Annotated in this window: 49 protein-coding genes, 1 tRNA gene and 1 pseudogene (2 of these 51 only partly in view); 21 read left to right on the forward strand and 30 right to left on the reverse strand. The window is 72.0% G+C overall.

Translation table 11 applies throughout. The annotated features are described in order from the left end of the window. From ACN260_RS20295 to ACN260_RS20315, 5 genes are all read left to right on the forward strand, one after another. Positions 1-352: the 3' portion of an iron chaperone gene (locus tag ACN260_RS20295; protein WP_422756772.1), read on the forward strand. The gene continues 38 nt to the left of window position 1, outside the view; the window shows 352 of its 390 coding nt (coding positions 39-390); its start codon lies beyond the left edge, outside the window; it ends in the stop codon at positions 350-352. Between the two features lie 51 nt (positions 353-403). After that, positions 404-850, forward strand: coding sequence for a hypothetical protein (locus ACN260_RS20300; RefSeq protein WP_422752585.1), 447 nt, complete (start codon positions 404-406; stop codon positions 848-850). 90 nt (positions 851-940) lie between these two features. Next, a complete protein-coding gene (locus ACN260_RS20305) occupies positions 941-3,199 on the forward strand; it encodes a catalase (protein WP_422752586.1) in 2,259 nt (752 codons plus the stop codon). Between the two features lie 96 nt (positions 3,200-3,295). Further along, on the forward strand, positions 3,296-3,736 hold the full coding sequence (locus tag ACN260_RS20310) for a hypothetical protein (protein ID WP_422752587.1): 441 nt from the start codon (positions 3,296-3,298) through the stop codon (positions 3,734-3,736). Between the two features lie 85 nt (positions 3,737-3,821). Then, positions 3,822-4,007, forward strand: a complete 186-nt coding sequence (locus ACN260_RS20315) for a hypothetical protein (RefSeq protein ID WP_422752588.1) — start codon at positions 3,822-3,824, stop codon at positions 4,005-4,007. Between the two features lie 66 nt (positions 4,008-4,073). Here ACN260_RS20315 and ACN260_RS20320 read toward each other — a convergent pair whose 3' ends face one another. Continuing rightward, the gene (locus ACN260_RS20320) at positions 4,074-4,916 is read right to left on the reverse strand and encodes an alpha/beta fold hydrolase (protein ID WP_422752589.1); all 843 of its coding nucleotides are present in this window, start codon (positions 4,914-4,916) and stop codon (positions 4,074-4,076) included. 101 nt (positions 4,917-5,017) lie between these two features. Between ACN260_RS20320 and ACN260_RS20325 the strand changes: the two genes are divergently transcribed. Then, the gene (locus ACN260_RS20325; protein WP_422752590.1) at positions 5,018-5,491 is read left to right on the forward strand and encodes a MarR family winged helix-turn-helix transcriptional regulator; all 474 of its coding nucleotides are present in this window, start codon (positions 5,018-5,020) and stop codon (positions 5,489-5,491) included. A 12-nt stretch (positions 5,492-5,503) separates the two neighbouring features. On the opposite strand, the gene ACN260_RS20330 is transcribed toward ACN260_RS20325, so the two are convergent. The 4 genes from ACN260_RS20330 to ACN260_RS20345 form a co-directional block, all read right to left on the reverse strand. Then, the gene (locus ACN260_RS20330; protein WP_422752591.1) at positions 5,504-6,403 is read right to left on the reverse strand and encodes an NAD-dependent epimerase/dehydratase family protein; all 900 of its coding nucleotides are present in this window, start codon (positions 6,401-6,403) and stop codon (positions 5,504-5,506) included. Positions 6,404-6,588: 185 nt separating this feature from the next. Next, complete coding sequence (locus tag ACN260_RS20335; protein WP_422752592.1) at positions 6,589-7,104, reverse strand: hypothetical protein; 516 nt, start codon at positions 7,102-7,104, stop codon at positions 6,589-6,591. Beyond that, entirely contained in the window at positions 7,094-8,896 is a 1,803-nt protein-coding gene (locus tag ACN260_RS20340) for a RyR domain-containing protein (protein WP_422752593.1), read from the reverse strand. The genes ACN260_RS20335 and ACN260_RS20340 overlap by 11 nt, the downstream gene beginning before the upstream one ends. A 61-nt stretch (positions 8,897-8,957) precedes the next feature. Further along, complete coding sequence (locus ACN260_RS20345) at positions 8,958-13,163, reverse strand: HEAT repeat domain-containing protein (RefSeq protein ID WP_422752594.1); 4,206 nt, start codon at positions 13,161-13,163, stop codon at positions 8,958-8,960. 298 nt (positions 13,164-13,461) lie between these two features. Between ACN260_RS20345 and ACN260_RS20350 the strand changes: the two genes are divergently transcribed. Continuing rightward, positions 13,462-14,448 carry an SCO2521 family protein gene (locus tag ACN260_RS20350; RefSeq protein ID WP_422752595.1) on the forward strand — a complete coding sequence of 329 codons (987 nt, stop codon included), beginning with the start codon at positions 13,462-13,464 and terminating at the stop codon, positions 14,446-14,448. On the opposite strand, the gene ACN260_RS20355 is transcribed toward ACN260_RS20350, so the two are convergent. The 5 genes from ACN260_RS20355 to ACN260_RS20375 form a co-directional block, all read right to left on the reverse strand. Beyond that, entirely contained in the window at positions 14,427-15,404 is a 978-nt protein-coding gene (locus ACN260_RS20355; RefSeq protein ID WP_422752596.1) for an SCO2522 family protein, read from the reverse strand. The genes ACN260_RS20350 and ACN260_RS20355 overlap by 22 nt on opposite strands. Further along, complete coding sequence (locus tag ACN260_RS20360) at positions 15,389-16,318, reverse strand: SCO2523 family variant P-loop protein (RefSeq protein ID WP_422752597.1); 930 nt, start codon at positions 16,316-16,318, stop codon at positions 15,389-15,391. The genes ACN260_RS20355 and ACN260_RS20360 overlap by 16 nt, the downstream gene beginning before the upstream one ends. Continuing rightward, positions 16,318-18,159 carry an SCO2524 family protein gene (locus ACN260_RS20365; protein ID WP_422752598.1) on the reverse strand — a complete coding sequence of 614 codons (1,842 nt, stop codon included), beginning with the start codon at positions 18,157-18,159 and terminating at the stop codon, positions 16,318-16,320. Before ACN260_RS20365 ends, ACN260_RS20360 begins: the two co-directional genes overlap by 1 nt. A 224-nt stretch (positions 18,160-18,383) precedes the next feature. After that, positions 18,384-19,172: an SCO2525 family SAM-dependent methyltransferase gene (locus ACN260_RS20370; RefSeq protein WP_422752599.1), complete on the reverse strand. Its 789-nt coding sequence runs from the start codon at positions 19,170-19,172 to the stop codon at positions 18,384-18,386. 278 nt (positions 19,173-19,450) lie between these two features. Next, positions 19,451-20,758, reverse strand: coding sequence for a hypothetical protein (locus ACN260_RS20375; protein WP_422752600.1), 1,308 nt, complete (start codon positions 20,756-20,758; stop codon positions 19,451-19,453). Positions 20,759-21,260: 502 nt separating this feature from the next. Here ACN260_RS20375 and ACN260_RS20380 point away from each other — a divergent pair. From ACN260_RS20380 to ACN260_RS20395, 4 genes are all read left to right on the forward strand, one after another. Then, positions 21,261-21,803 (forward strand): hypothetical protein, encoded by a 543-nt coding sequence (locus ACN260_RS20380; RefSeq protein WP_422752601.1) that lies wholly within the window; start codon positions 21,261-21,263, stop codon positions 21,801-21,803. 946 nt (positions 21,804-22,749) lie between these two features. Continuing rightward, the gene (fxsA, locus tag ACN260_RS20385; protein ID WP_082377355.1) at positions 22,750-22,920 is read left to right on the forward strand and encodes an FxSxx-COOH cyclophane-containing RiPP peptide; all 171 of its coding nucleotides are present in this window, start codon (positions 22,750-22,752) and stop codon (positions 22,918-22,920) included. Between the two features lie 8 nt (positions 22,921-22,928). Next, the gene (locus ACN260_RS20390) at positions 22,929-24,155 is read left to right on the forward strand and encodes an FxsB family cyclophane-forming radical SAM/SPASM peptide maturase (protein ID WP_422752602.1); all 1,227 of its coding nucleotides are present in this window, start codon (positions 22,929-22,931) and stop codon (positions 24,153-24,155) included. Beyond that, positions 24,152-26,011: an HEXXH motif domain-containing protein gene (locus ACN260_RS20395; protein ID WP_422752603.1), complete on the forward strand. Its 1,860-nt coding sequence runs from the start codon at positions 24,152-24,154 to the stop codon at positions 26,009-26,011. Before ACN260_RS20390 ends, ACN260_RS20395 begins: the two co-directional genes overlap by 4 nt. Before the next feature lie 162 nt (positions 26,012-26,173). On the opposite strand, the gene ACN260_RS20400 is transcribed toward ACN260_RS20395, so the two are convergent. The 11 genes and pseudogenes from ACN260_RS20400 to ACN260_RS20450 form a co-directional block, all read right to left on the reverse strand. Further along, positions 26,174-27,757, reverse strand: a complete 1,584-nt coding sequence (locus ACN260_RS20400; RefSeq protein WP_422752604.1) for an IS1182 family transposase — start codon at positions 27,755-27,757, stop codon at positions 26,174-26,176. 87 nt (positions 27,758-27,844) lie between these two features. Continuing rightward, on the reverse strand, positions 27,845-28,759 hold the full coding sequence (locus ACN260_RS20405; protein ID WP_422756754.1) for an IS5 family transposase: 915 nt from the start codon (positions 28,757-28,759) through the stop codon (positions 27,845-27,847). Positions 28,760-28,890: 131 nt separating this feature from the next. Next, on the reverse strand, positions 28,891-33,144 hold the full coding sequence (fxsT, locus tag ACN260_RS20410) for an FxSxx-COOH system tetratricopeptide repeat protein (protein WP_422752605.1): 4,254 nt from the start codon (positions 33,142-33,144) through the stop codon (positions 28,891-28,893). After that, complete coding sequence (locus ACN260_RS20415; protein WP_231639981.1) at positions 33,141-34,181, reverse strand: AAA family ATPase; 1,041 nt, start codon at positions 34,179-34,181, stop codon at positions 33,141-33,143. The genes fxsT and ACN260_RS20415 overlap by 4 nt, the downstream gene beginning before the upstream one ends. A gap of 14 nt (positions 34,182-34,195) precedes the next feature. Further along, positions 34,196-35,677 (reverse strand): effector-associated domain 2-containing protein, encoded by a 1,482-nt coding sequence (locus ACN260_RS20420; RefSeq protein ID WP_422752606.1) that lies wholly within the window; start codon positions 35,675-35,677, stop codon positions 34,196-34,198. 162 nt (positions 35,678-35,839) lie between these two features. Continuing rightward, positions 35,840-37,624 carry a caspase family protein gene (locus ACN260_RS20425; protein ID WP_422752607.1) on the reverse strand — a complete coding sequence of 595 codons (1,785 nt, stop codon included), beginning with the start codon at positions 37,622-37,624 and terminating at the stop codon, positions 35,840-35,842. After that, positions 37,621-38,007 carry a hypothetical protein gene (locus ACN260_RS20430; RefSeq protein WP_422756888.1) on the reverse strand — a complete coding sequence of 129 codons (387 nt, stop codon included), beginning with the start codon at positions 38,005-38,007 and terminating at the stop codon, positions 37,621-37,623. Before ACN260_RS20430 ends, ACN260_RS20425 begins: the two co-directional genes overlap by 4 nt. 270 nt (positions 38,008-38,277) lie before the next feature. After that, positions 38,278-38,370 (reverse strand): annotated as a pseudogene (locus ACN260_RS20435) (IS5/IS1182 family transposase); the annotation flags it as partial. Positions 38,371-38,604: 234 nt separating this feature from the next. After that, positions 38,605-38,799 carry a helix-hairpin-helix domain-containing protein gene (locus ACN260_RS20440; protein ID WP_422752608.1) on the reverse strand — a complete coding sequence of 65 codons (195 nt, stop codon included), beginning with the start codon at positions 38,797-38,799 and terminating at the stop codon, positions 38,605-38,607. A 105-nt stretch (positions 38,800-38,904) separates the two neighbouring features. After that, a tRNA-Val gene (locus ACN260_RS20445) sits at positions 38,905-38,976 on the reverse strand. A gap of 56 nt (positions 38,977-39,032) precedes the next feature. Further along, entirely contained in the window at positions 39,033-39,665 is a 633-nt protein-coding gene (locus ACN260_RS20450; RefSeq protein ID WP_422752609.1) for a TIGR02611 family protein, read from the reverse strand. Positions 39,666-39,958: 293 nt separating this feature from the next. Between ACN260_RS20450 and ACN260_RS20455 the strand changes: the two genes are divergently transcribed. Then, positions 39,959-40,390 carry an SsgA family sporulation/cell division regulator gene (locus ACN260_RS20455; protein WP_053653619.1) on the forward strand — a complete coding sequence of 144 codons (432 nt, stop codon included), beginning with the start codon at positions 39,959-39,961 and terminating at the stop codon, positions 40,388-40,390. A 110-nt stretch (positions 40,391-40,500) separates the two neighbouring features. Here the strand turns inward: ACN260_RS20455 and ACN260_RS20460 are convergent, their stop codons facing one another. Beyond that, on the reverse strand, positions 40,501-41,277 hold the full coding sequence (locus tag ACN260_RS20460; RefSeq protein ID WP_422752610.1) for a glucose 1-dehydrogenase: 777 nt from the start codon (positions 41,275-41,277) through the stop codon (positions 40,501-40,503). 154 nt (positions 41,278-41,431) lie between these two features. On the opposite strand from ACN260_RS20460, the gene ACN260_RS20465 reads away from it, so the two are divergent. From ACN260_RS20465 to ACN260_RS20480, 4 genes are all read left to right on the forward strand, one after another. Further along, entirely contained in the window at positions 41,432-42,346 is a 915-nt protein-coding gene (locus tag ACN260_RS20465; RefSeq protein ID WP_422752611.1) for a helix-turn-helix transcriptional regulator, read from the forward strand. A gap of 7 nt (positions 42,347-42,353) precedes the next feature. Further along, positions 42,354-42,809: an RrF2 family transcriptional regulator gene (locus tag ACN260_RS20470; protein ID WP_422752612.1), complete on the forward strand. Its 456-nt coding sequence runs from the start codon at positions 42,354-42,356 to the stop codon at positions 42,807-42,809. A gap of 150 nt (positions 42,810-42,959) precedes the next feature. After that, on the forward strand, positions 42,960-43,139 hold the full coding sequence (locus ACN260_RS20475; RefSeq protein WP_007075522.1) for a DUF4236 domain-containing protein: 180 nt from the start codon (positions 42,960-42,962) through the stop codon (positions 43,137-43,139). Between the two features lie 115 nt (positions 43,140-43,254). Continuing rightward, a complete protein-coding gene (locus tag ACN260_RS20480; protein ID WP_422752613.1) occupies positions 43,255-43,785 on the forward strand; it encodes a potassium channel family protein in 531 nt (176 codons plus the stop codon). Here the strand turns inward: ACN260_RS20480 and ACN260_RS20485 are convergent. Continuing rightward, on the reverse strand, positions 43,745-44,644 hold the full coding sequence (locus tag ACN260_RS20485) for a hypothetical protein (RefSeq protein WP_422752614.1): 900 nt from the start codon (positions 44,642-44,644) through the stop codon (positions 43,745-43,747). The two genes, ACN260_RS20480 and ACN260_RS20485, sit on opposite strands and share 41 nt — an antisense overlap. 24 nt (positions 44,645-44,668) lie before the next feature. Continuing rightward, on the reverse strand, positions 44,669-45,190 hold the full coding sequence (locus ACN260_RS20490) for a VOC family protein (RefSeq protein ID WP_422752615.1): 522 nt from the start codon (positions 45,188-45,190) through the stop codon (positions 44,669-44,671). A gap of 50 nt (positions 45,191-45,240) precedes the next feature. On the opposite strand from ACN260_RS20490, the gene ACN260_RS20495 reads away from it, so the two are divergent. Together ACN260_RS20495 and ACN260_RS20500 are read left to right on the forward strand one after the other, a co-directional pair. Further along, a complete protein-coding gene (locus tag ACN260_RS20495) occupies positions 45,241-45,702 on the forward strand; it encodes a MarR family winged helix-turn-helix transcriptional regulator (protein WP_204924177.1) in 462 nt (153 codons plus the stop codon). A 57-nt stretch (positions 45,703-45,759) separates the two neighbouring features. Further along, positions 45,760-47,511 carry a tetratricopeptide repeat protein gene (locus ACN260_RS20500; RefSeq protein WP_422752616.1) on the forward strand — a complete coding sequence of 584 codons (1,752 nt, stop codon included), beginning with the start codon at positions 45,760-45,762 and terminating at the stop codon, positions 47,509-47,511. Positions 47,512-47,790: 279 nt separating this feature from the next. Here ACN260_RS20500 and ACN260_RS20505 read toward each other — a convergent pair whose 3' ends face one another. Together ACN260_RS20505 and ACN260_RS20510 are read right to left on the reverse strand one after the other, a co-directional pair. Next, positions 47,791-49,152: a HAMP domain-containing sensor histidine kinase gene (locus ACN260_RS20505; protein WP_422756773.1), complete on the reverse strand. Its 1,362-nt coding sequence runs from the start codon at positions 49,150-49,152 to the stop codon at positions 47,791-47,793. Between the two features lie 41 nt (positions 49,153-49,193). Then, on the reverse strand, positions 49,194-49,850 hold the full coding sequence (locus ACN260_RS20510) for a response regulator transcription factor (RefSeq protein WP_422752617.1): 657 nt from the start codon (positions 49,848-49,850) through the stop codon (positions 49,194-49,196). Between the two features lie 95 nt (positions 49,851-49,945). Between ACN260_RS20510 and ACN260_RS20515 the strand changes: the two genes are divergently transcribed. After that, entirely contained in the window at positions 49,946-51,085 is a 1,140-nt protein-coding gene (locus ACN260_RS20515; RefSeq protein WP_422752618.1) for a LolA family protein, read from the forward strand. A gap of 150 nt (positions 51,086-51,235) precedes the next feature. After that, positions 51,236-53,596: a HelD family protein gene (locus ACN260_RS20520; RefSeq protein WP_422752619.1), complete on the forward strand. Its 2,361-nt coding sequence runs from the start codon at positions 51,236-51,238 to the stop codon at positions 53,594-53,596. 66 nt (positions 53,597-53,662) lie between these two features. Here the strand turns inward: ACN260_RS20520 and ACN260_RS20525 are convergent, their stop codons facing one another. Further along, on the reverse strand, positions 53,663-54,052 hold the full coding sequence (locus tag ACN260_RS20525; protein ID WP_422756774.1) for a hypothetical protein: 390 nt from the start codon (positions 54,050-54,052) through the stop codon (positions 53,663-53,665). A gap of 407 nt (positions 54,053-54,459) precedes the next feature. On the opposite strand from ACN260_RS20525, the gene ACN260_RS20530 reads away from it, so the two are divergent. After that, positions 54,460-54,744 carry a hypothetical protein gene (locus tag ACN260_RS20530; RefSeq protein WP_422756775.1) on the forward strand — a complete coding sequence of 95 codons (285 nt, stop codon included), beginning with the start codon at positions 54,460-54,462 and terminating at the stop codon, positions 54,742-54,744. A 124-nt stretch (positions 54,745-54,868) separates the two neighbouring features. Here ACN260_RS20530 and ACN260_RS20535 read toward each other — a convergent pair whose 3' ends face one another. From ACN260_RS20535 to ACN260_RS20545, 3 genes are all read right to left on the reverse strand, one after another. Next, positions 54,869-55,849 carry a sporulation protein gene (locus ACN260_RS20535; RefSeq protein WP_422752620.1) on the reverse strand — a complete coding sequence of 327 codons (981 nt, stop codon included), beginning with the start codon at positions 55,847-55,849 and terminating at the stop codon, positions 54,869-54,871. A gap of 63 nt (positions 55,850-55,912) precedes the next feature. Continuing rightward, entirely contained in the window at positions 55,913-57,178 is a 1,266-nt protein-coding gene (locus ACN260_RS20540) for a Bcr/CflA family efflux MFS transporter (protein WP_422752621.1), read from the reverse strand. Between the two features lie 71 nt (positions 57,179-57,249). Then, positions 57,250-57,671, reverse strand: partial view of a TetR/AcrR family transcriptional regulator gene (locus tag ACN260_RS20545; RefSeq protein WP_422752622.1) — the 3' portion only. It continues 247 nt past the right edge of the window; the window shows 422 of its 669 coding nt (coding positions 248-669); its start codon lies off the right edge, out of view; it ends in the stop codon at positions 57,250-57,252.

The raw sequence follows: 57,671 nt of genomic DNA on the forward strand, positions 1-57,671 counted from the left end.
CAAGGGCGCCAAGAAGGCCGACGGCATGCAGGCGGTGCTGGACCGGATCGCCCAGATGGCCCCGGCGGACCGGACGCTGGCCGAACGGGTGCACCTGACGGTCACCACGGCGGCTCCGCAACTGTCGCCGAAGACCTGGTACGGGATGCCCGCGTACGCGAACGAGGACGGCAAGATCGTCGTGTTCTTCCAGGACGCCGGCAAGTTCAACTACCGGTACTGCACCCTCGGGTTCCAGGAGTCGGCCAACCTCGACGACGGCGACCTGTGGCCGGTGTCGTACGCTCTGCGGACGTGGACCCCGGCGGTGGAGAAGCGGGTCCGGGACCTGGTGACCACGGCGGTCTCCTGACGGTCGCCGGTCGGGTGGTGTCAGCGTCCCGCAGGCGGGTAGGCGGGGAGGATGACGCCCACCAGCAGAGCCCTGATCGCCGGTGCGGCCGGCGCGTCCGCCCTCAACGCCGTCACCTACCTGGACATGGCGCTGCGGGCCCGGCCGGCCAGCAGCGCCGCCGAGGACAGCGCCGGCCGGCTGGCCGACCTCGCCCACGTCGACCTCGGTGACCAGCGCACGGCCGCGAACCGCCGGTCCGGGCTCGGGCCGCTGCTCGGCTACGCCACCTCGGTGGCCGCCGCGGCCGGCTACGCGGCGGTGGGTGGTCGTCGGCTGCCCACCGCCGTGTCCGTTCTGGCGCTGACCGGCCTGGCGATGATCGGTTCCAACGGTCCGCTGACCGTGCTGCGGGTGACCGACCCCCGGACCTGGTCGGCCACCGACTGGCTGACCGACCTGGTGCCGCACCTGGCGTACGGCGCGGTGACCGCCGTCACCCTTCGTGCACTGCGCTGAGCCACCACGACCGACCGGCGTGTTTTGCGGCGGGATGCCCGGGTAGGGGAGAAACACCCGTTCCCCGTTCCCCGAAGAGGTGCCGCCCAGATGGAAACCCGCAAGCCGACCGAGGTCGTCAAGGACGTGGTGGACGCCGCGGCCGAGAAGGTGTCGCACCTGATGACCCCCGAGGTCCCCGGAGCGCCGGGCAGCGCCCCGCCGACCGTCGACGAACCCACCACCCCGCACGACCCGCTGCCGCCCAAGAAGGAGCAGGGCGCACCCGAGACCCGCACCCCGACCGGCGCGGCCACCGGCGCGCCGGCCGTCGCCAACGCCCAGCAGGGCGCGTTCCTCACCACCGCGCAGGGGGCCCGGCTGCGCGACACCGACCACTCCCTGAAGGCCGGCCCACGCGGCCCGACGCTGCTCCAGGACCACCACCTCCGCGAGAAGATCACCCACTTCGACCACGAACGCATCCCCGAGCGGGTGGTGCACGCCCGGGGCGCGGGCGCGCACGGCGTCTTCACCGGGTACGGCGCCGAAGAGGTCACCCGGGCCGGCTTCCTGCGCAAGGGTAAGGAGACGCCGGTGTTCGTCCGGTTCTCCACCGTCCTCGGGTCCCGGGGCTCGGCCGACACCGTCCGGGACACCCGGGGGTTCGCCACCAAGTTCTACACCGACGAGGGCACCTTCGACCTGGTCGGCAACAACATGCCGGTCTTCTTCATCCAGGACGCGATCAAGTTCCCGGACATCATCCACGCCGGCAAGCCGCACCCGGACCGGGAGATCCCGCAGGCGCAGAGCGCGCACGACACCTTCTGGGACTTCGTCTCGCTGCACACCGAGGCGCAGCACCACACCATGTGGAACATGTCCGACCGGGGCATCCCGCGCTCGTACCGGACCATGGAGGGTTTCGGGGTGCACACCTTCCGCCTGGTCGACGCCGCCGGGGCGACGGTGCTGGCGAAGTTCCACTGGAAGCCGAAGCTGGGCGTGCACTCGCTGGAATGGGAGGAGGCGCAGCTGCTCAGCGGCATGGACCCCGACTTCCACCGGCGCGACCTCTACGACGCCATCGAGGCCGGCGCGTACCCGGAGTGGGAGCTCGGTCTCCAGGTCTTCCCGGACACCCCGGAGGAGACCTTCGCCGGCATCGACCTGCTCGACCCGACCAAGTTCGTCCCGGAGGAGCTGGCCCCGGTGCAGCCGGTCGGGAAGCTGGTGCTCAACCGGACGCCGACGAACTTCTTCGCCGAGACCGAGCAGGTCGCCTTCCACCTCGGTCACCTGGTCCCCGGCATCGACGTCACCAACGACCCGCTGTTGCAGGGCCGGCTCTTCTCGTACGTCGACACGCAGCTGACCCGGCTGGGCGGGCCGAACTTCGCGCAGATCCCGATCAACCGGCCGCACGCGCCGGTCAACGACATGCTCCGCGACGGGTTCCACCAGCACGCCGTGCACGCCGGGGTCGCGCCGTACCGGCCGAACTCGCTCGACGGGGGCAACCCCTTCCCGGCCGGGGACGCCGAGAACGCGTTCGTCGACGTGCCGGTGACCGTGGCCGAGGCCCCGAAGGTCCGGGCCAGCCCGGCCTCGTTCGACGACCACTTCAGCCAGGCCCGGTTGTTCTGGCTGAGCATGTCGCCGGTGGAGCGGGAGCACATCGTCCGGGCCTACACCTTCGAGTTGGGCAAGTGCTACCACCAGGCGATCCGGGAGCGGCAGTTGCAGTGCCTGGCCAACATCGACCCGGTGCTCTGCGCGCGGGTGGCCACCGGTCTGGGCCTGCCGACGCCGGAGCCGACCGTGCCGCTGGCCGACGTCGCGCCCAGCCCGGCGCTGTCCCAGGTCGGCCGCGCCTGGCCGGCCGACGGCCGGACGGTCGGCATCGTGGTCGACGCCGACACCGGCACCGACGACGTCGAGCAGGTACGCCGGGAGGTGTCCGCCGCCGGCATGGTGCCGCTGGTGATCGCGGCGCACGGCGGCACGGTGGGTGACCTGACGGTGCAGCGGACCTTCGCCACCGGCCGATCGGTCGAACTGGACGCGCTGCTGCTGGCCGGGGTGCCCGCGCCGGCACCGGACGCGCTGCCGGCCCGTGACGCCAAGGCCGCTGCGGCGGACGCCGCCGCCGTCGACCCCCGGGTGCTGCTGCTGGTGCAGGAGTGCTGGCGGCACGCCAAGGTCATCGGTGGCTGGGGCGCGGGCGTGCGGGTGCTGGAGCTGGCCGGGGTGGCCGGCGCGACGGGCGTGGTGACCGGTGACTCGCCGACCGGCGTGCTCGCCGACGCGCAGGCCCTGCTGGCCGCGCACCGGGTCTGGGACCGGTTCCCCGCCTCGATTTCCTGACGGGGGCTGTCGACGGGTCTCCGCCGTGGTGCACGGTGGACACCCGTCACGACCGGGCCGGCGGGCACCTTGCCGCCGGCCCGTACCGTCGGTGCGGTGACCGCCGAGAAGGAGCTGTCCGGCCGGGGTTTCGCCATCATCATCGTCGGCGTCGGCGTGCTGCTCTGCTGTGGCACCCCGACCGCCGGCTTCTACCTGTCCCACAAGGACGCGAGGGAGGAGCCCGGCATCCGCGCCGCCGCCGACGCCTACCTGTCCGCCGTGGTCAGGCATGACTACAACGGCGCGTACGACATGTTGTGTGCGGCCGACCGACGCCGCGAGTCGCGGGCGGACTGGCTGGACCGTCCTGCGGGCGGGTACGGGGTGACCGGGTTCCGGATCACCGACGTGACGGTCAGGCGCCTGAGCGAGGGACCGACCCTGCGGTGGGTGACCGCCGAGGTCACCTATTCGGACCAGGCACCCCGGACGGTGGGGCTGAACGTGGAGCGGCAGGACGGCGACTGGAAGGTGTGCAGTCCGGACGTCCGGTGACCGGGCGGTGCGGCCCGCGAGGGCGGTGCAGGCCGGCCCCGGTACGGTCGACGGGCGCGTACTGACGTCACATGTCAGACGACGAGTGGCCCTGCTGTCCCCCGTACTGCTGGCGACGACCCTGGGCACGGCGGTGGTCACCGGCGCGGCGGTGCTCGGCGGTGCCCCGCCCGCGCAGGCGCTGGAGAACGGCCTGGCCCGCACCCCGCAGATGGGGACCCAGATCTGGGACTGCAACGGCGCGACCAGCCAGCGGTGGAGTCGCGGCTGAGCCGGTGGCCGGGCACCGGTCGACGACGTGCCGCCGCGGGCACCGCCCGTGCGCGGCGCGTGGTCATTACCACCCGGCGAGGACCTCGCGCAGCGTGGCCGCGTACCCCCGGGGGTGGGTGGTGCTGCCGTTGTGCCCGCCGGGGAAGACCACCGGCGTGGTCCCGAGCAGCTCGGCCAGCCGGTCCGCGCAGCGGCGGTCGAAGACCTCCGGTGCGGTGCGGGCGCCGACCGCCGGGACGATCCGGGTGCCGCAGCCGGGCAGGTCCTCCGGGCGCAGGTCGTCGCCGACGATCGCAGTGAAGTCCCGGCGGATGAACGTGTCGAAGTTGGCGATGCGGCGCGGCGTCAGCGGCTGCGGGGTGAGGTCGGGCTCGGCCTCCTGGCAGGTCGGGTCGATGCCGAGCACCCGGGCGATCTCCCGCATCGCCTCGGTCAACCCCCGGGCCGCGTAGCGTCGCTGGACGTCGAGCAGTTCGCGTTCGTGGCGGGTCCGCTCGGCGGCGGGCAGCAGCCGGGGCGAGACCGGCTCGTGGGCGACGAGGGTGTGCAGCAGACCGGGGTGGCGGACGGCCAGCCGCAGCCCGATCGAGGCACCGAGGCTGCACCCGAGCATCGCGGCCGGCCGGTCGGTGAGGCTGGTCAGCAGGAGGTGGACGTCGTCCGCGTGGTCGGCCAGGGTCACCGGCCGGTCGGGGTCGGTGGGCGTGCTGCGGGACAGCCCGCGCCGGTCGTAGGTCACCACGGTGTACGCGTCGGCGAGCTGCGTGACCAGGTCGACGGTCCGGTCAGCGTCGCCCTCTCCACTCTGGCCGATCAGCAGGACCGGGCCACTGCCCCGGACCTCGTGGTGGAGCCGGGCCCCGGGAACAGCGAGCGTGCCGGTCCGGAGGGTGTCGGTGACGGGCATCGGCATCTCCCTGCGCTGGACGGGCGGGCGGACCCCGCCACAAGAAACATCGTATCAGATACATCTGAAATGATGTTTCGTTTCTGATGTATCTTGAGCCGGTGAACGGCATCGAGTTGTTCCTCCTCGGGCGCACCCTGATGAAGCTGGGCGAGGAGGCGATCCCCACCGAGGGGATCGACTCCCACCCGGCGCTGCACCGCTCCGTGCTCATCGTCGCGAGCGACATCCGGGCCCACCCGGGCACCTCGGTCAGCGAGATCGCCGACCGGACGGGCTTCCCGCAGAGCAAGGTGTCGGTCTGCGCCGCACGCCTGCGCGAAGCCGGCGCCATCGAGGCCACCCCCGACCCCGACGACCGGCGACGGCTGCTGCTGCACACCGCGCAGCAGCCCTCCGACCGGGTCGTCCAGATCAGGGCCGCCTCGATCGACGGCGCACTCGCCACGGCCCTCGGCACCGACGACCCGGCGCGGATCGCCGAGCTCACCGCCGCCCTGGAGACCCTCGCCCGCAGCCTCACCCCGCAGACGCTGCTGCGGCTACGCGGCGGCACCGAGCCGACGGACGGGTGAACGGCGGCAGGGCTAGCCGGCGGGGGCGAAGGTGTCGTGCAACGCCGGTTCCAGCGACCGGCCGGTGGTGGGCTCCACGAACAACTCGGCCAACAGCAGGTCGGCGAGGTGGGTGGGGTTGAGACCCGCCTCCCGGCGGGCGAGAGCGTGCAGCAGTCCACCACAGCCCAGGGCGGCACGGACGGCGGGGGCGGGCAGGCGGCCGACCCGACGCGGCCGGCCGACGGCATCGGCGATGCGGGTCATCATCGCCGCCCAGGTGAGGTTCTCGTCGGCGACCGGGACGTCCTCGCCCCGGGCCTGTTCGAGCGCGTCGGCGGCGACCTCGGCCACGCTGCGCGCCGAGGCGGTGGCCGTTCCACCGACCGGGACCGAAAGCGGTGCCCGGGACCGCGCCCACCGGTCGAGCGGACCGGCCCAGTTGGGCAGCCGGTCGCCGGCCCGGCCGAAGACGAACGGCAACTCCAGTACGGTGACCGGCAGCCGCGGACCGGCGGCGGCGCGCCCCTCGGCGGCCTGTTCCCGCCGGCACCTGATGTAGACGTGCCGGTCCGCCAGCCGCCACTGCGGATGCCGCCGGTCGAAGAAGGTGTAGTACGACCCGGTCAGGACCGCCCGGGTGAGGCCCTCGGCGCGGGCGGCGGTGAGCAGGCGTACCACCGGGTCGACGAGTTCGCGGCGCAGCACCGGGTGGATCGGCCGGGGCAGCACCCGCTGTTCGTCGGCCCGGGTGGCGAGGACGACCCCGTCGTGGCCGGCGAGCAGCGGCCGCAGGTCGTCGGTCGCGGCGGACTCGACGTCGAGCAGATGGTCGACGCCGGGCCGGGCCGTCCGGGCCACCGTGGTCACCGTGTGCCCCCGCCCGCGCAGCACCTCGACGACGTGCGCGCCGATCAGACCGCTGCCACCCACCACAAGGATTCTCACGTCTCATCGTCCACTGCGGACCGGGCCGCTTGTCAAGCCACGCTCCCCGGCCGGTGGACCGTCGGCCCGGTGGATCAGGTCGTCAGTTCGGCGAGGAACCGCTCAGAACGGCTTCGATGTGATGCCCGCGCGGACAGGTCGCGGCACTGGACGGACAGTGAACCCGCGGTTCAGTGCGCCCCCGGCGGTGTCCGCCGGGCACCGGCGGGCCAGAGGACCGAGACCGGGATGCCCCGACGCCGGGCCCGGTCGACGGTCCGGTCGGTCGAGGCCGCGTGGCAACCCGGCTCGCCGTCCCAGACCGCCACGAGCCGCTGCACCCGCCGGACCAGTTCCCGGTTGGCGGCGACGAAGGCGGCGGTGCCCGACCGGTCGTGACCGGTGTGCACGACCGTCACCGCCCGGTCGAGCAACTCGTCGAAGCCCGCCCGCTGCTCCGGGGCGATGACCGCGTCCCGGTAGTCCCGGGCCGGCAGGATCACCTCGTACGTGCCACCCAGGTCCAGGACGGTGCGCGCGAAGATCTGGTCCGTGCCGCCGGCCAGACAGGTGACGCCGCGCACCGGCCGGCCGCCGATACGGCGCAGTTCGGCCCGGAGCGCGTCGGCGACGAGCACCTCCGTGGCGCGGGTCAGGTGGATGTGACCGGTCACGCCGATGCGCTCCGACCCGGGATCAGCCGACATCCGCCGGTCCTCTCCGCGGCGCGGGCACCCCGGGCACCAGCCGGATCAGCTCGAAGCCGCTGTCGGACAGCACCTCGGGCAGCGCCCGGATCTCCTCGCGGTTGCGTTCCTGGACGTCGGAGGGGAGTTCGTCCCACGGCCGCAGGGAGGGATGCCGCTGCTGGACGTCGTCGCGGGACTCGCCGTACGCCCAGCCCTCCCCCCGCCGTTCCCGGCACCACCGTTCGTGTTCGAGCCGGGCGAGCACCTCGATCCGGTCGTCGATGGCCTCCCCGGCGGAGACGTCACCGGTGCCGCCCCGCCGGGGTGCCACCACGCACCCGAGGTTCAGCAGTTTGGCGGCGATGTCCTGGACGTGCGCCCGGTTGGCCCGCCGCAGCGACTCGGGCAGCCGCGACCACTCGACCATCGCCGGGGTGTCGCCGGGACTCAGCCCGGCCCGTCGCCGCGCGTCGAGGTAACGCTCGTGGATCAGGCGGGCCAGCCGTTCGGTGAGGTCGTCACCGATCAACCGGGCGTCGCAGGCACGGGTCAGCACCGGATACAGGCGGAGCTTGCCGTGCACCTCGTCGAGCAGGTCGTGGCGGGAGTCGCCGTGGAAGGCCGCGGCCAGCGCCGCCTGCCGGTAGACCGGCACGAAGACGCAGCTCTCGACGCCCTGCCAGAGACCCGGCGAGTCCAGCACGAACTGCAGGCCGCTGCTCTCCTCGGGCGCGCAGACGTAGATCCGGTCGTAGCGGCCGGAACCGAGCCGGCCGAGCGCCACACCGTCGAGGTCCCCGTCGTACGCGGTCAGCTCACAGACGGTGCCCATGAACGGATAGCGCGACGTCACGGCCTCCCGTTCGGTGCTGGCGTCCGGGGCCACGAGGTCCACCCGCAGGGGTGGCAGGACGACACCGGCAGGTGCCTGCGCCCGGCACGTCCGCCAGTGCCGGGCGGTCTCGGTCAGCAGGGCGCGGCGGAAACCGCCGGTGCCGGCGATGAGCAACCGGGTGGGTCGGTCGGCCGTGCCCGCCAGGGGATGGTGCCGGTACAGGGCGCGGGCGGCGATGTCGTCGACGTGGAAGTAGTCCAGCCGCAGCCGGCTGGACCCGGCCGCGCCGAGCCGCCGCGCCTGCAGGGACAGGCACATCTCGGAGTCGTTGACCAGCACGTAGACCCGTGGTGGTTGCCGTCCGTCCCGGATGAGCCGGCTGGCGGTGTTGGCGATGGCGTGGTTACGGTCGTCGTCGTCACCACAGGCGTAGATGGTGTGCGCCCGGGGCAGACCCGCGCCGCGCAGCACCTCGGCACTGGTCGGATCACCGATGACGCCGAGATACCGGCGGCGGCGGTACTCCAACGGACCGAACGGTACGGACCGCACCACGACCACGCGTTCCCCGTCGGCGAAGAGCCGGTCGGCGAGCATGTGGGCGAACCGGGAGTCACCGCAGACGAGGACGTGGCCACGGGCCCGTCGGGCGCGCAGGCGGCGGCTCTCGGCGGCCAGCAGCAGCCGGCCGGCCTCGGCCACGGCGAGGAGGGTGAACAAGGGTGCGGCGAACCGGGCGACCTGCAACTGCCACGGGTAGGGGCCGGAGTCCTGGAACGGCTCGGCACCCAACACGAAGAGTTGCAGGTCGTAGTAGAGCACGTCGAACCGGTCGTGCACGGTGTCCGGCCGGGTCGCAAGCAGGCTCTCGAAGCCGACGTAGCCGAGAATCAGCGCCGCCAGTCCGATGATCCCGAACAGTCCTCGCAGCCACCAGCCAGCCCGGCGGGGCGAGCCGACGACCGGGTCCGTCATGGGCCCATGGTATTTGACGGGGTCGATCAGAAGCCGTTGCGAAGCACCGCGCGCGGGCCGGTCACAGGAAGTCGTCGGGCCTGGTACCGGGCAGGGTGGCCAGCAACTGGCCGGCCAACCGCCGGGTGCTGTCGTCCTCCCCCCGGTGGGTGAGCCGCACCAGCAGTTCCCGGGTCCGTGGGTCCCGCCAGTGGTGCCGGGTCAACGAGAGCAGCGCGGTGCGGCGGATCTCCCAGTCGTCGTCGTCCACCAGGCTCAGCAGCAGTTCCGGCACCTCCGCCCGGCCGGCCAGGTGCGCACCCACCTGTTCGGCCGCCCGACGCCGGACCTCCAGGGACGCGTCGTCGCGGACCAGACCGACCAGCAGCACCTGCACCTCGGGATCGGTGCCGCAATGCTCGCCGAGCGCGGCGGCGACCCGCGCACGGATCGCCGGGTCGCTGTCCGCCAACCGACGCATGAGCCGCAGCGTCACCGCCACGGACGTCGGACCCTGCCCGGTCAGGCAGCACACCGCCGCGTCGAACACGGCCGGGTCGGTGTCCAGGTCGACGCACTCCAACAGCACGTCGGTCACCGCGTCGGAGCCGCCGTACCGGCCGAGCGTCTGCACCGCGGCCAGTCGGATGCCGCCGTAGCTGTCCCGCCGGGCCCGCCGGCACAGCGTTTCCAGCAGGCCGTCGGAGTCGTCGTGCCGGGCGAGCGCCTCGGCCGCCGCGCGGAGCACGGTCGGATCGGGATCTCTGCCGACCTGCTCGGTCAGGCACTCCCGTACCGTCGGTTCGGGCGGGTCGGCGAGGGCCGCCAGGCTCCGGGTGACCCGCAACCGGACGAGCGCGTCCCGCTCCTCGAAGGCCCGACCGATCAGCAGGGTACGGGTGGCGTGGCCGATCGGCAGCCGCCCGGTGAGCAGGTCGACGGCGGCGAGCCGGACACTCGCCGTCGGATCGCGGCGGGCGCTTTCCGTCAGCAGTTCCCCGGTGTGGTGGTCCGGGTACGCGTCGACCAGGGCACGCACCGCCGCGAGGCGCACCGTCGCGTCGTCGTCCTCCCGGGCCGCCTTCGCCACCACGGTCCGCCCGGTCTCCTCGGCCCGGTCCCGGTCGATCAGCGCGGTCACGGCGGCGGCCCGCACGGACGGCTCCTCGTCCGCGCCGATCAGGTCGACCAGCCGGGACCGGCACCGTCCCTGCGGATCGGGTCCGGCGGCCAGCAGCCGCACCGCCGCCGTGCGCAGTCGCGCGGAGCTGTCCGAGCCGGCCAGCTTCAGCAGCAGCTCCATGTCCTCCGGGGCCGGTGGTCCCGGCAGCAGGGTGGTCAGCAGGCAGCGTCGTACCTCGTCCGGGGCATCGCCGTCCACCCGTCGCAGCGCGGTGGCGCGGGCGGAGCCGGCCTGCTCGGGCAGGGCCAGCAGGCCCTCCAGCGCCCGCTGCGCCACCCCCGGGTCGTCGTCGCTGTCAAGCAGCCGCCGCAGCGTCCCGGCGGCGTCCGGCATCTCGGTCAGGCGCGCGGTGAGCACCCCGACGGCGGCCCGGCGTACCGGGGCGTCGGGATCCGCGGTGGCCAGGACCACCATCCGGCAGACGTCGTCGGACAGTGCGGTACGACCGCCGAGGGACTGCACGGCCAGCGCGCGCACGGCGAGGTCGGCGGAGCCGACGAGTCCACGCAGCACGTCCGGCAGGTCGGAGTCGGCGCCGAAGTGGGTGACGAGCGCCCGCACCGCGGCCTGACGGACGGCGGTGGAGATCTCGGCGCGGGCCTGGGCGAGCAGGAGATCGCGGTACCGGCGGCGACCGGTGGGGGCCGTCCGGGCGGCGGCCTCGGCGAGCCCGGCGACCAGGGTGAGGTGGGCGTGCCGCTCGGTGCCCTGACCGAGCTCCACGAGCAGGAGGTCCTCCAGCCGTTCGTCGGCGGTGGAGAGCGCGGCGGCGATCCGGGTGGCGAACGCGGAGCCGGTGCGCCAACTGGTACGTATCCCACGGCGGCGGTACCAGTGCAGGAAGGTCGTCCGGCCGGGCCAGTCCGGCCCCAGCACCCGGATCGAGGAGAGCAGCTCGTGTTCGGTGAGGTCGACCAGTTGGGGGTCGTCGGCGGAGATGCCGTGCTCCACCAGCAGCACGACCTGCCGCAGCACTGCCTCGCCCGCCTCGGCCAGGTCGGCGGGTTGCGGGGCCTCCGCCACGCACTGCGCGGCGAGCACCAGGTTCCAGGGCGGCCCGGTCAGGTTCAGCGGCGGCCAGGGTCGGGTGCCCTCGGTGGCGAGCCGGACGATCAGGTCGTTGGCGGTCGGGACGGGCAGTGCGCCGGCCACCAGCCGGAGCACCTCCCGCCACGACGGATCGGCCCAGTGGTCGCGGAACAGCGAACGCAACCGGTCGCGGCCCCAGGAGGCCGGATCGCGCTCGATTCCGTCCACGATCTCCTCGGCGCAGAAGAACTCCAGGAATGCCCGGTGCACGAACCCGAACAGCCGCAGGCCGTAGCGCTCCAGGATGAAACTCCGCTCACGCAATTTGCCGATCATCGAGTAGGCCATGGCGAGTGCCCGCTCGTTGCCGAAACTGTAGAAGGTGACGAGGTGGTCCCGGAAGATGAGTGCCAGTTCGTCGGATTCGATGCAGTTCCCCGCCAGCCCCGACTCCCGGAACTGCATACGGAATGCCAGCTGGCGCAGCAGCCGGTGCTTTGCCTTCAGATCCAGCGCCGGCACCTCGCCGTGACTGTCCCGCAATTGTTTGGTGACGTCCCACTCGGAGATCAGGACATCGGTGACGTGTGCGTACAGTCGCCGTCTGTTGCGGGGCAGCGGGTGGCCCCGGCCGACGATGGCCATGAGGATCAGCAGCAGCGGGTTGCCCGCGATCTCGTGCATCGCCCGGGAGTTGCGCACCACGTCGAGCAGCTGTCGCCGCTGCCGTTCCGCCTCCGCTTCGGTGGGCATCACGTAGCGGCACCAGTTGCCGAGGAAGCGGGAGATCTGCCCGTCGTCGAGATCCTCGATCGTGAAATGGTCGAACCCGGCGTTGGCGAAGGTCTGCCGCAGATGTCCCGCCGCCCGGCAGGTGACCACCGTCCGCACCCCCGGGTACTCGTTGGCGAAGGTGGCGATCTGCGCGGCCACCTCCTCCCGCTGCGCGGGGTCGACCACCTCGTCGAGGCCGTCGAACAGGAACAACGCCCGGCCGCCCCGGCGCAGATACGACTCCAGCACCGTCTGGTCGAGTCCGGTCAGGCCCATCTGCTGGCTGTGGCCCACGTAGTCCAGCAGGCCGTCGCACCGGCCGTCCCCCCGGTGCGTGGCGTACGACCGCAGTTCGATCAGCACGGGCAGGTAGCCGTCCAGCGCCGCCAACCGGGGCTCGGCGCAGACCCCGGCCAGCACCAGCGCCAGGTAGCGGGCGACCGCCGACTTTCCGGATCCGGGGTCGCCGAGCAGCACGATCATCCGTCGGGCGGGATCGCACACCACGTCGAACAGCATCGACGCGTCCTTGGCCGCGTACTCCTCCCGCAGCCGCTCCACCTCCTCCGGGTCCACCACCCCGGGCAGCCCCGCGTCGTCACCGTCCGGCGTGGCCCCGGCCGGGCGCCACCAGGCCAGCGGCATCTCCGGGCGGGCCTCCTCGTGCACGCGGGGCTCCACGAACACCTTCGGCAGCCCGACGGTCAGGTAACCGATGGTGGGACGGGGTGAGACGGCGTTCACCGGGACCGACTCGTACATCAGAGCCAGGTTCCGGTAGTAGCGGGCCCGCATCTCCTCCGGCAGGTGGGTGCCCGGGTCGGCCGGCCCACGGACCGGGGACCGGCCGTTGAGCACGTCGGTCAGTGCCGCCATCACCTTGGCGGTCAGGTCGTCGACGCTGGAGAAGAAGTCACACAGGTGGTGCTCCTGGAGTTCCCGGCGCAGTTCGACGATCCGGTCACCGTCGGCACCCCGGTCCACCATGTGGCCCGGCCAGTGCGCGTCCTCGGCGAGAAGGAAGATCAGGCAGGGCTTTCCGGCCGCCAGCGCGGCACGGTATTCCAGCTCGGTGATGGACGACGTGTGGCCGGGCGGCCGGAATCCGTACCGCCAGGCGAAGAGCCCCAGGTAGAGGTCACAGTCCCGGACGTCGTTCAGGCAGCGCTCCAGCGGTGGCTGGACGTCGGCGCCGTACGCCTCCATGGCGACGTCCTCGATCTTCAGCCGACGGGCCACGGCGTGTACGGCCAGGCGGTATTCCAGCAGGTCCTTTTGGGTGGCTGAAATGTAGACCTTCATGAACGGCAAACTCCAGGAGGGCGACTGGCGACCGTCGCTTTGAAAGTACCAGCCGTCGTCACCTGCTCATGTTCGACGAACACGCGGCGCGCGTTGCTGCGCGTGGGATTCCCGCGGAGGCCGGGCCTATGATGTCGACAGCACGGATTCAGGTCCGAGCGGGCCGGATCTCGTTATCCCGAGATTTCCTTTAGTCCGGCACGCATCCGGATCGACACGGATCACGGCGGCGCACGTCAATCACCAGGGACGCATTCCGCGAGCCGGCGCGGACGGATGCGGTGATGCGGAGGAAGTCATGCTCACACTCGGTGAGGTGCACACCAACCTGCTACAGCACAGCACGGCGCTGGCCCACGAGCAGAGTTCCGAGGTGCTCCGCCTGGTCGAGGGCGAGGCGGTGCTGACCTCCCGCCGTCCGTCGCTCTACGCGGTCTCCCCCGACGTCCGCACCGGGGTGGACTGCTGGCTGCCCAGCGCCCGACGCCGTCAGCTACGCGGGGTCGGTGCGGTGGTCACCCGGGCGATCGTCACCGGCGGCCGGATCGTGCAGGCATCCTCGGTCGTCCGGGTCACGGGCGGCGATCGACGCCGGCCGTGGTCGCACTACCTGGCCAACCCGGGTGTCCTGGAGACGGTAGGCAAACTGGACACCGCGGATCTGACTGCGGGATTCCTGCGCGGCGACGACGCCGACGTGCTGAACCTGGAGGCGATCACCGGCCGGGTGCTCGACGGTGTGCAGACCTCCGACCTGCTGGACCGGCGTCCGCCGCTGCGCGCGGCGCGTACCCGGCTGCGCTGGGCCGCGCAGGTGTCGCCGCAGCCGGAGCGGGAGGTTTCGGCCGTGGTCACCGTGGACTCCCCCACGCTGCGTACGGTCGAACTGGTGCTGGATCCCCAGGACGTGCCGGACGCCGTGGCCGGCCTCTGCGAGGACCTCGCCCTGCACGACTGGCTGTTGACCACGCTGTCCTCCCTCGTGGAGGCCGCCGTCGCCCGCTCGGGCTCCGGCCAGGAACACATCGAACGGCTGCGGCCGGTGTTGGAGCACCTGCTGCACCTGTGGTTGCCCGGCGCCCGGGTGAACCCCCGGCTGCGACCGATCTGGGACCGGCTCGAACAGGTGCCGGGGTTCAGCCGGCAGTGGAACTCGTCGGTCACCTGGATCCGGGACCAGATCGCCGTGGCCAACCTGACCCTGCTGCGTGACCTCGCCGGCCGGACACCGGCCGGCCAGCAGTGCGGCAGGTCACGGACCGCTCACCCGCCGATGAACACGTAGCTCAACCGGTCGACAAGTTCGCCGGGCAACCGCAGGCCCTCGGCGCCCGCCCGGCTGGTGATCTGCTGCGCGACCGCCGGGGGAACCGCCACCTGGCCGAGAACCGTCCGCACCGCCATCTCCACCGGCAGGTACTGGGTGTCCATCAGCGTCAACGTGCGGTACGCACAGAACGGCGCGGCAGCCGGATTCAGCTGGACGACAGCCGGTAACGCATCCCACGAGTCGGGCAGCTCGCCGGTGAGCCGGTGCGGCTGCATCAGCGTCTCGCCGCGACGGCGCAACACGCCCAGCCGGGCCATCTGCCAGACCGAGGCGAGCAGGGCGCAGGCCCACACCCGGCTGCCCGGCTCGCCGGACCACAGCTCGACGTCAACGAAGATGGAGTGCCGGGGATCACCTGACTGCACCGGCGGGGACCACGGCCGGGGCAGCGTCATCGCCGGCGCGTCGACGTGACCGGGTGAGCGCATCCCGTTGGACAGCCAGCCCGACTCACTCAACGGCGGACGGCTACCCGTGGTGTTCCGGGGCGGCTCCACCACCAGGGTGTCGAGGACCATCTGGGCCAGTTCGACGCCGTCGTGACGGGCGAAGCTGGACTCCCGGGCGACGTAGTCGAGCACCAGACCCTGCGCCGCCGCCGCGCTCTGCACCTGCCCGATCACCTCGCGGGGGGTGCCGAACCGGTGGAAGTAGTCGTCCACCATGAAGCAGGTGCTGACCCTGGGCTGGCGGCCCCCCGCCAGCCCCCGGTTCGCCAGCACCGGGATGATCGCCGACCACTCGGCGATCCGCGCGAACCTGTCCCGCAGTTCCTGACATCCCGCGCCGAAGTCCTCGGCGTAGAAGTGCCCCAACTCCACCGACAGGTGCGCGTACGCCACGCTCTCCGTACGGGCCACCGCAGCCGCCTCCTGGAACCTCACGTCCACGTCCGTCACACGGCTTCCCACGCGGCCTCCTTGAACAGCTTCGCGGTCAGATCCACGAAGGCGTCCACGGTCCTCACGTTGGCGATCTTGGTCTGCACGTCGTGGTCCGAGATGAGCTGCTCCCGCCACTGCAACAGCGGGTCCAGCGGGACCGAGCCGAGCCGGGTGGTACGGCCGACCCCCTTACGCCGGGCCAGCTCCGTCAGCTCGTCGTCACACTTGCGCAGGAACGCCTGTTGGGCGAGGTCGAGATGACCGACCTCGTCGCCTCGGGCGTCGATCAACGCGGTACGGACGAACCGCAGCGACTCGCTCAGCCGTTCCCGCTCGTGGCCGTACTCCTCGCCGATGGCCAGGATCCCGCCCGCCTCGAAGGCGAGGTCCGCCGCCGCCGTGACGTGTTGCGGGGTCCACCGGTGGAAGACCAACCAGCGGGCGGTGACCTTGCACAGCGACGGGGTGGCGGTCGCGGCCAGGGCGATGTGACTGGCGTACGACCGGCCGGCGCTGAGGTCCACCAGGGTCAGGTCGAACTCCTCCTCCAGCCGGAGGAAAAGATCGACGCAGCGCTTGGCGATGTCGCTGGTGAAGCCGAACTCGCTGCCGTTGCGCTGCCCGGGTAGGAGCACCAGTGCCCCGGAGCCGACAGGCCGCTGACGCAGACTGGCCCGCTCGGAGGTGCCCCAGACGTCCAACCGCTCGGGCCAGGGGATCTCCCCGCGCAGGTACCGGTGCAGACCACCGCGGCTGGGCCCCGAACCCTCCACCCCGTTGACGGCCTGCGGGATCTGGAACGTGATCCCCGCCGTCGGCGAGCCGAAGTCGTAGTCCAGGTAGCAGGTCGACTTGCCGGACAGCGCACTGCGGTAGGCGATGTTCGCCGCGGTCACCGACCGACCGGTGCCACCCTTGTGTGACGTGACGAAAACCAGCATCAGATTCCCTCGCTGGCCTTCTGCTGACCGGTGGCGACGTCGTTGATCTTCAGCAACACCGTGTTCGCCAGGGCGGCCGCCGTGCCCGGACGCTCGTCCACCAGCAGTTGGGCCCGACGCAGGCTGGACCGGATGCTGCGCATGTTGCGTTGCATCGCCACCCCGGAGAACGTGCCGCGCATCAGCTCCCGGTCGAACAGGTACTCGGCCTCGTCGACGAGATCCTGGGCGTACGCCGCGAGCCCGCCGGCCCGGGGGAAGGGCCGTTCCGAGAGCAGCTGGCTGGCGTTGACCATCGCGTGCACCGCCCGCTCGGTCAGGTACCAGGAGGGTGCCTCGGGCATCGGCGCCAGCCCCGGGAACGCACCGCCGGCATGGTCCCACAACCCCTCGTGCCGACCGGCGGGGATGCGCCGCAGCAGCAGGTGGTCCCACACCTCGTCCGCCAACTCGAGTAGTTCGCTGCGCCGCCGGGCGTTGTTCAGCAGGCCGGCGACCGTTATCGCCCGCTGGAGCAGCACCGTGGAGAACTCGTTCACGTTCCACGTCATGATCGGCTTCGACGTCTCGTCGTTCAGGATCACCTGCTTACCCGGCGCGTGCACGAGCAGCGCCGGCTCGCCGGGTGACGCGCGCCGGGTGATCCGCGCCCGCTGGGCCAGCTCCACCAGCACCGAGGCGATCCGGCCGAGTTCCTCGTCGCCGCCGCGCCCCACGGCGAGCAGGCCCTTGACCGCCAGCGACGTCGTCTGCAACGTGTAGTAGTCGGTCCGGTCGCCGTCGGTCGTCCGCCACGGGATGTCCTCGATGGGCCAGCGTCGCCGGTTGCCGAAGGTCGCCACCGTCGCCCAGTACGTCCGGGTCAGCTCCCAGCGCAGTTGCAGCGCCCGGGACAGTCGCTGCTGTTCCTCGTTGAGCAGCCCGAGCAGGCGGGTGCGCTCGGAGTTCAGGTCCTCGATCGCGTCCATCGCGATGACCGTGAAGTAGAGGTAGGGGGCGTTCTCCGCGGACCCGGGCCGCTGCCGGCCGATCGGTTCGCTGGTCGGGACCTCCTCGGCTCCGGCGATGGTTCCCCAGGACCAGCCGCACTCGAAGAGCATCTCGCTGTTGTCGAGGTCTTCGGTCACCCGACCCGAGCCGAGAACCACGCTGCGCAGGCTGGCCATCGCGTCCCGCAACTGTTCGCGCAAGGCGTCCACGACTTCCCGGCGCGGTAGCTCGTCCTGGTTGACCATGTCGCACAGCCGACGGCCGTACGGGTCGGTGGAGGTGAAGACGGAGGTGCTGAAGCTGCGGAGCAGACCGACCATGGCCGCCGTCAGTCGCACGTTGGCCATCGCCTCCAACTCGTCCAACTGGGCGAGCAGATCACGCCGCTGGGTGGCCTTCCGGTAGACCTTGACGAAACCGATCGTCGCCAGCGTGAGCGTGACGGACACCGCGAACGAGTCGACGATATCCAGCGAATACTGTTCCTCGGTGAGGGGCGGCCCGCCCTCGGTCGGGGTGAGGTAGCTGCCACCGGCGAAGATCGGCGTGCCGGCCTCGTCGGTGTACCGGCGGAAATAGTCGATCATCACGCCGACCAGCTGACGGGGAATCTTGATCGCGTCGCCGAGCGAGCCGAGTGCATCGACCACGTCGTCGTCGACCCGGTCCGGGTCGTCGAGCGACAGCACGGAGACCTTGGCCGCGGGGAGCAGCAGGGTCAGCAACTGCTCCGCATCACTGATCGAGTTACTGCCACTCCGGCCACCCCAGCGCCATTCACCATCGTCCCAACAACTGCGCACCGTGGCCCGCCAGATGTCGAGGATCTCCTGGCGCGGCTGTATCCGCATGATCCACCGCCGTCTGTTGTTGTAGTCGCCGACTCGAAAACCGCTGACGTTGCCGTACGCGCGAGGATCCACGGTGGCCGACAATGACGTGCACCGTCATGGTAGCGGGCCGGTCGACCGCCGTCCGAAGCGCTTTGTCGGCGGGGTGTCGGCAAGCCGACCATCGGGTGTGGACCAGGCCGGTTGTCGCCGTCGGCGGCACCGTTCAGGCTGCGGCGTCGACGCTATCCGCGGGTACGACCCGTGGTCAGCAACATACTCACGTAACCGTCGCGCAACGGCGGTCGGGGGCGTTCCTCGTGGACGTCAAGTTCGTACGCGCCCGCGGCGATACCGGCCACGACCTCGGCACGGGCCAGCGACACCGCCGGAAACGACCGTCGACCGACGTGGTAACCGGCGGAGCCGAGCATGACCGCCAGGGCAAAGGGCGCCCCGGGCCGCAGCGCCCGGAGGAACCGGGCGATCGCCCGTTCGGCCTCCGAGCGATGAGCCGAGATGGAACACGCCACGAAGAACATCGTTCCGGCGTCCCAGGCGTGCACCGGCAGGGTGAAGACACTGGTCCGCGACACCCGGGCCACCCGCGCCAGACGCCGTCGCGGATCGGTCAGCGCAGCGTACGCCGGGTGCTCCGCACACACCTGCCAGTACGGATCCCACATCGGGTCGTAGGAGTCGACCTGCTGCCGCAGCCAACACACATTCGACGTCGACCATTCACATAGATCGATAGACTCGGCGAACGGCAGGAGCGCCAGCGTCGGATAGAGATTCGCTCCCGACCCCACGTCGACACAGCGCGCCCCGGAGAGTTGCGCCCCAGCGAAGAAGTCCCTGGTCCGGCGGAGAAACGCCCGATCATCGGCCCGCAGGTCCGCGTAGTTGTGTCGGACATACGTCTGAGGATCGAACCCGTCCCACTGGACCTCGGCATTGACCGGTCCCGGTGCCCGAATCGGCAGGGGCGACGTCGAGGACTCACCACCACCGGCCGCCGGGGTCAACGCCATGACCGCACCTCCATCGATGTCGGCGGACGACCTTCGGTGAGGTCTCGGACGCGCTCGGTGCACCGCCCTTTGTGTATCGGAAGTGCTGCCGGCCCGCAAGGGTCGCTCTTTCACCCCACCCGGCAACAACTGCGCCGGGATGACCAATCCGTGAGTCACGGGCGACACATAGCTGGTACGCACGTCGCGAATCCGGTACCGAAGATGGGCTGCTCAGGCGCCATGACCGGGCCACACTCCCACAGTCGCCGATCGATCATCACATACTGGGCCGCTCCTCAGGATTCCTCCCCGCTTCCGACCTGAGGCTGCTCCCGCCCACCGGCTCCACCGGAAACCTTGCCCATCATCGATCTTGCCCGGCCGAGAGCACCCGTTCCGAACCGGCCGGCAGCACCTATGCCCTCCGCCCCGGTCTCCAACACCCTGCCCTTGACCTCCGTGCCCGTCTCGCGGACCTTGTCACGGACCCCGCTCCCCGATTCGAGGACCTTGTCCCGCACCTCCGCAGCCGCATCACGCCACCGCCGGGCGCTCCAAGCACTATGATCACGATCGATTCCGAGCATCGCACTGAAGTTGACGACGACGTTCGCAACCTGGTTGGTCGAACGCACGACGGTGCGGGAAGTGGTCGGATTGAGCAGAACCTTCGCGTTGGCCGTCCCGGCGGCCGCGTCCATCCGGGCCAGCAGTCGCTCGGTACTGCGGGAAATGAGATCGAGACGGTTACGTCGGGCGATCCTGATGGCGACCCGGTGCTCCTCCAGATCTTCCGGTGACGCGTCCAGAACCCTGTCGAGTTCGAGCACAGCGACCGCGTCCTGAAGTTGAAAACAGCGGGCCAGCACTGCCAGCCACTCCTGCACCTTGATCTCGGCTTCCCTGGATGTCCTGGCCAGGTCGCCGACCTTGGTCTGGGACTCCAACTTCTCAGCGACGGCGTCGAGTTGCCGCAACGCGTACGCCTGGGTGCGGGCCAACGGGATCGGCGTGGTCTGCACTTTCGACCAGGTGACCTCGGAAACCCTCCCTACCTGCTCACGGATGGTCAGGGCCTCGTCGATGACAAGTTCCACCCCGATCATGTCAGCCACCACAGCATCGTTCTGGGCGCGGAGCACCGCGTCGACCTTCGCGTCGATAACGGCGAGATACTCGGTGATCTCGTCCATGGCCTGCTTCATCGCAAGTTGCGTCATCAGTCCGGCGGCGCCGCTCAGGATCGCCGGATTGGTCAGCAGTGTGCCGGGGCTCTGCTGCACTATCTCCAGGAGACCGGTGATCTTGCCACGGTCGGTCAGCACAGCCCGGCTGACTCCGTCTCCCGAGCCCTTCATCAGGTTGTACTTCTTCATCGCCTCCGCCGACCGGGCAGTCAACTGGACCCAGCGACCGGAGTGTTCGGCGATCTCGGACCCAACCTTGGCGATTGCCGATCCGGTGTGCATCGTGGAGCTGAGCCGTTTGAGCCCGAGGTCTTTCGACGGCAGCCGCTCAGCGGTGAGAAAACGATCGACAGTCGCCGGATGACCGATGACCGCCAGACCGTCGCCGTCACTGATCAGCTGAATCTCGTTCTCCAAAGTCCACTCCCCGCAGTCTCGGCGCGAATTCGTCTCACGCTACCGGCGACGTCGACACGCCCACCATGGGCCGGCCACCTGATCAGTGGGATCTGGATGGACGACCTCCCGCCCGGCTCGCCCGCCGGCAGATCAGCACAGCAGTGGAGGTTCTGGCCAAGTTGCCTGACGGCCACTCACCAATGAGAAATCCCTATCCGAGACTGAGATCGTGCTGCTCGAGTGCGTGTTGAATGATCCCGAGCGCCTTCGGTCCCACCCAGTGCAGCACGGACAGCTCGGCGCGTGGCACGCCCGCTAGGTCACGCAGCGTCGGCTATCCGGCGCGGGTCAGGGCGCGCACGGCCGGCACACCGATCTTCGGCAGACCGTCGAGGTCGGTAGTCACGTCGCCGACCCTACGCAGCCGCAGCCATCGCTGGTGAGTCTCACCACCGCCCGGATCGTTACACCCGATAGCGTCCGGATGGCGTAGCCCGCCGTACCTGGTAGGAGGTCCGACATGCACCGCCGCCTGACCGCACTGCTGCTCGCCGCGCTCACCGCTTGCGGCACCACCGCCGCGCAGGCCGCGCCGCGGCCGTCGCTCGCGCCACCCGCACCGGAGCAGTCGTACTGGCCAGGTCAGGACGCGCTGATGGACGCCGCTGCCCGGGTTGACGAGGTCGCTCCGGGTCGGTGGCCGGCCGCCTATGCCGGCGTGGCCCTGGACGTGCCGGGCGGGCGGCTGATGATCTATCGCGTGCCGACCGCCGGCATGGACGCGGCGCTACGCGCCCTGGCACCGGCGGTGCGGGTCGACCTTGTAGACGCCACGTACCCGGCGGCGAGCCTTGAGAAGGGGGCGGCAAAGGTGTGGGCCGACCAGGCGTTCTGGCAGCAGCGTGGCGTGACCGTGCATGGTGTCGGCACCGACTTCGGCCGGTGCGTGACCGTCGGCCTGGCCAACCCGCGACGCGACGGCGCGAAGGTGACCGCCCACTACCCCGGGGTGGCACTGTGCGTTGAACAGGGTTACCCCTCGGACCTGCTGACAGCAGGCTGAGGGCGTCTTCTTCACGGGGTGGTGGCCCGGTCGTGTCCACCAGGGGCGGGCCGCTCGGCGACCAGTCAGACCAGCGTGCGGAGCTGGGCGGGCTGCAGCCCGGTGAACGGAAAGATCCGCTCAGGGTGGGCCGCGAGGATCACCTGCACCCAGGCATCCTGCCGACCATGCTCGACAGACGGGCGCCAGGGTTACGACAGGTCCCTTTGGTTCGTCGTCCTGAGCCATCATCACGGCGGCAACTGGATGCTGCATCGGCGCGACGAAGGCCGGGTGCCCGCTGGTCTCGCGGTAACCGGTGGTGACTTCCGTGGCTGAGTGCTCGTGTGAACCCGAGGGAGGGCTTGCGGAGATCCGGACGCTCATCGCCGAGGAACTGCGGCTGCTCGATGGCGTTGATGAGGACGCGGAGTCCCGGATGCGCGCATACGGGCAGTGCGGAACACCGCGACGCTTCGGTACCCGGACGGCCAGGAGTTCCTGGGCTCCTACTTCACATCGATGGCAGCGAGACGTGGTGGTGGAGTGACGAGCCGTTTAGCGAGGAGCATGCCTAGCCAGCGTGGTCGCTCGGCGGCAGATCCGCGTTTCTGACCTCGGCCGTTCAGCGGCTCGGATTGCGTGATCTGCCACGATGGCCGGCTTTCCAGTGGCCGTCTCGAACCGGCGTACGAGCGGGCGCGGTGGCGGAGGTTTGCCACGGGTGATCCGCCGGATGACGGCGGGCGCGGTGCCGCGACTTCCGCGACCATTGCCAGAAATCGGACAGCCCACAGTGCGGGCGCCGGCTATGGACTGTCCGGGGCGGGGCGTCGGCCGTAGACTGACCCGACTGTCCGGCATCCACTGGTACCTTGGGCTAGTTTAGGAAGTTTGCTCCGCCTCCAGCTGCCGCGTTCGGAGCCGGTCAGGATCACTAGCGTGCGATTGTCCTATAGAGGAATCGATGGAAACCACGGTCGATGATTATCTGTCTCACCAATTGGATGTGAGCAAGATCAGCCTCGCTGAACTCCGGGAGGCGAGGCAGGGCGCGTTCGTGCACTGCCTGGAGCGGATTCTCGACGAGCTGGACCGACCGCAGGACCCCGTCGCTGGTTTCACCTCCGCGATCTGAGCCCCGTCGTGGTCACCAGCGCGCCACCGTCACTTCCTACGGCGTCCGAATGGCCGCTCGGCGAGTCACCGCTCGACATCGCACCGGCCGGTTGGCGACCCACCCCGTTCCACGACTTCGTCGTCAAGCTGCACAGTCGGTGCGACCTCGCCTGCGACTACTGCTACATGTACGAGCTGGCCGACCGTTCCTGGCGGGGCCGGACGGCCTTCATGCCCGACGAGGTCGTCGACCTGGCGACCCGGCGCATCGCCGAACACGCCCGCGACCACCGCCTGTCGAAGATCCGGGTCATCCTGCACGGCGGCGAGCCGCTGCTCGCCCCACCCGCCACGTTACAGCGGGTGGTCAGCACGCTGCGTGCGGCGTTGTCGCCCAGGACGACGGCACAGTTCACCGTGCAGACAAACGGCACCCGCCTGACCGAGCAACGCCTGCGTCTGCTGAGCGCCGCCGGACTGCGGGTCGGGGTCAGCGTGGACGGTGGCCGGGTGGCCAACGACCGGCACCGCCGGCACCTCGGCGGCCGGAGCAGCTTCCCCGCCGTCGACCGCGCGCTGCGGCTGTTACGCGAGCAGTCCGACCTGTTCGCCGGCATACTCAGCGTCATCGACCTGCGCAACGATCCGGTCGAGACCTACGAGACGCTGCTGGCGTACCAGCCCCCGGCCCTTGACTTCCTGCTGCCGCACGGCAACTGGAGCGAGCCGCCGCCGAGTCGCCCGCCCGACGCCAGCACCCCGTACGGAAAGTGGCTCGTCGCCGTCTTCGACCGGTGGTACGACGCGCCCCGGCGGGAGACCCGCCTCCGCCTCTTCGAAGAGATCGCAGTGGGCGTACTGGGCGGCCACAGCAGGTCGGAGCAGATCGGACTGAGCCCCGTCGGTGTGATCGTCATCGACGTCGACGGATCACTCGAACAGGTCGACACGCTGCGCTCCGCCTACGAGGGTGCCCCGGCCACCGGCCTCACCCTGGCCGAGTACCCGTTGGACGCCGCCCTGCGGCACCCGGCCGTCATCGCCCGACAGATCGGCGCGAAGGCACTCTCTCCGGCGTGTCTTGATTGTTCGGTTCATCCGGTCTGTGGCGGAGGGTACTATCCGCACCGATACCGTAAGGGCTCAGGATTCCGCAATCCCTCGGTCTACTGCGCCGACCTGCGATATCTGATCGACCACATCGCCGGCCGCGTACAGGCCGATGTCGCCCGAGTGATGAGGCAACGCGCGTGACCGACGTGATCCGACTTCCCGCCCAGTCCTTCACTCAGCTCGCCGCAGGCCACGGCGACGCCGAGACGATCGCCCGGCTCCGCCGCGGCCAGCTCAGCCGGCGGCTGTTCCTGCTGCGGGCACTGCTGGACGCCGACCCGTCCCCGGCCGCCGAGGCCTCGCTGGAGCTACTCGTCCGCGCCCAGGCCCACCGGCCGGAGGCCGTCGACGAGGTACTGCTCGCTCCGCACGTCGGCTCCTGGCTGACGGTCACACTCCGGCGGCTGCGGGCCGGCCCCGCCACGGTGCCGCCCCGCAGCCGCCGCTCCGGCGCCACCGTCGCCGCCTCCCGCGGCATCGGCCGGCTGGGCGAGATCGCCGCGGCTGCGGCGGCCCGGGCCGGGCTGGACTTCACGATCGAGCTGTCCAGCACCGACGGCCAGGTCATGCTGCCGATGTACGGACGAGCCGAGTCGGGGACCGGCAGCGTCACCGTCACCGCCGAGGACGGCCGGCTGCGGATCGGCCCGGTCCTGGTGCCCGCCGACCCGTCGGCGGACGCGCCCGGCTGGTCCGGCCTGCGCACGATCACGGCCCGGGCCGCCGGCCGGACGCTACGGCTGATCGTCGACGACCTCGACCCGTGCCGCGACGTCCACCAACTCCTGGCGGCGGGCCGGCTCTCCGACGCCGAGCTGGCCGGGTGGCAGACGGCCCTCGACGAGGCGTGGCCGGTGCTCGTGCGGTCACACCCCCGCTACGCCGAGGGGATCGCCGCGGGACTCACCACGATCGTTCCGCTGGTCGCCCCCGAGGAGAGTTACGGCGTCAACGCGACCGCCATGGAGTCGTTCGGTGCCGTGTCCCTGACCCCACCTACCGATCCACTCGCCTTGGCGGCGGCGCTGGTACACGAGTGGCAGCACGCCAAACTCGGGGCGCTGCTCGACCTGATCCCGCTGTACCACCCCGATCCGGAACCCCGGTACTACGCACCGTGGCGCGACGATCCCCGGCCACTCGGCGGGCTGTTGCACGGTGTCTACGCCTTCTTCGGGGTCACCGACTTCTGGCGGGTGCAACGGCACGTCCAGCGCGGCGCGGCCGCCCGGTTCGCCGACTTCGAATTCGCCCGCTGGCGCTCCATGGTCTGGCAGACCACCGAGCTGCTGCACGGGGTTGCGGACCTGACCGGGGAGGGCCGGCGGTTCCTCGCCACGCTGACCGAACGGCAGCGCCGCTGGCTCGCGGAACCCGTCTCCCCGGCTGCGGCCTCGCTGGCCCGGCAGGTCACCGCCGAACACCGGCTTGGCTGGCGTCTGCGCAACCGGCTGCCCGATCCGCACCGGGTGCGCCGGCTGGCGGACGACTGGCTGGCCGGGGCGGCGGCCTCACCGGGTCCGGTCTCCGCCGTGCTGACCCACGACGTCGGCTGGACGTCGACCTACAACGTCCGATTCGACCTGGCCGGGCTCCAGATGGCGGATCCGGAGGGCTTCGACCAGCTCTGCACCGACCCGGCCCGGGTGACCACGCAGGTACCACAGGCGTCCACCGGCGACATCGCGCAGATCCTCGGCGACCACGCGACCGCCCGCGCCGCCTATCTCCGCCAGATCCTCGACCAGCCGGACGAGCCACGGTCCTGGGTCGGTCTGGCGATCCTCACCGAGCTGAGCGGTAACGGCGCGGACGGGGATACCGCCGCACTGCACCAGATGCCGGAACTCGTCGCCGCGCTGCACCGCGAGATTCGGCGTCGCGGCGCCGACGCACCAGACCCGCTCCGGCTGACCCGCTGGCTGCGTCCTCTCGTGGCCGAGGCACCCGAGGCGGTCAGCCCGGCGGCGGGCGCCCCGCTCGCCGCCCGGGCCTAGGTAGCTGGTGTTAAACGGCGGTTGACCGGGTCCCGGGCGACCGCCGTTGCTGCCGGCTCGGTGCGCTGGTTCGGGGGCTTCGGGCGCTGAGACCGGTGCCGGGGCGGCGGTGCAGGCCCTTCAGAGCGTTTGCCGGGTGGGGTCAGCGGGGGCCAGTGGTCCTCAGGCGGGGTTGAGGGTCCAGCCGTGGAGGGTGTGGGTGAGGCCGAGGGTGGCGAGTCGGGCGAGGTTGACCGCGGCGGCGAGGAGGGTGAAGTCGGCGGCGACGCGGTGCCGGCCGCGCATGCGGGCGCGTCGTCCGCCATGTCGTCGGCGCATGAGGTGAGCGATTTTGCGTTCGACTTTGGGTCGGGTGGCGCGGTAGTCGGCCTGCCAGGCGGGATGCTGTTGACGGGTGCGGGCGGCGGTGAGGCAGGCTTCGTGGTGGCCGATGGTGATGCTGCGGCCGGTCTTGGAGTCGGTGCACTGCCCGCGCAGGGGGCAGGTGGCGCAGGCGGTGCCGAAGTCGGCTTTGCCGGCGTGGCGGGCGTGGCCTTTGACCGGCCGGATCGCAACGGTCAGGCCGTTAGGGCAGGTCACCGTGGCATCGCGGAGGTTGACCTCGAAGCGGTCCTTGGTGAACTTGCCGGTCGGGGCGACGGGTGGCTGGACCTTGGTCTTGATGTCGATCCCCGCAGTGTCGAGCTGTTGCAGGACCTCGCCGGCGCCATAGGCCGCGTCGCCGTAGACGGCGGTGTCGTCGGCGGTGGCGGTGGTCGTGTCGGTGAGGTCGGCGATGAGCCCGGCGACCGGTTCGACGTCGCCTGCGTTGCCGGCGGTCACCGCGGTCGCGGTGATGACCTCGACGTCCGGGTCGACAGCGATGTGGCCCTTGTAGCCGTCGAAGCCGCGGTGGTTGGTCTTGTGCCCGTGCCGAGCCTCCGGGTCGACGGTGGAGATCACCCGATCCGGGGCGACCTTCCGGGCGATCCGCAGCGTCCCGCCCTCGCCGGCCTCCAGGTCCTGGCCGAGGACGGTGGCCAGCAGCCGCATCGCCTGACCCACCGGTTCGGGCAGGTCGGTGAGCCCGTCGAGGACGGCGAGCAGGGCGTAACCGTCGCGGGCGCGGGAGTCGACGAGGGCGTCGCGGGCGCCTCTGTCGTCCCAGTCGATGACCGGCTTGCCGGTGCTGCTGTAGTCGTCACCGCCCGACAGCACGGCCCGCAGCCGCTCGGCCAGGTCACCGTCGGTGGCGGCGAGCAGACCCCGGATCGCTGAGCGGATCAGCGTGATCGTGTCCATCGTCGCGACCGCGTCATACAGGGGCGTGGAATCCAGGACCCGCCGCCGACCCAGCAGCCCGGCGGCCCGGGCGGCGTCCAACGCGACCTGGAAGATACGGTCCGGACGGTCCGAGCGACGCAGCCGTTCGCGCATGTCGACCAGCACAGTGTGGGCGAACCCGACCCGGCCCGCGCCGTCCCAGCCGCCGACCCCGGCGGCGTAACGCCAGCGGGCGTCGAACGTGAACCGGTCCACCGCCTCCCGGTCCGACAGCCCCTCCAGGCGCTGCAGCACCATCACCGTGGCCACCACCGACGGCGGCACCGACCGGCGACCCACCGCCGCGAACAGGTCGATGAACAACCCGTCAGGGAACAGCGTCTCCCGATGCTCGTGTAGAAATGTGAAGATCGAGTTGGCTGGTAACGCCTCGTCGCAGAACCGGCTCACCGGATCCAGCAGGTCCAGCTGCTGTGAAGCCACACCCAACGCCACACCAGCAAACTACCCGAAATAGATAGAAAACGATGGCCGCCACACCAGTGGCAGCCATCGTTTAACACCAATCACCTAGGCCGTGTTTCGTAGGGCGCGGAGCCATTGGTTGATGGCGGCGATGGTGAGGGTGGCTTCGTAGCGCACGGCGAGTTTGTCGTAGCGGGTGGCCATGGCGCGGTGTTGTTTGAGCTGGTTGATACCGCACTCCACGGCGTGACGTAGGCGGTAGAGGTCGGGGTCGAAGGCGGGCGGACGTCCGCCTTTGGACCCTTTGGCTTTGCGGTGGGCGTCCTGGTCGGTCTTGCTCGGGATGCACGCGCGGATGCTGCGGGATCGCAGGTGGGAGCGGTTGGCCTTGGACGTGTACGCCTTGTCGGCCAGCACCATGTCGGGACGGGTCCGTGGCCGGCCGCCACCGGCGCGGGGGACCCGGACCTTGGCCAGGACGGGGATGAACTGTGGGCTGTCGCCGCGTTGTCCGGCGGTCACCACCACAGCCATCAGTTTGCGGCCCTGCTCGCAGGCCAGATGGGCCTTGGTGGTCCAGCCGCCCCTCGATCGGCCGAGCCCATGATCTGCCGGTTCGGTCTGCACGCCACCGGGCGGCTCCTTCTGCGCCTGCCCATCCCGGCGGGCCCCGGCGGCGTGGTGATGGGCTCGGCTGATGGTCGAGTCCACGCTCACCGTCCAGCCGATCAGCCCCGCCGCGTCCGCGCTGGTCTGCAACGAGGTGAGAATCTGAGACCAGACGCCGTCACGCTGCCAGCGCCGGAACCATCGGTACAAGGTCTGCCAGGGCGGGTAGGGCGCGGGTACGTCCCGCCACGGTGACCCGGTCCGGACCCGCCAGCGGATCCCGTCGATGATCAGTCTCATGGTCCATCTGCGCGGCCGAGCATGACCCGTTCCCGCAGGCAGCAACGGTTCCAGTACCGCCCACTGCACGTCGGTCAGGTCATGTCGCCTCGCTGCCGCTACGCTCGGCACGAGGTCTCCGGTGTGAAGTTCTGCTTGGTCGCTGAACCAACTACCGGAGACCTCTCCCATTAGCGACCACCGCCACGCCGCCAACCGCTACGAAACACGGGCTAGCCGCCGACCTTTCGGACCGCCAGCGCTCACGTCGGAGGCGGATCGATCGGGATCGACACCCGATGGCTGGCCAGCAGTTCGGCCGCGTCCGGGTGGTCCAGGCCGACGGTCCGCTCGTACCCGGCGATGGCCGCGTCGCGCAGTTCCCGGGCGACCGGCCGGTCGCCGAGCGCCGACAGCTCGATCGAGAGGTTCGCGGCGCAGATCAACGTCTCCGGGTGATCCTGGCCGTTCACCCGCCGGGCCGCCGCCAGGGTCTCCCGCAGTAGCGAAGCCGCTCCGGCATGGTCCCGGCTGGCAGCGAGATCATTTGCGAGGTTGATCGTCGCACAGAGGGTGTACGGGTGCTCCATCCCGAGCCCGGCACGGAGTCCGGCGACCGCCCGCTCGTTCAGCCGGCGCCCTTCGGTGTAGTCCCCGAGTAGGCGGAGCACGATCGCCAGGTTCGCCATGCAGACGTACGTGAAGGGGTGTTCGTCGCCCAGGACCCGCTGGTAGCCGGTCAGCGTCTCCTCGCCCAGCACCCGGGCCTCGGCCAGGGCCCGGGCCCGCGCCACCCGCTCCTGCTCGGTGCGGGGCAGGATGTTGAACAGCGTCATCGCCGCCGAGATCGTGTCGGCGTGGTTCTCCCGGAAGCGGCGCAGGCACAGCGAGTAGACCTCACGCGCCACCGTCAGCGCCTCGCTGTAGAGACCGGTCTTGCGGAGCGTGACCGCGTGCAGCCGGGTCGCCCGCAGCACGTTCGAATGGTCCGGCCGCAGGCTCCGCCGGTGCAGCGGCAGCCACTGCCGCTGTAACCGCAGCGCCTCGTGGTAGCGACCCAGCCCGTCCAGATCCCGGGAGAGTAAGGTGGCCGTGAACAGGGTGTACGGGTTCGTGTCGCCCAGCACCCGCCGGTAGCGCGCCCAGTTGTCCTCGTCCGTACGCCGCGCCCGCTCGAAGTCGCCGAGCAACCGGTAATCGACGGCGAGGTTGTTTGCACAGCGCAGGGTGTCCGGGGCGTCCTCACCGAACACCCTGCGGTGCGCCTCGAGCAGCCCCTCGTCCAGTTCGCGGGCCCGCTGCCACTCGCCGAACAGCCTCAGGTCCGCCCCGAAGCTGTTGGCCAGTGCCAAGGTGTGTTCGTGGTCGGGCCCGAGCGTGACGCGGGCGATCTCGTACGTCCGTTCGTTCAACCGCCTCGCCTCCTGCGGATCGCCGGTGGAGCGCAGCGCGTTGGCGAGGAACCGGGCGGTGATAATGGTCTGCTCGTTGGCCGCCCCCAGCTTCTCCAGCCACCGGCGGTACGCGATCGAGCCGAGCTCGCGGCTGCTCTCGTAGTCGCCGCTGACGTAGAGATAGCGGATCTGGTCGAGCACCACCTTGCGGATGTCGTCGGACTCGCCGTCGATCGCCCCGGAGGCCAGCACGTGCGGGTTGAGTTCCGCGTGCCGGGGCCAGATCTCCTGGTCCTCCGTCGGATCGCCGGGGTTCGCGGCGGCGAGGAGCTTCTGCACGGCGGTGCGGTAGGTCTCCCGGTCGGCCGGAGTGAGCCGGTCTCGCAGGATCGCCTGCACCAGGCGGTGGATCTGGATGCTGTTGCGGGTCGCGTCCACCTTCGCCAGGCCGTACTTGCCGATGTCCCGCACCGCCCGGCGCAACTGGATGTCGTCCCGGACGGTGGCGTCGAGCAGGCTGGGTAGCCCGGCGTAGCGCCCCATCGGCAACAGTCTGATCGAGATGGGCTCCGAACCGAGAAAGGCGCACAGCTCCAGCAACTGCAACGCGGCGGGGGTCTGCTCGGCCAACTGGTCGAATGCCAGCCCCCAGGTGATCACCACCGGCGTCGAGTACGACGCGGGTGAACTCTCCCGCAGCAAGAGGCCGACCCGTTTTTCCAACTGGCCGAGGTACTCGTCGATCGGGGTGCCGGTCGCCAGCATCCAGGCCGCCGCCTGCTCTAGGGCCAGCGGCAGATCCCCCAGCTGCTCCGCCAGCCGGTCGGTGTCCTCGTCGCCCAACTCCGGCAACCGCCGTCGGATCAGCTCGATGCTCTCCTCCCGGGTGAAGACATCCACCTCGATGCTGTCCGCCAGCCCGGCCCAGTTGTGGTTGCGGGAGGTGATGAGCACATGCCCGCCGGGGTTGCTGAGAAACGGCATCAGGTCCTCGGCCCGGGTCGCGTTGTCGAAGACCAGCAGCCACCGGCCGTACGGCCGTCCGGTGCGCAATGCGTCGTACACGGTCTCCAGGGCCTGCGACACGTCGACGTCGTCGCTGAGCAGATCGAGCTTGCGGGCCAGGGCGACGAGCGACTCCCGGATCCGGGTCGGTTGTTCGGCCGGAACCCACCAGATCAGGTCGTAGTCGCTGGCGTACTTGTAGACGTACTCGACGGCGAGCTGGCTCTTGCCGACTCCGCCGAGGCCGTGCAATGTGTGCGGCAGCACCGCGGTGACGTTGTCGGTCAACCGCTGGCGCAGCGCGTTGAGCAGTTCTTCCCGCCCGGTGAAGTCGGGGTTGCGGGGCGGCACGTTCCCGAACACCGCCGGTTGCTCCCCGACGCTGGAACGGCCCCGATCTCCTGGAGCGGTCTGTGCGGTCATGTCGTCCCCCTCTTCGGGTGTCGCCGCGATCGGTAACCGCCGGTTGGTCCGCTGCGCCGGCCTGGCTGGTGGGCCGAGGGCGACCGGAGCCAGCCGCCGCGCGAGTTCCGAGTACCGGCCTCCCAGGCTGCGCAGCACCGTGTAGGCCACCTCGGCAAACGGGCGGCCCAGCCGGGTCGCCAGCCGGTCCGAGACCTGTCCGGCGAGCAGCGCCGGAAAGTCGAGAGCCGCGCCCATGTGCTCGTTGACGTAGCGGGAAACGACATCGAGGATCCGCAGCGCCTCACCGACCCGCAGTCCGGAGAGTAGTTCCTGCCGTACGCCGGGAAGGAACTCGTAGCGGGCCTGTTCGACTGGGGTGTCCTCAGCCCAGCTCGCCGCGTGGCGCAGCAGCCCGCTCAGGTAGACCTCGGCGAGGTCCTGCGGCTGTGAGCGTGGCAGCATGAGGCGCTGCACCAGGCGCATCACCGGCAGTGTCAGCGGTGCGGCGGCGAGGAACTCGGCGAGTTGACGGGCCTCGTCCGAGGCCATCGCCCGGAACCGGGCGACCCGCTGGGCCGGCGTCAGGTCCAGCGGCTCAGGCGACGGAGGCTCCCACAGCGGGTCGACGAGCAGCGGACGAGGGTCGGTGGTCAGCAGCACGACCGCCGCGACCGGGCCGAGGGCGCGGCCACTGACCAGGGCGGCCCCGGCAGCGAACCATCGCGGTGCCAGTTCCAGCACCGGTATCGCGACCGCACCGCGCGGAAGGTGGTCCGGCACCTCGTCACGCAGGCGGGGGTGCAGCTGCGCCGCCGGTGCCGCAGGGCGGGTCGGCCGGACCAGCACGGGGTGCAGCGTCGGGCGGCAGCGGTGCCACAGCCGCTGCGGCAGCGGCTGGACCACGGCGACCGGACCGGAGCGACCCCAGATCGCGAGCCACCGTCGCAACTCGGGAGCGTCCCAGATGGCGCCGGTGCAGTCGCTCAACACCATCGTCAACTGCCGGCCCTCCGGGTCGACCAACTCGCGCGGGTCCCGCGCGGTGCTGCCGCCGTCGGAGGTCAGGATCGGCCGGTGGCCGTTGGCGTCCGGCCGCAGGTACCACACCTGGATGCGCCGGAACGTGTGCACCCGCATCCGGTTGGCGAGGGTCCGGATCTCGGTCGCCGTCGCCTCCCAGACCACCATCGACGGGCTGCCGTCGACCAGCAGTACGAGATCCAGCCACGGCTCGGTGACCGGGGTGAGGCACGGTTGGAGCATCCGGGCCTCAGCCGACCGGCGGGCCGTCTCCGCCTCGTCGAGCCGCACGGCGTGCCGGGAGGGTACGGATCGGCGCAGCGGGCCCAGCGCCCGGGCGATCTCCCGGGCGTGCGGCAGGGCGGGCACCCCCGGAGTGCGTACCGGCAGCGAGGACGGGTCGCGGGGCCCGTTGGCCGGCGGCGGCAGGTAGAGTCTGGCGGACGGTTCCGCCTCCGTCACCGCGGGTGCCTCCGGCCGGGCGGGCGGCCGGGCCGGGGGGATGGACGGTGGCGACGCAGGTGGCTCGGGTGGCGCCCCCAGTGGCGCTTCACTCGCCGTCGCGCCCGGCCCGGCCCGGGGCGGTCCCGGCTGGCGGGGCAGGAAGCGGGCCAGCCAGATCGCCTCGGCGCACTCCTCGGCCGTCAGGGCCAAGGGAGCGCCGCCGAGGGCGGTGACCAGCCGATCGATCATAGGGTGCCGGCCGCTTCGAGGTCCCGGATCAGGTTCGCCCGCAGCCGGGCGCGGGTCGACTCGGGCGGTCGCACCCCGGAGGTGACCAGGAAGATCGCGTTCAGCAGCTGGTCCGTGGCCACCGCACCACGGTCGCGTAGATCGAGGAAGTGCGTGATCAGGTCGGCGCTGGCGGCCACCGCCTCCTCGCCGAGCATCGAGGTGATGATCTGGGCCAGGGCCTGCTCGTCCGGGGGCTGGATGTCCAGTCGCAGGCAGCGGCGCAGGAAGGCGGGTGGGAACTCCCGCTCGGCGTTGCTGGTGATGACGACGACCGGGAAGGCGGCGCAGCGGACCTGGCCGCGCCGTACCGGTGCCCGCAGGGTGCCGTCGCTGGTCATCACCTCCGCCAGGCTCTGGTCCTCCGGCAGCCGGGCCAGTTCCGGGATCTCGAACCGGCCCTCCTCGAAGACGTTGAGCAGGTCGTTGGGGAGCCCCAGGTCACTCTTGTCCAGCTCGTCGATCAACACCACCCGGGGGCGTGCCCAGGGCAGGAGTGCCGTACCCAGCGGGCCGAGCGTCAGGTAGCGGCCGATGTCCGGTATCTCCTCGGTCCGCCCGGTGGACTGGAAGAGGTTCGTCTCCTGGAGCCGACCGATCGCGTCATAGCGGTAGAGGCCGTCGTCCACGGTGGAGCGGCTGGTCACCGGCCAGTAGAGCACCGGCCCGAGGCCCAGCTCGTACGCGACGCTGTAGGCGAGGGTGGACTTTCCGGTGCCCGGCTTGCCCGTCACCAGTAGCGGGCGGCGCAGGTAGAGCGCGGCGTTCACCATCTCGATCGCCTCGTCGGTGATCTGGTAGCCGCGGGCCCGCTCGGCACCCTGCCGGTCCTCCGGCAGCGCGGAGGTAATCAGTGGCCCGCCGCCGAACCGCCGCCACCGGGGCGGCTCGGGGAGTCGCTCGATGCCGTTGTGCGGCCGTCCGGTGCCGAGGTAGATCCGCCAGTCCTCGCCGTCGCCCGTCGCGGAGTCCTCCGGCTGCGGTGGTGATTCCAACACGCTGTCGCCCCTTCCTAGGCCGGCGCGCTGAGGGCGTCGGCCGGTGGCACCCGGTCGATCTCGTCCCACAGCAGGGTGAGGTGGAGACCGAGGTGTTCCGGGGAGCCGCCCTCGCTGCCCGCGTCGCGACGCAACTCCCAGACCATCTCGCGCAGGTTTGCGACGCTGCGCGCCATGAGCACCTCGGGGATGTACGAATCGAACCGTGACGCCGCCGCGCGATCGCGACACCAGAGGACGACCGGCAGCCCGGCGGTGACCGCGGCGCCGATCGCCGCCTGGGTGTGCCGTTCGGCGCCGCTGACGAACAGCACGAGACAGACCGGGTAGTCGTCGTTGCCGAGCAGTCGGGCGTGCAGGTGCTGCGCGACGTACGGCTCGGTGAGCCGCTCGAAGGCGACCGCCCTGGCCTGCACGGCGGAACCCTGCTCGCGCAGCCGCCGGTGCCGCGTCCGCCAGCGGGGACGCATCAGGGAGTTGCGCATCCGGGTGAGGTCGCGGACGACCACCGGGTAGTGCACGCCGAGGGCCGTGTACAGCCCCGGAGCCGCCACCTGCCACCGGTCGAACTCGTAGTCGAGCAGGGGTCGGGGCACGATGAACTCGACGGTCAGTTGACCGATCTCGGCGGTACTGCGATTGGCCAGTTCGGTGAGGACCTCATCGATCTTGAGCTGGATCTGCTCCAGCCGGAACCGATCCCCCGGCCCGTCCGGGACGCGCTCCCAGTGCCACGGCAGCCGGCCGGGATCGCCCGGGGTCACCAACCAGGCCTCGAACAGATATCGGGAGGCGTCGATGCCGTCCGCCTCCAGCAGCACCACGAGGTAGGAGCGGTACTGCTCGCCGTCCGAAGGTCTGGAACCGCCCGCCGACCCGGCCGGCGGCGGGGACGCCGCCGGACCCGGCGGGACCCCCATCCGCCGGGCGACCGCGTCGGCGAGGCGGCCGGCGATCCGGCGGGCCGGTAGGGCGACCAGGCCCGCCAGGTCGTCCAGGAAGGCGACCAGCGGCGGACGTACGTCGGGGTCGGAGATCGCGTCCTCCAGCTCCCGGAGTACGGCCGCCAGGTCGTTGACCGGTGGGCGTACCCGCGGACCGAGCCGCGCCACCGCGCCACGGCACAGGTCCAGCAGCACCGGCGGATCGAGGCCGTCGGCCAGTTCGACGATCCGGCCGCGTTCGTCGGCGGTGAGGATCTCCGGCGGCAGGTGGATGGCGACGAGTGCGCGGAAGCGGTCCAGTTCCGGGCTCTCGCCGTCCACCGCCGCGACCGCCTCGGGCAGCAGCCGGAGCGCCCCCGGCACCTCCTCGCAGGCCGCGACGAGTCCCCAGAGGTCGGTGAAGGGTACGTCGGAGCGGCGGAAGACCGGCTCGCCGTCGATCAGGTGGCCGAGTTGCCGTACGTACCGGTCGCGGTGGGTGCGTACCTCGGCACCGGTGAGTGCGAGCATCGCGTCGACCAGCCGGCGGTGGTCGTGGGATTCGAGGGTCACCGACGCCGCCACCCGAGCGCACTTCGGCAGCGCCGGAGGACACCGCTATCGACCATGTCTCCTCCGATGCGATGCCGATAACCACCCGTTGCGGTGGGTCTACAGATAGTACGGAAGCAACCGCGTGCGGTAGAACCCTCCGCACGGAAGAAATCTATTAGCTTAAATTGAACGCATCGGGCGGATTGGTGGAATACCAACCGCAGCCAGCGGTGCGGGCCGGTCCGTCGCCCGCAGCGCCTCGTGGCCGGCGTGGATGGCGTTTCGGATATCCGACACCACCGCTCCGCCCCCGTCCGGCACCGGTGCGCGCAACGCGTCCCGTACACCGAGCTGGCGGGCGTGCAGCAGGGAGATCAGTTCGTCTCGGCGTACCTCCACGGTGCGCCGGACCTCCTGCAGCTGCGCCAGCGGCGACCGCCGTACCCTCTCGGGCCCGCCGTCTCCGGCCGGACCGCCGGACCAGGCCGGGTCGGTGGCGCGCAGCCGGGTGCGGGCGACGTCGAGCCGGCGGAACTGCGCCTCGCCGCAGGCGATGGCCTCCTGGACGGCCGGTCCGATCTCCATGCCCGCGGCCTCGCATTCCACCGCCATCTCCGGGTCAAGCAGGAACGCGCGGGTCAGCGCCGCACCGTCACCGGCCCATGCCGCCGAGAGCACCAGCAGCGGCGGGCACAGCGGCAACGCGTCCACGGAGTCGGTCAGCACCTGGGCCGCGCGCTGGTCGCCGCCCGCGCGCAGCGTGACGACCGCGAGCAGCAGCGCCCCGGCGGTCAGCGCGGCCGTCGGCGCCGGGTCGCCGGGCGGGGCCTCCCGCAGCTCTCCGGCGGCCGCCGCGAACGCGTGGCCTGCGGCCTGCCAGCGCCCGCCGATCGCGTGGCTGATCCCGAGTCCCCACCAGGCACCGGCTGTCGCATCGACGCGCACCGCCGCCCCGAACCGGGTGGTCGCCTCGTCCCAGCCGCCCGCCCGCAGGGCCAGCCAACCCGTCCGGTCGGCCGAACTCCTCAGCATCCGCTCCACCGGTTCGGGCAACCCCGCTTCCCAGTGCAGGCGCTCCGCCGCCCAGGGGACGGGCCGCTGGCGGGGCGGGACCGGACCGTCCGACCGGTCGGCACCGCGACCGTCCCGAACCTCCACCCCGGCCGGCGGCAGGGGCGCGGTCCGGCCGGCCGCCGTGGCCAGGGCCGGACCCCGGGAGCTCCGGGCGACGTAGAGGTCGCCCTCGCCGTACATCCAGCGGCGGGGCGTCTGCCCGCCGGCCACCGCGACCGAGTCCCTGACGTACCGGTAGAGCTCGTCGGCGGACACCAGTCCGTCACCGTCCAGGTCGGCGTCACCGGTGCACAGCCCTTCGATCACCGCACCGGCGAAGACGGAGTGCTGAGGGTTGTCGGTCAGGGGCAGCGGCTCACCGGCCGGCTCCCAGGCGTACTCGTGGGCGGTAGTGGCGGTCAGGACGGCGCGGCCGGTCCCCTCGCCCGGGAACAGGTCCCCGCCGCGGACGCCTGCGTCGCCCTGGTGGGTCAACACCCGCGACACCGCTCCGCTGAAGCAGCAGTCCAGCAGCAGGACCATCCGCTGGCAGGCCGAGCGGTTGAGCAGTCGGTTGATCAGTTCCGTGGAAAGCGCGGTGGCCGGCAGATCGTCGACATCCGTGTCGGCGAGAGCGAGGTAGAGCAGTCCGTCGATGTCGCGTCGACCGTGGCAGGCGAAGAAGATCAGCAGGTGATCCGACCGGCCAGCCGACCGCAGCAGTCGGGCGATCTCCAGCCGGGCCTCGTGCTCGGTCGGGTTGACCAGCAGCCGTACGTCGTAGGCACCGACCGTGGGGTCACCGAGCAGCCGGGCCAGCACCTGAACGTCGTGCGCCGGAGACCGGAGGCGGGACAGCTTGGGATCGTCGTACTCGTCACAGGCGATCAACATGGCGCGTCTGCGCGTCACCGGGGAAGTTTCCGGTCGAGCCAGGTCTGGGCGATGTGGCGCTGGTCGGCGGCGGAGACTCCGGTGAGGTCGAGTTCGCTGCCGTCCGGCTCGACGATCCGCACACTGCGTCCCTGGCGCTGGCCGGCCCAGGCGCGGAGGAGCTCCAGCACCGCGATGATCGACGGGAGAGCGGGTTCGATGGCCAGCGCGACGGCACCGATCATCTCGATCTCGCCGGCACGGGTGCCCTCCGGCGCGACCTCGGTCGGTGCGGGCAACCGTTCCCCGTACGGAGCCAGTTCCCGGGCCAACTGTCGGGCACCGAGTTCCAGCTCGCCAGGCCCGTCCTCCGGGCCCCCGAGCAGGAGCGCGGCGATCGGCAGCCCGCTGTGGTCAGCCATCAGATTCCTCCCCGGTACGGATCCGTCCGCGCCAATTGCACCACCAGTGGTCAACGCGACCGGCCGGCGCCGGCGAAATGCCCGTCCGGGCCGGCATTCCGGTCGGGGGCGAAGGTGTGTGCGCCGAACCATAAAGCAACTTCTATAGCTGATGAGGTAAAAGGCGCGGTGACCACTGAGCCCTTTCATGCTGCGTAGCGGTTGGTTTCGACGTGGCGCAGAACGAGGATGGCCTGCACGATCGTGGTCGCTCGCCTGGGCAGCAGCGCAGGACCGGCGCTGCTTGCGGTGGCCGCGGATGCGGTCGGCGAGGTGGTTCAGGGTGCGGCCGGACAACGGAATCGTGGCGGGGCAGGACAGCATCGTGAGGCTCCCGGTCGGGGCTTCGGGTCCTGCTCGACAGCTGTCCTTCCAGGAGCCTCGCGCCCATCGGTCATCCGGCCGGCAAGCGTGGCGATGATCGCCGCCACCCTGCCCGGACGCTCCACAGCCGAGTCGAGCTCGCAGGGCTTCAGACCGCGGACCAGGTTGTCCGCCTCCGCGTTGCAGGCCCGCAGCGTCAGCTTGGAGCGCGGCGAAGTCGCCGCTGGGGAATTCCTATCCGAGACTGAGATCGTGCTGCTCCAGTGCGCGCTGAATGATTCCGAGCGCCTTCGGCCCCACCCCGTGCAGGACGGACAACTCGGCGCGTGGCACGCCCGCGAGGTCACGCAGCGTCGGGTAGCCGGCCTGGGTCAGGGCGCGCACAGCCGGCGCACCGATCTTTGGCAGGGCGTCGAGATCGGCAATCACTCCGTCGACCCTACGCAACCGCAGCCAACTACCTGTTCACCGCCCGACAGCAGAAAGGCAACCTCCCGAACCCGGGAAGCGGCCTCTGACCTGCCGTGCTAAGGGTGGGCGATGCTGGTATCGAACCAGCGACCTCTTCGGTGTGAACGAAGCGCTCTCCCACTGAGCTAATCGCCCTCAGCGCCGTTGACTCTACCCGATCGTGCGGCGGAGCCAAAAACCCGGGGTGCCGGTCAGGTCGTGGCGAGGTAGTGCAGCAGTTGGGCGACCAGGTCGATGCCGAGGCTGTACTTGAGCGAGAGCCAGAGCACCACGGCGACGAAGACCAGGCCGACGGAGCCGAGCAGGAACCGCACGGCCAGGGAGCGGGTGGTGGCCCACCGGGTCCAGGCGTGGACGTGGCGGCGGGTGAAGCCGAGCAGCCGGCGGGCCCAGTGGAACTCGACGGCCCAGATGGCGAGGCCGGCGATGACGATCAGCCAACCGGGACCGGGCAGCGGGATCAGGGCGATACCGACGGTCACCACGATCGCCCCGGCGACGGCGATGAATATCTTGAGGGCGACGCGGCCGGTGGGGTTGGCCCGGATGAGGTCGAGGGTGGTGCGCAGCCGCCACCGCCAGCCGGTGGGGCGGGCGGCGAGGGCGGTCCGGCCGGATCGACCTCCGCCACCGCGGGCGCGTCCGTTGACCGCTCGGGCCCGGCCGCGGGAGTTGCGGGGGGTGCCGACGACGCGACCGGCACGTCCGGCGTCGGAGGTCGCCCGACCGTCTCGGTCCGGTGGCTTGATCGGCACCCTGTCACCCCGCCTTTTGGCTGCCCGGGCCCCTACTTTCGGCGACTCGGCCCTACTCACCGCATCCATTGAGGAACGTTTCGCGGCCATTTCACCCCCCAGTGTCGTCCCGGCCCGTCACTTGCGCAGACCACTGGACGTTACCGGAGTAAGTCGACGACTGAACCACCCGACTTCGGACGGGCTCCCGACTGGGCAGAACCGGAAATCCTACAAGAATTCTCACATTCTCGCGGCGATTCGGACCCCCTTCCCACCACTGGGTGAAGTCAGCGTATGGCGGAGCGTAGCCAGCAGTAGCACCTGAGTATGGGAAAAGCGGGACACGCGCGTTCCGCAGCGGTGCCGGGGGGAGAACGTCCATGAGTGTCATCCGACCGACGACCGTAGAGGTCGAGACGTCGCTAAGGCTCGTCGCGCCTGACGCCACCGCCTTGCCGGTGCGTGCCAGCCTGCGTTACGACCCTGCTGACCCGTATGCGGTCCATGTCCTGTTCCATGCCGAATCGGCCGGCGGCGAGGCGGTGAGCTGGTCATTCGCCCGCGAACTGCTGGTCACCGGCCTCGACGAGCCGGCGGGCATCGGCGACGTGCGGGTCTGGCCCTGGGCCACCCCGCGGGGCGACTTCGTCGCGCTGGCCCTGTCGTCGCCGGACGGCAACGCCCTGTTCGAGGTCCCACGCAGCGTGCTGGTGCGTTTCCTGCGCCGGACCTACGTCGTCGTTCCGCGCGGCCGGGAGGCCGAGCACCTGGACGTCGACACGGCGGTGACCCGGCTGCTCGCCGGTCGCTGACCAGCCTGCCCGGAGCCGCGCGGATCTGCCGAGTCCGCGCGGCTCCGGCCGTCCACCCTCGGGTACGCGCCACGCCGCCCGGTCACGCCACCGCCCGTCGGGTCCGCCGGTCAGCCGTGCGTGGTGATGCCCCCGTCCACCGGGATCACCGCGCCGGTCAGGTACGCCCCGGCCCGCGACGCCAGGAAGATCGCTGCGCCGGCCATGTCGTCGGGGCGGCCGATCCGGCCGAGCGGCACCTGCTGCGTGATCGCCGCCCGGGTCGCGGGGTCGTCCAGGGCGAAGGCCATCATCTTGCTCTCGAACGGGCCGGGGGCGATCGCGTTGACCGTGATCCGCTCGGCGGCGAGCTGGTGGGCGAGGCTGCGGGTGAGCATGTGCACGGCGGCCTTGGTGGCCGAGTACGCGTACACCTCCATCGCCGGCACCCGGAGCCCGTCGACCGAGCCGATGTTGATCACGCGGGCCGGGTCGTCGTCGCCGGCCGCCGCCCGCAGGGCCGGCAGCAGGGCGGTGGTGAGCCGGAAGACCGCCTTCACGTTGACCGCCCAGAGCTTGTCGAACGCGCTGCCCGGGTACGACTCCAGCGGCGCGCCCCAGGTCGCCCCCGCGTTGTTGACCAGCACGTCGAGCCGGTCGTACCGCTCGCGGACGGCGGCGGCGAGAGCGTCGGCGCCCGCGTCGTCGCCGAGGTCGGCGGGGATCGCCTCGCACCGCCCCTCGGCCGACAACTCCTTGGCCACCGCCTCGCACACGTCGGCCTTGCGCGACGAGATGACGACCGTGGCCCCGGCCCGGACGAAGCCCCGGGCGATCATCAGCCCGATCCCCCGGGATCCGCCGGTGACCAGGACCGTCTTGCCGTCGACCGAGAACAGATCCGTCATGAGCACCCCATCGCGCGTCGCGGTCCTTACCGATCGGTAACGTAGCCCGGCTCCGGCAGCCGGACAACCCCGCAGGACACCCCTCCACCGCAAGCGCGACAGAGTCCCGTCGCCGGGATGCGACCCGGGCCGTCCCCGGTTACGGTCGACGACGATGGTCCCTTCCGGTCAGCTCTCCCCGGCAACCCGTCCCGACCTGCCCCGCCCCGAGATCGACGTCCTGGAGCTGGGCGACCTCGTCCCCGGCACGGGCGCGCCCCGGCCGGTCCTGCTCGACCACGATCTGCTCGCCCTGGTAACGGACGGGCACGGCCTCGTCGAGCTGGACTTCCGGGCGCTGCCCTGCCGCCCCGGCACCCTGCTGCGGGCCGTCCCCGGCCAGGTGCTGCGCCGCCCCGCGCGGCTCGATGCGGTCGTGCTCCGCTGGCACGCCGACGCGCTACGCGGCCTGGACGTCGACCCCGCCGCCGTGCCGCAGCACCTCCAGCTCACCGGTCCGGACGAGGACGCCGTCGCCACCGAGGTCTCCCAGCTCGTAGCCGACCACCGCCGGCACCGTGCGGACCCGGCCGCACGCGCCCTGCTCCGGCACCAGCTCGCGGTGCTGCTGATCCGGCTCGCCCTGCTGCCCGGCGTCCGCGACTCCGGCGGGACGCCCGACGACACCGACCCGCAGCGGACCGAGCGGGCCACGTTCCGCCGGTTCTGCCGGGAGGTGGAGGCGGGTTACCCGTACACCCGGCGGGTGGAGGACTATGCGGCCCGGCTGGGTTGCTCGGTGCGTACCCTGACCCGGGCCTGCCTGGCGGTGACCGGGCGCAGCGCCAAACAGGTGGTCGACGAGCGGGTCGCGCTCCAGGCCCGTCGGCTGCTCGCCGCCACCGACGAGCCGGTGGCCCGGATCGGTCGGCAGCTCGGCTTCCCCGAGCCGACGAACTTCGGCCGGTTCTTCACCCGCGAGGTGGGGGTGAGTCCGGGCGCGTTCCGGGCCGCCCGGGACCGCCCGTCGGCGCGGATAGTCCGACCACGGCGACCCGCTGACCCCGCTGACCCCGTAGGACGGGCATGATGGCATGGTGCAGATCTCCGCGCGCGGCGACTATGCGGTTCGAGCGGCCCTGAGCCTGGCCACCGCCTACCCCTCCCTGCTCTCCACCCAGGCGATCGCCAGCGAGCAGGACATGCCGCGCAAGTTTCTCGAAGCGGTCCTGGCCGACCTGCGTCGGGCCGGCGTGGTCCGCGCGCAGCGCGGCGCCGAGGGCGGTTACACCCTGGCCCGGCCACCGCGCGAGGTCACCGTCGGGGCGATCCTGCGCGCCGTCGAGGGCCCGTTGGCCGGGGTACGCGGGCTGCGTCCGGAGGAGACCCGGTACGAGGGCTCGGCGGAGAACCTCCCCCGGCTCTGGGTGGCGGTGCGTGCCGCCGTCCGGCAGGTGCTCGACGAGGTGACTCTCGCCGAGGTGGTCAGCGGACGGCTCCCGGCGCACGTCCGCAAGCTGACCACCCTGCCCGACGCGTGGGAGCCGCGCTGACCCTCGCGTCACCCGCCTGTCCCGCCGCCCCCTCCCGTCGTGGTCCACACCGTCCAGCCTGGACCGGGACCAGGTTTCGGTTTTCGTGGATGCGGGCATCTATCGGGTCGAGACGGCAACGACGACAGGGAACGCGAAGGGAGCGCCACGATGGGTCTGATGTTCCGTAAGCGCAAGAAGTACGGGCCGATCATCCTGAACTTCACCGAGAACGGCTTCTCGTCGTGGAGCATCAAGATCGGTCGCTGGTCGTGGAACTCCCGGGCCAAGGCGCACCGCGTCGACCTGCCGGGCCCGCTGTCCTGGAAGCAGGACAAGTCCCGGGCGTGACGCCCTGACGTCGAACGGGGTGCCGGTGCTCCACCGGCACCCCGTTCGACGTCCGCCCCCGGCCGGGTTCGGTGTTCCCCGGATCGGGGCGGCCCCGACGGCGCAGAATCGCCGCATGGCGAGCGACGACGGAAACTGGGCGCGGGTGCGGCGGCACACCCTGGCGGCCTGCGTCCTGCTGGTGGTCAGCTACTTCCTGATCCCGTTGGAACCCGACCCGAACGGGCTGCGGCTGACCCTGCGCGCGGTGGGTACCCTGCTGCTGATCGGCGTGGTCACCGTCCTGGTCACCCGTCAGGTGGGCCGCCAGCTCGGGGCCCGCGCCCCGGTCGGCGGGGACGAGGTCCGCTCGTTGAGCCGGCTGGTGGTGGCGCTGGTCGCGGGGCTGCTCGCGTTCGCGGTCGCCGACTACGTGGTGGCCGGCAGCGGGCCGGGGCAGTTCACCGGGCTGCACACCCGGTTGGACGCGCTCTACTTCGCCCTGACCACCCTCACCACGGTCGGCTACGGCGACGTGCACGCCCAGGGGCAGCTCGCGAAGGCGATCGTCTGTGTGCAGATGGTGTTCAGCATCGGGGTGATCGCCACCGGGGCGTCCATCGTGGTCAGGCAGTTGACCAGCCGTCCGGGGCGGGGCCTGCGCTGATCAGCACGTCCCCGCCGAGCCGCCCGTGCTGCGGGTCCCGGCTGACCAAGCCTGCGTCCAGCAGCTCGGTCAGCGCCCGCCCGGCGTCCCCGGCCCGGTAGGCGGTCGCGGTCAGCGCGTGCCGGCGCAGCTCGGTCACCGTACGCGGACCGTGGCGGGTCAGCTCGGCAAGCAGTTCGTCGCGCAGCGGGCCGGTCGCCGGCTCCACTCCCCCGTCGGGCAGGCCAGCGCCGTGGTCCCGGTAGCCGACGGCGACGCCGTCGGCTTCGGCGGCGGCCCAGAGGGCGTCCTTGAACGCCTCCAGGCTCCTGTCCAGGCCGGTGCCGAAGGCGACCAGGGGGGCCGGCGTCCCGTCGGCGGGGACCAGCTCGACCTCGGCGACCAGGGGAAACCCGGCGGCGGTCAGGGCCGGCCGCAGGCCGGTGCCGGCGCCGGTGAGCAACACCTCGGCCGGGCGGCCGGTGGTCGTGGCGGCCAGCAGCTTCGGCGTCGGTGCCGCGCCGTCGACCAGGGTGAACAGTGGTGCGCCGGCCGCTCCGGCCGCCTTGAGCACCACCGGTAGCCGGGCCGGATCGCCGGGCACCACGTGCACGGCCACGTCGCCGGGCAGCCCGGCCTCGACGACGCCGAGCCGGGCGGGCAGCTCGCGGCCGCCGTCGGCGAGCACCAGCACGGTGAGCCGGCGGCCCCGGAGCCGGTCGGCGAAGCCGGCGACCACCCGCAGGGCCGCCTCGGCGGTGCCGGCGTCACCGGCGTACGCCAGCGCGAGGGTGGCCCGCCGGGAGCGGTGCAGGGCCCCCGGCAGCCAGTGGTCGAGCTGACGGACGAGCAGTCCGTCCAGGACGGCGTCGATCGACATCCTGTCGTTCTACCGTACGGCCGTTCAGACCGGGACGGAGATCCCCACCCCGCCCCGGGTCTGCCCGCCGTAGCGGGCCCGCTCGCGGTCGAGGTCGAGCCGGCCGATCCGCTTGCGGGCGGCGAGGGCGTCCTCGTCGAGCTGGTCGGCCGGGACGATCCAGACGATCTCGAACTCCAGCCCGTCGGGGTCACGGCCGTAGAGGCTCTTGGTGGTGCCGTGGTCGGAGGTGCCGACCAGGGCGTCGGCGGCGGCCAACCGCTGCGCGGTGGCGGCCAGCTCGTCGAGGGTGTCCAACTCCCAGGCGAGGTGGTAGAGGCCGACGGTGGCCCGGCCGGCCTGGGAGCGGCCGGCGGTCGTGCCGATCTCGAACAGGCCGAGGTCGTGGTCGTTGGTCGAGTCGGGGGCCTGGAGGAAGGCCGCGCCCCGGAACCCGTCCGGGGTCATCGGCACCGGGCGGAAGCCCAGCACGTCGCGGTAGAAATCGATGCTGCGACGCAGGTCGGAGACGTAGAGCACGGCGTGGTTGAGGCGATGGATTCCCATGCCCACCACGCTAGCGCGATTTTGTTGAGCGTTCAACTATTTCGGCTATGATGGTCGTCATGACCCGCTGGCTGGACCCTGACGAGCAGCAGACCTGGCGTGCCTTCCTGACCGCCACCCGGGCACTGACCGACACCCTCGACCGCGAGCTGCAACACGACGCCGGGATGCCGCACGCCTACTACGAGATCCTGGTCCGACTCTCCGAGGTGCCCGACCGGCGGCTGCGGATGAGCGAGTTGGCCGACCTCACCGGTTCCTCGCGCAGCCGGCTCTCGCACGCCGTGGCCCGGCTGGAGACCGCCGGCTGGGTGCGCCGCGAGGACTGCCCCACCGACCGGCGCGGGCAGGTCGCCGTGCTCACCGACGCCGGTTTCGCGGCCCTCGCCGCCGCCGCGCCCGGCCACGTCGAGGGGGTACGCCGGCACCTGTTCGACGCGCTCAGCCCCGCCCAGGTCGACCAGTTGCGCCGGATCAGCGAGACGCTGGTCGCCCACCTGACCGGTTCTTGACCAAGTTGCCGACCGGCAAGGGTTGTACTAACCGTTGCCGGCCAAGCACGATGGGGCGTGTCTTCCGGCTTCGGTGAACTGACCCTCCAGGCGCAGCACCTGGTGTCCGCCGGCGACCTGGCCGGTGCCCAGCGACTGCTGGCCGGCGCGCTGACCGACGCGGACCCCCGCCCCGACCACGCCTCCCCCGAGCTGGCCGAGGCCGCCGGGCTCCAGGCCCGACTGCTGGTCACCCTCGGCGAACCGCACTCCGCCCGCGGCTGGGCCGCCTTCGCGTACGCGGCGTCGAGCCGCTTGTACGGCATCTCCGACCAGCGGACGATCTCTGCGGCGGCCACCCTGGCGGCGGTGCTGCACCGGGTCGGCAGCGACGCCCGCGCCGCCAGGCTCTACTCCGAGGTGATCCTGGAGCTGACCGCCCATGACGGTCCCGAGTCGCTGCGGGTGCTCGCCGCACACGCCGACCTGGCCACCGTGGAGTACGCCCGGGGCCAGTGCTCCGAGGCCCGCGAACGCCTCCAGGACGCCTGGGAACTGCACCGCGAGGTGTACGGCGACGGCCACGCCAGTGGCATCAAGATGCTCGCCCGGCTGGGTGCCATGCAACGCGACTGCGGCCGGTTCGACGAGGCGCACGACAACCTCGCCCTCGCCCGCGAGCTGGCCCGTGAGCACCTGGCCGCCGACGACCCGCTCGCCCGTCAGGTGGCCGCCCTGGCCCGGGCCGCCGCCGACCCCGACCACGTCTGCGACGACGAGCCCGCCCCCGGGCGCGGTACGCCGGTCGTGCCGGCCGCCCGCACCCCACCGCCCGCCGAGGGGCCGCCCGACCTGCCCGCCTGGTCGGCCGGACCGGTACCACCCGACGATCCGTACCCGCCGACGGTGCCCGGCCAGCGGATGCCCGCCGACGACACCGGCTACCCACCGGACGCCGGCCACCCCGGTCCCGCCGACCCCTACGGTGCCCCCGACCGGTTCGATCCCCCTGACCGGTTCGGCGCACCCGGCCGGTTCGGCGCGGCCGGCGCCACGGCAGGTGGCGGGTATTCCGCCGACAGCGGCTATCCCACCGACAGCGGCTACGGCCCCTGGGACGGCCAGCCCGGCGGGCCCGGTCACTCCGGCGGGCCGGGGTATCCGGCAGGCCCGGGCCGGATCGAGGACGACGGTCGCTGGCCGCCCGAGTCGCCCGGTTCCACGACCGGCGGGTGGCGGGACGCCCCCTACGCCCCGCCGCTGTCGCAGAGCCGCCGGGACGAGGAGGCGGCCGGGGTACGCCGGATCACTCCCGCCGAGCCTCCGATGGACCCGTCACGGTTGCTGCCCGTGCTGGTGCCGCGCCGGCACGCCCCGCCCCGGCGCCGCCCGGGCGCCGTACCGTTGGTTGCCGCCGGGGTGGCCGTGGTGCTGCTGGGTGCGGTCGCGGTGATCGCCGGGGTGTCCCAGGTGGGCGGCTCCGACGCACCGCCGCCCGCCGCTCCGAGCGAAACCGCCCCGACCGCCGCCACGCCGAACGCCGGCCCGCCCGCCTCGCCGGGCACCCCACCGGGGCGGGTGACGCTGCGCGACCGTCCCGACGGCATCACCCTGACCTGGACGTACCCGGCCGGCAGCGAGGGCCCGGTGGTGCTCTCCGCCGCCCAGGCCGGGCAGGACCCGCGCCCCTTCCAGACCCTCCCGCCCGGCACCGACAGCTTCGTCGTACACGGCCTGGACCGCACCACCAACTACTGCTTCACCGTCGCCGTCGTCTGGTCCACCGACGTGGTGGCCCGAGCCAAACGCGTCTGCACCACCCGCCGCTGACCACCTCCCTGCCGCCCCGCGCCGCTCGCCCGTGTTGATCAAGAGGTTCGCGTCACCCCCAGCGAAACTCCTGACGCAAACCTCTTGATCACCGCCGCAATCGCCCCGCCCGGTGGGGTGATCAAGAGGTTCGCGTCAGCCTGGGTCGGTGGGAGTGACACAAACCTCTTGATCACCGTAGGCAGGCGCGGGGCAGGCAGGCGGGGGGGCAGGCGGGGGCGGGGCAGGTCGGGCGGGGCAGGTGGGGCGAGGGGGTGGGGGCGGCGAGGGGGGGGGGAGTCAGTCGGGGTCGGGTAGGACCGGTAGGTGGAGTCGGACGGTCAGGCCCGGGTGGGCGTCGTCGAGGGTGATGGTGCCACCGCCCCGGCGTACCAGTTCGCGCACGATGGCCAGGCCGAGTCCGGCACCGCCCGCGTCCCGGGCCCGCCCCTCGTCCAGCCGGGCGAACCGGCGGAACACCCGCTCCCGGTCCGCGACCGGGATTCCCGGTCCGTCGTCGGTCACCGTCACCAGGTGGTACGTCCCGCCGGCCGCCGGTTCGACCGCCAGCACCACCCGGGTACGGGCGTGGCGGACGGCGTTGTCGACCAGGTTCCCCAGTACCCGACGCAGTTCGTCGGGCACACCGACGGTCCACACCGCACCCGCCGCCGCGACGACGGTCACCGCCGGACCCGTCCCGGCGGTAGGGCCGGGCCAGCGGGCGGCGACCTCGGTGAGCAGGGCACCCAGTTCCACCGGCTCCGCCGCCCGGAGGTGGTCGACCTGCTGTGCCGGTTGCTCGTCGAGGCGGGCGAGCAGGAGCAGGTCGTCGACGAGCCGGCCCAGCCGTTCGGTGTCGGTGAGCAGGTCGGCGGCGACCGCCGGCCAGTCGGTGCGGTCACCGAGGCGCTGGGCCACCTCCAGTTCGGTACGCATGTTCGTCAACGGGCTGCGCAGTTCGTGTGCCGCGTCGGCGAGGAACGACCGTTGCCGGGCGCGGGCCGCCGCCAACCGGTCCAGCATGTCGTTGAGGGTGACCGCCAGCCGGTGGATCTCGTCCTGGGAGGCGGGTACGGGCAGCCGGCCGGCCGCGTCCCGCCCGGTGATCTCGGCGGCCCCGCTGCGCAGCGCCTCGACCGGGCGCAGGGTGGCCCCGACCACCCGCCAGGCGACCACCGCGAGCAGCCCCACCAGCAGCGGGAAAGCGACCAGCAGCACCGTACGGGCGGCCTGGGTGGCGTGCCGGACGTCCACCGTGGAGCGGCCCACCAGCACGGTCACCGGCTCCCCCGCCGACCGGGCGGGTACCGCCACCACGCGTACCGGCCCCTCCCAGCCGAGCCGTTGGCCGGGTACGACGGTGCGCTGCCGGCCGGTGCCGGTGAGCTGGTCGGGGCGGACCATCGGCACCAGCCGGTCGGCGTCGATGGAGGCGGCCCGGATCCGCCCGGCGGTGTCGACCACCTGGACCCGTAGCTGCCCGCCGGCCACCGGCAGCGGATCGGGCAGGGCGTTCTCGCCGGCCAGCCGGGCGACCGCGTCGGCGGTGCGGAACGCCTCCTCGTCGACGGTGCGTTGCAGCGTCCAGCCGAGCGCCACCAGCAGCACCACCCCGCCCAGGGCCAGCCCGACCGAGAGGCCGGCCACGCCGAGCACCATCAGCCGGGCGCGCAGGCCGAGCGCCGACCAGCGCAGCCGGCTCACGGGATCAGCCGGTAGCCGGCGCCCCGGACGGTCTCCAACAGGTCCCGGCCGATCTTGCGGCGCAGGTAGCCGACGTACACCTCGACGGCGTTCGGGGCGGTCCGCAGGCTGGCGTCCCAGACGTGGTCGAGCAGTTCGGTCTTGGAGATCACCTCGCCGGGGCGGCGGATCAGGTACTCCAGGAGCGCGAACTCCCGGGCGGTGAGCACCACCTCGGCGTCGGCCTTCGTGACCCGGCGGCGGGCCGGGTCCAGCCGCAGGTCCCCGACGGCGAGCACGGTCGGCCGTTCCGGTGCGCCCCGGCGCAGCAGCGCCCGCAGCCGGGCCACCAGCACCACGTACGAGAAGGGTTTGGTCAGGTAGTCGTCGGCCCCGCAGTCCAGCCCGTCGGCCTGGTCGTACTCGCCGTCCTTGGCGGAGAGCATCAGCACCGGCAGCCAGTGCTCGTCGGCGCGCAGCCGGCGGACCACCTCGTAGCCGGACAGGCCGGGGAGCATCACGTCGAGGATCATCGCGTCGTAGCCGCCGTGCCGGGCGGCGTCCAGCCCGGCCGGGCCGGTGCCGGCCGTGTCCACCACGAACCCCTCGGCTGTGAGGCCACGTTGCAACGCCGCCGCCAGCCGGGCCTCGTCCTCCACCACCAGCACCCGCATCGTCCCAGCGTGCCACCTCGACGCGACGGACCGGCACGCCGTCCTCAGCGGGCTCACAGCAGCGAACCGGCAGGATGGTCGCAGGAGGTGCGCTCATGTCCGTACTGAAGAACCGTTCCACCCTGCGGTGGCTGGTACCGCTGGCCGCCGCGGTCACCGTCGTCGGCGGGGGTGCCGCGATCGGCACGTTCGCCGCGAACGCCGAGCCGGCCCTGCCGCCGCGCAGCGCCGCCCAGCTCCTCGTCGACCTGCAGACCGCCCGGCTGGACGGGTTGTCCGGCACGGTGGTGCAGCGGGCCGACCTCGGGCTGCCGCCGCTGGCCGGGCTGGCCGGCGGGGACGCCGCACTGCTCACCGGCACGCACACCCTGCGGGTCTGGTACTCGGGGCCGGACCGGCAGCGGGTCGCGTTGCTCGACACCCTGGGCGAGCGGGACGTCATCCGTTCCGGCCGGGACGTGTGGACCTGGGACAGCAAGGCCAACACGGCGACGCACCGGACGCTGCCGGAGTCGACCGGGCGGGCGGCGGAGGGCGCGTTGCCGGTCACCCCGAAGGACGCCGCCGAGCAGGCGTTGGCCGCCGTCGACCCGAGCACGCTGGTGACCACCGGCCGGTCGGCCACGGTCGCCGGTCGGGACGCGTACGAGCTGGTGCTCACCCCGCGTGACGAGGCGTCCCTGGTGCACCAGGTGCGGATCGCCATCGACGCCACGGAGCACGTGCCGCTGCGGTTCGAGGTGCTCGCCGACGGGGCCGACCGGCCGGCGTTCGAGGTGGCGTTCACCCAGGTCGACTACCGTCGTCCCGACGCCGACCAGTTCACCTTCAACCCGCCGCCCGGGGTGAAGGTGACCGAGGAGACCACCGGACGGCCGGGGTCGAAGGCCGGCGCGCAGCTGAAGGACGGCAAGCCGGACGCGCAGCGTCCGGGGGCCGACGACGCGGGCCTGCGTACCGTGGGGAAGGGCTGGACCACCGTGCTGGTGGCGCGGACCGACGCGGCGGACGTGGCGCGGACGCCGGCCGGTGACGCGGCGAAGCCGGGCCCGGCCGACGGTCCGGGCGCGGCGCAGGCCCTCGACCTGCTCAACGGGTTGCCGAAGGTCAGCGGGGAATGGGGCAGCGGCCGGTTGTTCGCCGGGAAGCTGTTCAGCGTGCTGCTCACCGACGACGGGCGGGTGCTCGCCGGTCTGGTGACGCCGGAGCGGCTGTACGAGGCCGCGCGGGGCTGATCCCGCACGTCACGACCCCCGGGGGTCCGGGCCGGCGCGAGCCGGCGCGGGCCCCCGTCGCCGTGTCCGGCAAGCTTGGTGGGGGGCCGCCGCAGGCGGTATCTTGAACAGTTCCCGAAATGCAAAAAGGAATGGCATGAGAGCCATTCCATGCGTGATTATAAGCGACGAGGAGACGGCTTGTCAACGCACCCGGACGAGCTGCGACAACACGACGACGAGATCGGCCGCGAGCAGGAGTACGTCTCGATGCTCTACGGCCGGCTGGACGCCATGCGTGAGCAGGCCGCCCGGCGGCTCACCGACGAGCTGCGCGCCGGTGGCGGCGGCACCCAGCAGGACCGCTCCCAACGCGACAGCGCCGTCCAGATGTACGCCGACCAGGTCGAGCAGTTCTCGGCGGTCGAGCAGGGGCTGGCCTTCGGCCGGCTCGACGGGGCCGACGGCAGCCGGCACTACATCGGCCGGATCGGCATCTTCGACACCGACGGCGACTACGACCCGCTGCTGATGGACTGGCGTGCCCCCGCCGCCCGGCCGTTCTATCTCGCCACCGCCGCCAACCCGCAGGGCATCCGGATGCGGCGGCACCTGCGCACCCGGGAGCGGAAGGTGACCGGCCTCAACGACGAGGTGCTGGACATCGAGACCGCCTCCCCCACCGGTCACGAGGACCTGACCGGTGAGGCGTCGCTGCTCGCCGCGCTCAGCGCCGGCCGGACCGGCCGGATGCGGGACATCGTGGAGACCATCCAGGCCGAACAGGACCGGATCATCCGGGCCGACCTGCCCGGGGTGCTGGTCGTACAGGGCGGCCCCGGCACCGGCAAGACGGCGGTCGCGCTGCACCGCGCCGCGTACCTGCTCTACACCCACCGGCAGCAGCTCTCCACCCGGGGCGTGCTGCTGGTCGGGCCGAACGCGACGTTCCTGCGCTACATCTCGCAGGTGCTGCCGACGCTGGCCGAGACGGGTGTGCTGCTCAGCACCCCCGGCGACCTGTTCCCCGGGGTCAGCGCCCGGCGTGCCGAACCGGCCCGGACCGCCGCCCTCAAGGGCCGGGCGGTGCTGGCCGAGGTGCTCGCCGCCGCCGTCCGGGACCGGCAGTGGGTGCCGGACGAGCCGATCGAGATCGAACTGCCCCAGCGGGAGGTGCTGCGGCTGGACCCGGAGACGGTACGCGAGGCCCGCGACCGGGTCCGGCGTACCGGGCGTCCGCACAACCTGGCCCGCGCCCTGTTCGACATCGAGATCGTGCACGCCCTCGCCGACCAGGTCGCCGAACGGATCGGAGCGGACCCGCTCGGCGGGGAGAACCTGCTGGAGGAGGCGGACCGGGCCGAGATCCGTCGGGAGCTGCGCGAGGAACCGGAGATCACCGCCGTCCTGGACGAGCTGTGGCCGGTGCTCACCCCGCAACGGCTGCTCGCCGACCTGTACGCCGCGCCCGAGCGGATCGCCGCCGCCGCGCCGATGCTCACCGACGACGAACGCGCCCTGCTGCGCCGGGCACCCGGCGGTGGCTGGACGCCGGCCGACGTGCCGCTGCTCGACGAGGCCGCGGAGCTGCTCGGCGAGGACGAGCGGGCCGCCGCCGCCCGCCGGGAACGCATCAGGTCCTTCCAACGCGAGTACGCCGAGGGCGTGCTGGAGATCGCCCGGGGCTCCCGCTCGATCGACGTGGAGGACGAGGCCGAAGGCGGGGAGATCCTCGGCGTCACCGACCTGATCGACGCCGACCGGCTGCTGGAACGGCAGGAGGAGACCGACCGGCTGACCACCGCGCAGCGGGCCGCCGCCGACCGGCGGTGGGCGTTCGGGCACGTGATCGTGGACGAGGCGCAGGAGTTGACCCCGATGGCCTGGCGGCTGCTGATGCGCCGCTGCCCGAGCCGGTCGATGACGATCGTCGGGGACGTGGCGCAGACCGGGGCGCTGGCCGGCACCCCGTCCTGGGCCGAGGCGTTGGAGCCGTACATGGCGCGGCGCTGGCGGCTGGAGGAGCTGACCGTCAGCTACCGCACCCCGGCCGAGATCATGGCGGTGGCCGCCGAGGTGCTCGCCGGCATCGACCCGGAGCTGCGCCCGCCCCGCTCGGTACGCCACAGCGGCGTGCCACCGTGGGACCGGACGGTCAGCGCGGACCGGCTCGGCGCGGAACTGGTCGCGGCGGCCCGCGCGGAGGCCGCCGACCTGGCCGGTGACGACGTGGACGGCCACCCCGGCGATGGCGGCGGCCGGCTCGGGGTGATCGTGCCGGCCGGGCGGGCCGACGAGTTGGCGGGCGTCGTGCTGGCAGAGATGCCCGAGGTGGCCGTCGGCGAGCAGCCCGAGTTGGAGAGCCGGGTGGTGCTGCTCACCGTCGGCCAGGCCAAGGGGCTGGAGTTCGACTCGGTGCTGGTGGTCGACCCGGACGGGATCGTCGCCGAGTCGCCCCGGGGCCGCAGCGACCTCTACGTCGCGTTGACCCGCGCCACCCGACGCCTGGGCGTGCTGCGCCCCGCCGCCTGACAATGCGGCCGGGTCGGGGGACGGGCCCCTCCGACCCGGCCGCCGGGGCGTCGACGGCGGCCGACGTCAGTCGTCGGAGAAGTCACCGACCTCGACGGCGCTGGCGGACTGGTCGCTGACCGGGCCGCCGGTCGGGGTGCTCAGCCCACCGGTGGTGGCGTCGCCGGTGGTGGTCGGGGCCACCGTGCCCGGGTGCCGTTCGGGTTGCCGGGCCACCCGCCGGACGCTGGCCGGCCCGGCCGTGCCACCGGTGGTGGTGACCGCGCCCTGCCCCCGGGTGGGGCCGCCGTCGCGCAGCACCTCCGGGTCGACCGGCACGTCGGCCACGTCGTCCGGGTCGTCCTCCTGGAGTGCCCGGGTCACGTCGATCCGTGGCACGGTCACCTCGTCGAGGGCACCGGGACCGTACGCCCCGGCGGTGAGCCGTTCCTCGGCCTGGCGGGTGGACTCCCGCATCCTGTTCTCGCGCACGTTCCTCACCTCACAGGGTCTCGGCGGAACCCACTGCGTGCCCGGGGGCCGGACCACCAAACACCCCCGGCCGGCCCCGGACACCACCGCCCGGGGCCGGCCGGGGGGCGTACCACGGTCGGGGCACCGGGGTGCGGACCCGGCGGGCGACGGATTTTCGGCCGGAGGTCGGTGTTACCTGCTCAGGACCGGGGGGTAGACCCAGGGTGCCCCCGCCACAGCAGGTGAACCGTGCCGTGGCCGACCGCGGTAGCGGGGCGAGGGAGTGCAGGTACTCATCAAATCCTGAGGAGGACCAGATGAGCACGCAGGCTGCATCCACCAGGCCCATGAACCGGCCGATGCAGGACACCGCCCAGCGCAACGCCATGATGGCCGAGCAGACCCGGCAGATGCCGATGATGCACGACGGGCACCGGGAACCGATGCCGTCTCCGGGTACGGAGACCAAGCAGTCGTTCCTGACCACCGAGTTCTGGGTCTACGCCGCCGCCGTCGCGGTCGTGGTGATCTCCGCCTTCTGGCGTGGCACCGCCACGAACGGCCTGAACATCAACAACCCGACGCAGGCGTGGTGGTTCCTGACCGCCCTGACCGGCGCCTACCTGGTGAGCCGGGGCCTGGCGAAGGCGGGTTCGGCGCGGCGTTCCGGCGCGGAGCGCAAGGGTCGTCGCTGATACGGCTGACCCGAGCAGCGTGAGCCGCTGAGCACGATGGCCCCCGGGATTCCTCCCGGGGGCCATCGTTGGTCCGCGTCGGCCGCCGCACGACGGCCCACCCGACGTCGGGGGCGGTCTCAGCTCACTCGTCGCCGCCGAAGTCGCCACCGTCGTCGTCGCCCTCGAAGGCGTCGTCGAGCAGTTCACCGGCGACGAGTCCACCGGCGACACCGAGCGCCGCGCCGGCCACCACGCCGCCCATCCCCGGCCCCCGGCCGTGGTGGCCGTGGCCGTGCACCGGGTAGCCGTGGGTGGGGGCGCCATAGCCGGAGGAGGCGCGCAGGTTGCCGTACGTGGCGGTGGTCTCGCGCAGCCAGCCGTCGACGACCTGGACCCAGTCGACCCGGTCGACGTCGCCGTGGGAGACGGTGTACCTGCCGAACACGTCGTGCCCGGAGCTGAGGAAACCGCCCCGCTTGTCGCACTCCAGCACCACCTCGACGCCGTGCGGGCTGGTCACGAAGGTCAGCTCCACCTCGGAGATGACCTGCGCGTACTGGGGCGCGGCGAAGAACTCGATCTCCTGGTAGAACGGCAGCGTCTGCTGCGAGCCCCGGATGTGCCCCCGCTCCAGGTCGGCGTGCTTGAACCGGAAACCGAGCTGCTGGAACGCGCCGAGGATGTGCTCGTGCACCGGCAGCGGGTGCACGTTGACCTGGTCGAGGTCGCTCTTGTCGACCGCGCGGGCGATGGCCAGCTCGGTCCGCAGGCCCATGGTCATGCCGTGCAGGCGCTGACCGTAGACGTCGGTGATCGGGGTCTCCCACGGCACCGGGAACTGGAACGGGATGGCGAGCTGCTGCTTGGGGGCGAGCTGGAGCGGGCCGCTGACCACCATCCGGTGGAACTCCATGACGCCTGCGTACTCGCTGTCGCCGCCCTCGATCTCGACCCGGGTGACCAGGCCGATGCCGATCTGCTCGATGTTGGCCGGGGCGTCCCCGCCGACCAGGTTCACGTTGCCGTCGAGGGTCAGGCCGGGCCGCGTGTTCGGGTTGGCCAGGACGGTGTCGACGCTGGGCCCGCCGACCCCGAACGCGCTCAGCATCTTCTTGAAGACCATCGGAACTCCCGCTTCACGGTCGGCGTACTCCACCGTGGAGCACGCACGGTTACCCGGCGCACCCTAACCGCCAGGACTGTGAAGTGCCTGAAAGGACGCACCGGGGCGGGCCAGCAGCACCAGCACCGCGCAGGCCGCCACGAAGAAGACCGCCATGGCCGAGGCCATCGGCAGCAGGGTGGCGTACCCGAGGAGGCCGGTGAGTGGCGTGACCAGCGCGCCCGCCAGGAAACCCAGGCCGCCCTGGAGCGCGGCGGTGGTGCCGGCGGAACGCCGGCCCGCCTCCTGCGCCAGCGCCGTGCTGGCCGGCAGGGTCAGGCCCATGCCGGCGACCACCACGGCGAGCAGCGTCCACGGCACGGCCAGCGGCCACCCGGCCTCCCGGTCGACCAGGGCGACGACCAGCAGCACGAGGGTGGCCACCGTGGACGCGGCGAGCCCGGCGGCGCGCAGCCGGCCGGCGCCGAGCCGCCTGACCAGCACCCGGAACAGCAGCCCGGCGGCGGCCATGCCGGCGGCGTTGGTGGCGAAGATGAGGGTGTAACGGGACTCGTCCACCCGGTAGGCGGTCTGGAAGACGAACGCCGAGCCGCCGATGTAGGTGAAGAAGCCGGCGATGGCGAGGCAGAGCACGATCAGGTTGGTGAGCACCGTCCGGTCGCGCAGCAGCCCGGCCATCCGGGCCAGCGCCGCGCGCGGGCCGCCGTCGTGCCGGCGGTGCGCGGGCAGCGTCTCCGGCAGGCCGACCAGCGCGGCCACCGCCATCGCCGCCCCCAGCCCGGTGAGGGCGAGGAAGACGGTACGCCAGGTGCCGTGGTCGAGGATCACCCCGCCGACGGCCGGTGCCAGCACCGGGCCGAGGAACGTCACCGAGGCGATGCTGCCGAACCGGGCGGCGGCCCGGTCGCCCTGCCACGCGTCGGTCACCATCGCCCGGCCGAGCGCCACCCCGGTGCCGGCCGCGATCCCCTGCCCGAGCCGGGCGAGCACCAGCACCCCGGCGGTCGGAGCGGCGGCGCAGAGCAGCGACAGCAACGCGAAACTCACGGTGCTCACCAGGACGATGCCGCGCCGGCCCCGGATGTCGCTGACCGGACCGAGCAGGAGCTGACCGGCGGCCACGCCGATGATGAACGCGGTCAGGGTGAGCTGCGCCACGGTGGCGCTGGTGTCCAGGGAACGTCGCAGTTCGGGCAGGGCGGCGATGTACGCGTCGGTGGCGAACGGCCCCACCCCGGTCAGCAGCACCAGCGCGACCATGGACGGCCTGCCCGCCGCCCGGTCGGGTCGGTACGACGTGGACGGCGTCTTCACCTGCGGAGGTGTCACCCATGGACCGTAGTCCCGTGACCGGGCGGGCGCAGGGTTGTGGTGTCAGGCCGCCACCCGCCGCGCCGGGCCTATCCGGCGTCGTCGACGAGCAGTCCGCGCAGGACGCCGCGTACCGTCGCTTCGAAGAGGTCGCGGGGCGCGGACGGTGACGGGTCGGTGATGGCGGCGACCAGGTTCGGGTACGCCGCCAGGTCGGTGCCGGTGAAGCCGACCGGCGGCGCGGCGGTCTCCTGCCGGGCGAACAGCGACGTCACCCCGGTCATCATGGCGATCGCCTCGAACTTGGTGGTGGTCGCGGCCGGCAACGGCCGCAGGACGGCCAGGCAGTGGTCGAACCAGGCCAGGCTCTGCGGGCCGGGGGCGGTGGGCCGGGGCAGGACCGCCACCAGCCAGGGGTGCCGCCGGTAGAGGTCGAGTTGCCGCCGGGCGAGCCGGAGCATGGTGTCGAGCCAGTCGTCACCGGCCTCCGGGTAGGGGCGCAGCTCCCCCG

The sequence above is a fragment of the Micromonospora sp. WMMD708 genome, from assembly GCF_049315245.1.
GTDB classification, from domain to species: Bacteria; Actinomycetota; Actinomycetes; order Mycobacteriales; family Micromonosporaceae; genus Micromonospora; species Micromonospora wenchangensis.

Coding starts and splice junctions, on each gene's coding strand:
- ACN260_RS20360 (WP_422752597.1), bottom strand. CDS start 16,318: ATGCTGGTTTTCGTCACGTCACACAAGGGTGGCACCGGTCGGTCGGTG.
- ACN260_RS20455 (WP_053653619.1), top strand. CDS start 39,959: ATGAGTGTCATCCGACCGACGACCGTAGAGGTCGAGACGTCGCTAAGG.
- ACN260_RS20490 (WP_422752615.1), bottom strand. CDS start 45,190: ATGGGAATCCATCGCCTCAACCACGCCGTGCTCTACGTCTCCGACCTG.
- ACN260_RS20525 (WP_422756774.1), bottom strand. CDS start 54,052: ATGCGGGAGTCCACCCGCCAGGCCGAGGAACGGCTCACCGCCGGGGCG.
- ACN260_RS20530 (WP_422756775.1), top strand. CDS start 54,460: ATGCCGATGATGCACGACGGGCACCGGGAACCGATGCCGTCTCCGGGT.
- ACN260_RS20505 (WP_422756773.1), bottom strand. CDS start 49,152: ATGGTGCTCGGCGTGGCCGGCCTCTCGGTCGGGCTGGCCCTGGGCGGG.
- ACN260_RS20535 (WP_422752620.1), bottom strand. CDS start 55,849: ATGGTCTTCAAGAAGATGCTGAGCGCGTTCGGGGTCGGCGGGCCCAGC.
- ACN260_RS20340 (WP_422752593.1), bottom strand. CDS start 8,896: ATGACGGACCCGGTCGTCGGCTCGCCCCGCCGGGCTGGCTGGTGGCTG.
- ACN260_RS20495 (WP_204924177.1), top strand. CDS start 45,241: ATGGTCGTCATGACCCGCTGGCTGGACCCTGACGAGCAGCAGACCTGG.
- ACN260_RS20485 (WP_422752614.1), bottom strand. CDS start 44,644: ATGTCGATCGACGCCGTCCTGGACGGACTGCTCGTCCGTCAGCTCGAC.
- ACN260_RS20300 (WP_422752585.1), top strand. CDS start 404: ATGACGCCCACCAGCAGAGCCCTGATCGCCGGTGCGGCCGGCGCGTCC.
- ACN260_RS20305 (WP_422752586.1), top strand. CDS start 941: ATGGAAACCCGCAAGCCGACCGAGGTCGTCAAGGACGTGGTGGACGCC.
- ACN260_RS20480 (WP_422752613.1), top strand. CDS start 43,255: ATGGCGAGCGACGACGGAAACTGGGCGCGGGTGCGGCGGCACACCCTG.
- ACN260_RS20430 (WP_422756888.1), bottom strand. CDS start 38,007: ATGGCTGACCACAGCGGGCTGCCGATCGCCGCGCTCCTGCTCGGGGGC.
- ACN260_RS20510 (WP_422752617.1), bottom strand. CDS start 49,850: ATGCGGGTGCTGGTGGTGGAGGACGAGGCCCGGCTGGCGGCGGCGTTG.
- ACN260_RS20335 (WP_422752592.1), bottom strand. CDS start 7,104: ATGTCGGCTGATCCCGGGTCGGAGCGCATCGGCGTGACCGGTCACATC.
- fxsT (WP_422752605.1), bottom strand. CDS start 33,144: ATGATCGATCGGCTGGTCACCGCCCTCGGCGGCGCTCCCTTGGCCCTG.
- ACN260_RS20320 (WP_422752589.1), bottom strand. CDS start 4,916: ATGCCCGTCACCGACACCCTCCGGACCGGCACGCTCGCTGTTCCCGGG.
- ACN260_RS20475 (WP_007075522.1), top strand. CDS start 42,960: ATGGGTCTGATGTTCCGTAAGCGCAAGAAGTACGGGCCGATCATCCTG.
- ACN260_RS20380 (WP_422752601.1), top strand. CDS start 21,261: ATGCACCGCCGCCTGACCGCACTGCTGCTCGCCGCGCTCACCGCTTGC.
- ACN260_RS20365 (WP_422752598.1), bottom strand. CDS start 18,159: ATGCGGATACAGCCGCGCCAGGAGATCCTCGACATCTGGCGGGCCACG.
- ACN260_RS20520 (WP_422752619.1), top strand. CDS start 51,236: ATGCGTGATTATAAGCGACGAGGAGACGGCTTGTCAACGCACCCGGAC.
- ACN260_RS20350 (WP_422752595.1), top strand. CDS start 13,462: ATGCTCACACTCGGTGAGGTGCACACCAACCTGCTACAGCACAGCACG.
- ACN260_RS20450 (WP_422752609.1), bottom strand. CDS start 39,665: ATGGATGCGGTGAGTAGGGCCGAGTCGCCGAAAGTAGGGGCCCGGGCA.
- ACN260_RS20460 (WP_422752610.1), bottom strand. CDS start 41,277: ATGACGGATCTGTTCTCGGTCGACGGCAAGACGGTCCTGGTCACCGGC.
- ACN260_RS20465 (WP_422752611.1), top strand. CDS start 41,432: ATGGTCCCTTCCGGTCAGCTCTCCCCGGCAACCCGTCCCGACCTGCCC.
- fxsA (WP_082377355.1), top strand. CDS start 22,750: ATGGAAACCACGGTCGATGATTATCTGTCTCACCAATTGGATGTGAGC.
- ACN260_RS20515 (WP_422752618.1), top strand. CDS start 49,946: ATGTCCGTACTGAAGAACCGTTCCACCCTGCGGTGGCTGGTACCGCTG.
- ACN260_RS20345 (WP_422752594.1), bottom strand. CDS start 13,163: ATGAAGGTCTACATTTCAGCCACCCAAAAGGACCTGCTGGAATACCGC.
- ACN260_RS20370 (WP_422752599.1), bottom strand. CDS start 19,172: ATGGCGTTGACCCCGGCGGCCGGTGGTGGTGAGTCCTCGACGTCGCCC.